General features: G+C 36.4%; 56 protein-coding genes, 2 tRNA genes and 1 pseudogene. 13 read left to right on the top strand and 46 right to left on the bottom strand.

What is annotated here, in order from left to right; translation table 11 throughout:
- Positions 1–220: 220 nt before the first annotated feature.
- From ACFFUE_RS05575 to ACFFUE_RS05550, 6 genes are all read right to left on the bottom strand, one after another.
- Positions 221–571: a tyrosine-type recombinase/integrase gene (locus ACFFUE_RS05575; RefSeq protein ID WP_376833370.1), complete on the bottom strand. Its 351-nt coding sequence runs from the start codon at positions 569–571 to the stop codon at positions 221–223.
- 32 nt (positions 572–603) lie between these two features.
- Complete coding sequence (locus ACFFUE_RS05570; protein ID WP_376833368.1) at positions 604–1407, bottom strand: site-specific integrase; 804 nt, start codon at positions 1405–1407, stop codon at positions 604–606.
- A gap of 185 nt (positions 1408–1592) precedes the next feature.
- Positions 1593–1664: transfer RNA gene (locus ACFFUE_RS05565), tRNA-Glu, on the bottom strand.
- A gap of 12 nt (positions 1665–1676) precedes the next feature.
- Complete coding sequence (gene rpsT / locus ACFFUE_RS05560; protein ID WP_376833366.1) at positions 1677–1931, bottom strand: 30S ribosomal protein S20; 255 nt, start codon at positions 1929–1931, stop codon at positions 1677–1679.
- Between the two features lie 110 nt (positions 1932–2041).
- Positions 2042–2113 (bottom strand) — tRNA-Glu (locus tag ACFFUE_RS05555).
- 57 nt (positions 2114–2170) lie between these two features.
- Positions 2171–3460, bottom strand: coding sequence for an N-acetylmuramoyl-L-alanine amidase family protein (locus ACFFUE_RS05550; protein WP_376833372.1), 1290 nt, complete (start codon positions 3458–3460; stop codon positions 2171–2173).
- A 48-nt stretch (positions 3461–3508) separates the two neighbouring features.
- Between ACFFUE_RS05550 and ACFFUE_RS05545 the strand changes: the two genes are divergently transcribed.
- The 6 genes from ACFFUE_RS05545 to ACFFUE_RS05520 all read left to right on the top strand — a co-directional run bounded on the left by ACFFUE_RS05545 (position 3509) and on the right by ACFFUE_RS05520 (position 12693).
- Positions 3509–6109, top strand: coding sequence for a putative LPS assembly protein LptD (locus ACFFUE_RS05545; protein WP_376833364.1), 2601 nt, complete (start codon positions 3509–3511; stop codon positions 6107–6109).
- 49 nt (positions 6110–6158) lie between these two features.
- Entirely contained in the window at positions 6159–6539 is a 381-nt protein-coding gene (locus tag ACFFUE_RS05540) for a Rid family detoxifying hydrolase (RefSeq protein WP_376833362.1), read from the top strand.
- 9 nt (positions 6540–6548) lie between these two features.
- The gene (locus ACFFUE_RS05535; RefSeq protein ID WP_327983904.1) at positions 6549–6980 is read left to right on the top strand and encodes a hypothetical protein; all 432 of its coding nucleotides are present in this window, start codon (positions 6549–6551) and stop codon (positions 6978–6980) included.
- 339 nt (positions 6981–7319) lie between these two features.
- A complete protein-coding gene (locus ACFFUE_RS05530; protein WP_376833360.1) occupies positions 7320–11636 on the top strand; it encodes a DEAD/DEAH box helicase in 4317 nt (1438 codons plus the stop codon).
- 3 nt (positions 11637–11639) lie between these two features.
- Positions 11640–12272, top strand: a complete 633-nt coding sequence (locus ACFFUE_RS05525) for an alpha-ketoglutarate-dependent dioxygenase AlkB (RefSeq protein ID WP_376833358.1) — start codon at positions 11640–11642, stop codon at positions 12270–12272.
- Between the two features lie 145 nt (positions 12273–12417).
- Positions 12418–12693, top strand: a complete 276-nt coding sequence (locus ACFFUE_RS05520) for a transposase (RefSeq protein WP_376833356.1) — start codon at positions 12418–12420, stop codon at positions 12691–12693.
- Positions 12694–12776: 83 nt separating this feature from the next.
- Here ACFFUE_RS05520 and rplQ read toward each other — a convergent pair whose 3' ends face one another.
- The 28 genes from rplQ to rplC all read right to left on the bottom strand — a co-directional run bounded on the left by rplQ (position 12777) and on the right by rplC (position 26785).
- A complete protein-coding gene (gene rplQ / locus ACFFUE_RS05515) occupies positions 12777–13289 on the bottom strand; it encodes a 50S ribosomal protein L17 (protein ID WP_376833354.1) in 513 nt (170 codons plus the stop codon).
- Between the two features lie 6 nt (positions 13290–13295).
- On the bottom strand, positions 13296–14291 hold the full coding sequence (locus ACFFUE_RS05510; RefSeq protein ID WP_376833352.1) for a DNA-directed RNA polymerase subunit alpha: 996 nt from the start codon (positions 14289–14291) through the stop codon (positions 13296–13298).
- 34 nt (positions 14292–14325) lie between these two features.
- Positions 14326–14934 (bottom strand): 30S ribosomal protein S4, encoded by a 609-nt coding sequence (rpsD, locus tag ACFFUE_RS05505; RefSeq protein ID WP_327983901.1) that lies wholly within the window; start codon positions 14932–14934, stop codon positions 14326–14328.
- Positions 14935–15010: 76 nt separating this feature from the next.
- A complete protein-coding gene (rpsK, locus tag ACFFUE_RS05500; RefSeq protein ID WP_376833349.1) occupies positions 15011–15400 on the bottom strand; it encodes a 30S ribosomal protein S11 in 390 nt (129 codons plus the stop codon).
- Positions 15401–15415: 15 nt separating this feature from the next.
- Complete coding sequence (gene rpsM / locus ACFFUE_RS05495; RefSeq protein ID WP_376833347.1) at positions 15416–15793, bottom strand: 30S ribosomal protein S13; 378 nt, start codon at positions 15791–15793, stop codon at positions 15416–15418.
- Positions 15794–15802: 9 nt separating this feature from the next.
- Positions 15803–15919, bottom strand: coding sequence for a 50S ribosomal protein L36 (rpmJ, locus tag ACFFUE_RS05490; protein WP_007839480.1), 117 nt, complete (start codon positions 15917–15919; stop codon positions 15803–15805).
- 93 nt (positions 15920–16012) lie between these two features.
- Entirely contained in the window at positions 16013–16228 is a 216-nt protein-coding gene (gene infA / locus ACFFUE_RS05485; protein ID WP_165133812.1) for a translation initiation factor IF-1, read from the bottom strand.
- A gap of 8 nt (positions 16229–16236) precedes the next feature.
- Positions 16237–17616 carry a preprotein translocase subunit SecY gene (secY, locus tag ACFFUE_RS05480; protein WP_327983898.1) on the bottom strand — a complete coding sequence of 460 codons (1380 nt, stop codon included), beginning with the start codon at positions 17614–17616 and terminating at the stop codon, positions 16237–16239.
- Positions 17617–17630: 14 nt separating this feature from the next.
- Positions 17631–18080, bottom strand: coding sequence for a 50S ribosomal protein L15 (gene rplO / locus ACFFUE_RS05475; protein ID WP_327983897.1), 450 nt, complete (start codon positions 18078–18080; stop codon positions 17631–17633).
- Positions 18081–18181: 101 nt separating this feature from the next.
- Entirely contained in the window at positions 18182–18358 is a 177-nt protein-coding gene (gene rpmD, locus ACFFUE_RS05470; protein WP_327983896.1) for a 50S ribosomal protein L30, read from the bottom strand.
- 17 nt (positions 18359–18375) lie between these two features.
- A complete protein-coding gene (gene rpsE, locus ACFFUE_RS05465) occupies positions 18376–18900 on the bottom strand; it encodes a 30S ribosomal protein S5 (protein WP_327983895.1) in 525 nt (174 codons plus the stop codon).
- A 21-nt stretch (positions 18901–18921) separates the two neighbouring features.
- Positions 18922–19269 carry a 50S ribosomal protein L18 gene (gene rplR / locus ACFFUE_RS05460; RefSeq protein WP_327983894.1) on the bottom strand — a complete coding sequence of 116 codons (348 nt, stop codon included), beginning with the start codon at positions 19267–19269 and terminating at the stop codon, positions 18922–18924.
- A gap of 14 nt (positions 19270–19283) precedes the next feature.
- On the bottom strand, positions 19284–19829 hold the full coding sequence (rplF, locus tag ACFFUE_RS05455) for a 50S ribosomal protein L6 (protein ID WP_327983893.1): 546 nt from the start codon (positions 19827–19829) through the stop codon (positions 19284–19286).
- 17 nt (positions 19830–19846) lie between these two features.
- Positions 19847–20245 (bottom strand): 30S ribosomal protein S8, encoded by a 399-nt coding sequence (gene rpsH / locus ACFFUE_RS05450; protein ID WP_327983892.1) that lies wholly within the window; start codon positions 20243–20245, stop codon positions 19847–19849.
- Positions 20246–20380: 135 nt separating this feature from the next.
- Positions 20381–20650: a 30S ribosomal protein S14 gene (rpsN, locus tag ACFFUE_RS05445; RefSeq protein ID WP_095072741.1), complete on the bottom strand. Its 270-nt coding sequence runs from the start codon at positions 20648–20650 to the stop codon at positions 20381–20383.
- A 2-nt stretch (positions 20651–20652) separates the two neighbouring features.
- Positions 20653–21204 carry a 50S ribosomal protein L5 gene (rplE, locus tag ACFFUE_RS05440; RefSeq protein ID WP_327985323.1) on the bottom strand — a complete coding sequence of 184 codons (552 nt, stop codon included), beginning with the start codon at positions 21202–21204 and terminating at the stop codon, positions 20653–20655.
- Positions 21205–21217: 13 nt separating this feature from the next.
- The gene (rplX, locus tag ACFFUE_RS05435) at positions 21218–21538 is read right to left on the bottom strand and encodes a 50S ribosomal protein L24 (protein ID WP_327983891.1); all 321 of its coding nucleotides are present in this window, start codon (positions 21536–21538) and stop codon (positions 21218–21220) included.
- Between the two features lie 21 nt (positions 21539–21559).
- Complete coding sequence (gene rplN / locus ACFFUE_RS05430) at positions 21560–21928, bottom strand: 50S ribosomal protein L14 (RefSeq protein WP_327983890.1); 369 nt, start codon at positions 21926–21928, stop codon at positions 21560–21562.
- Positions 21928–22182: a 30S ribosomal protein S17 gene (gene rpsQ / locus ACFFUE_RS05425; RefSeq protein ID WP_376833337.1), complete on the bottom strand. Its 255-nt coding sequence runs from the start codon at positions 22180–22182 to the stop codon at positions 21928–21930. The genes rplN and rpsQ overlap by 1 nt, the downstream gene beginning before the upstream one ends.
- 11 nt (positions 22183–22193) lie before the next feature.
- Positions 22194–22379, bottom strand: coding sequence for a 50S ribosomal protein L29 (gene rpmC / locus ACFFUE_RS05420; protein WP_327983889.1), 186 nt, complete (start codon positions 22377–22379; stop codon positions 22194–22196).
- 9 nt (positions 22380–22388) lie between these two features.
- A complete protein-coding gene (rplP, locus tag ACFFUE_RS05415; protein ID WP_327983888.1) occupies positions 22389–22814 on the bottom strand; it encodes a 50S ribosomal protein L16 in 426 nt (141 codons plus the stop codon).
- 103 nt (positions 22815–22917) lie between these two features.
- A complete protein-coding gene (gene rpsC, locus ACFFUE_RS05410) occupies positions 22918–23640 on the bottom strand; it encodes a 30S ribosomal protein S3 (protein ID WP_327983887.1) in 723 nt (240 codons plus the stop codon).
- An 8-nt stretch (positions 23641–23648) separates the two neighbouring features.
- Complete coding sequence (gene rplV / locus ACFFUE_RS05405; protein ID WP_327983886.1) at positions 23649–24047, bottom strand: 50S ribosomal protein L22; 399 nt, start codon at positions 24045–24047, stop codon at positions 23649–23651.
- A gap of 5 nt (positions 24048–24052) precedes the next feature.
- A complete protein-coding gene (gene rpsS / locus ACFFUE_RS05400) occupies positions 24053–24331 on the bottom strand; it encodes a 30S ribosomal protein S19 (protein ID WP_327983885.1) in 279 nt (92 codons plus the stop codon).
- 2 nt (positions 24332–24333) lie between these two features.
- Positions 24334–25155, bottom strand: coding sequence for a 50S ribosomal protein L2 (rplB, locus tag ACFFUE_RS05395; RefSeq protein WP_327983884.1), 822 nt, complete (start codon positions 25153–25155; stop codon positions 24334–24336).
- A gap of 95 nt (positions 25156–25250) precedes the next feature.
- Positions 25251–25538 (bottom strand): 50S ribosomal protein L23, encoded by a 288-nt coding sequence (gene rplW, locus ACFFUE_RS05390; RefSeq protein ID WP_327983883.1) that lies wholly within the window; start codon positions 25536–25538, stop codon positions 25251–25253.
- A 3-nt stretch (positions 25539–25541) separates the two neighbouring features.
- The gene (gene rplD, locus ACFFUE_RS05385; protein ID WP_327983882.1) at positions 25542–26171 is read right to left on the bottom strand and encodes a 50S ribosomal protein L4; all 630 of its coding nucleotides are present in this window, start codon (positions 26169–26171) and stop codon (positions 25542–25544) included.
- Positions 26162–26785 (bottom strand): 50S ribosomal protein L3, encoded by a 624-nt coding sequence (rplC, locus tag ACFFUE_RS05380; RefSeq protein WP_376833330.1) that lies wholly within the window; start codon positions 26783–26785, stop codon positions 26162–26164. Before rplC ends, rplD begins: the two co-directional genes overlap by 10 nt.
- A 285-nt stretch (positions 26786–27070) precedes the next feature.
- On the opposite strand from rplC, the gene ACFFUE_RS05375 reads away from it, so the two are divergent.
- Positions 27071–28567 (top strand): DNA recombination protein RmuC, encoded by a 1497-nt coding sequence (locus ACFFUE_RS05375; protein WP_376833327.1) that lies wholly within the window; start codon positions 27071–27073, stop codon positions 28565–28567.
- A gap of 4 nt (positions 28568–28571) precedes the next feature.
- Complete coding sequence (locus ACFFUE_RS05370) at positions 28572–29336, top strand: TrmH family RNA methyltransferase (protein ID WP_376833325.1); 765 nt, start codon at positions 28572–28574, stop codon at positions 29334–29336.
- Between the two features lie 76 nt (positions 29337–29412).
- Here the strand turns inward: ACFFUE_RS05370 and pckA are convergent, their stop codons facing one another.
- The 6 genes from pckA to ACFFUE_RS05340 all read right to left on the bottom strand — a co-directional run bounded on the left by pckA (position 29413) and on the right by ACFFUE_RS05340 (position 36462).
- Positions 29413–31020 carry a phosphoenolpyruvate carboxykinase (ATP) gene (gene pckA / locus ACFFUE_RS05365; protein ID WP_376833323.1) on the bottom strand — a complete coding sequence of 536 codons (1608 nt, stop codon included), beginning with the start codon at positions 31018–31020 and terminating at the stop codon, positions 29413–29415.
- 257 nt (positions 31021–31277) lie between these two features.
- On the bottom strand, positions 31278–31859 hold the full coding sequence (locus tag ACFFUE_RS05360) for a hypothetical protein (RefSeq protein WP_376833321.1): 582 nt from the start codon (positions 31857–31859) through the stop codon (positions 31278–31280).
- A gap of 121 nt (positions 31860–31980) precedes the next feature.
- Positions 31981–32670, bottom strand: coding sequence for a porin family protein (locus tag ACFFUE_RS05355; protein WP_376833319.1), 690 nt, complete (start codon positions 32668–32670; stop codon positions 31981–31983).
- A gap of 75 nt (positions 32671–32745) precedes the next feature.
- The gene (locus ACFFUE_RS05350; protein WP_376833316.1) at positions 32746–33666 is read right to left on the bottom strand and encodes a GYDIA family GHMP kinase; all 921 of its coding nucleotides are present in this window, start codon (positions 33664–33666) and stop codon (positions 32746–32748) included.
- Between the two features lie 11 nt (positions 33667–33677).
- Positions 33678–34553 (bottom strand): ACP S-malonyltransferase, encoded by an 876-nt coding sequence (fabD, locus tag ACFFUE_RS05345; RefSeq protein ID WP_376833314.1) that lies wholly within the window; start codon positions 34551–34553, stop codon positions 33678–33680.
- A gap of 40 nt (positions 34554–34593) precedes the next feature.
- Positions 34594–36462 carry a LysM peptidoglycan-binding domain-containing protein gene (locus ACFFUE_RS05340; RefSeq protein WP_376833312.1) on the bottom strand — a complete coding sequence of 623 codons (1869 nt, stop codon included), beginning with the start codon at positions 36460–36462 and terminating at the stop codon, positions 34594–34596.
- Positions 36463–36832: 370 nt separating this feature from the next.
- On the opposite strand from ACFFUE_RS05340, the gene ctlX reads away from it, so the two are divergent.
- Genes ctlX through ACFFUE_RS05325 form a run of 3 tightly spaced genes read left to right on the top strand, consistent with a single transcriptional unit; the run spans position 36833 to position 38720 of the window.
- Positions 36833–37756, top strand: coding sequence for a citrulline utilization hydrolase CtlX (gene ctlX / locus ACFFUE_RS05335; RefSeq protein ID WP_376833310.1), 924 nt, complete (start codon positions 36833–36835; stop codon positions 37754–37756).
- A gap of 35 nt (positions 37757–37791) precedes the next feature.
- A complete protein-coding gene (gene nadD / locus ACFFUE_RS05330; protein WP_376833308.1) occupies positions 37792–38373 on the top strand; it encodes a nicotinate (nicotinamide) nucleotide adenylyltransferase in 582 nt (193 codons plus the stop codon).
- 8 nt (positions 38374–38381) lie between these two features.
- The gene (locus ACFFUE_RS05325) at positions 38382–38720 is read left to right on the top strand and encodes a DUF3817 domain-containing protein (RefSeq protein WP_376833306.1); all 339 of its coding nucleotides are present in this window, start codon (positions 38382–38384) and stop codon (positions 38718–38720) included.
- Positions 38721–38744: 24 nt separating this feature from the next.
- Here ACFFUE_RS05325 and recJ read toward each other — a convergent pair whose 3' ends face one another.
- Positions 38745–40457: a single-stranded-DNA-specific exonuclease RecJ gene (recJ, locus tag ACFFUE_RS05320; protein WP_376833304.1), complete on the bottom strand. Its 1713-nt coding sequence runs from the start codon at positions 40455–40457 to the stop codon at positions 38745–38747.
- Between the two features lie 368 nt (positions 40458–40825).
- On the opposite strand from recJ, the gene ACFFUE_RS05315 reads away from it, so the two are divergent.
- Together ACFFUE_RS05315 and ACFFUE_RS11000 are read left to right on the top strand one after the other, a co-directional pair.
- On the top strand, positions 40826–40984 hold the full coding sequence (locus ACFFUE_RS05315; RefSeq protein WP_376833302.1) for a hypothetical protein: 159 nt from the start codon (positions 40826–40828) through the stop codon (positions 40982–40984).
- A 142-nt stretch (positions 40985–41126) separates the two neighbouring features.
- Positions 41127–42074, top strand: a pseudogene (locus ACFFUE_RS11000) (Fic family protein).
- Between the two features lie 238 nt (positions 42075–42312).
- On the opposite strand, the gene ACFFUE_RS05300 reads toward ACFFUE_RS11000, so the two are convergent.
- From ACFFUE_RS05300 to ACFFUE_RS05280, 5 genes are all read right to left on the bottom strand, one after another.
- Positions 42313–42603 (bottom strand): 2TM domain-containing protein, encoded by a 291-nt coding sequence (locus ACFFUE_RS05300; RefSeq protein ID WP_376833295.1) that lies wholly within the window; start codon positions 42601–42603, stop codon positions 42313–42315.
- Between the two features lie 43 nt (positions 42604–42646).
- A complete protein-coding gene (locus ACFFUE_RS05295; RefSeq protein WP_376833293.1) occupies positions 42647–42934 on the bottom strand; it encodes a winged helix-turn-helix domain-containing protein in 288 nt (95 codons plus the stop codon).
- On the bottom strand, positions 42927–43508 hold the full coding sequence (locus tag ACFFUE_RS05290) for a hypothetical protein (protein ID WP_376833291.1): 582 nt from the start codon (positions 43506–43508) through the stop codon (positions 42927–42929). Before ACFFUE_RS05290 ends, ACFFUE_RS05295 begins: the two co-directional genes overlap by 8 nt.
- A 412-nt stretch (positions 43509–43920) precedes the next feature.
- Entirely contained in the window at positions 43921–44781 is an 861-nt protein-coding gene (blaOXA, locus tag ACFFUE_RS05285) for an OXA-1327 family class D beta-lactamase (protein WP_376833289.1), read from the bottom strand.
- Positions 44782–44958: 177 nt separating this feature from the next.
- Positions 44959–45822, bottom strand: a complete 864-nt coding sequence (locus tag ACFFUE_RS05280; RefSeq protein ID WP_153927921.1) for an AadS family aminoglycoside 6-adenylyltransferase — start codon at positions 45820–45822, stop codon at positions 44959–44961.
- Positions 45823–45924: the final 102 nt, after the last annotated feature.

Raw genomic sequence — 45924 nt, 5'->3', positions numbered from 1 at the left:
CACTGGTGAACCCTTTGACCCTATCAGAACCAAGAACCTGCACCAATGGAACGCCTGCACTGGTGAACCCTTGACCTCATCAGAACAAAGAGCCTGCACCAATGGAACGCCTGCACTGGTGAAATTTCATTAAAGGTACTGTATTTAGAAAAAAAGCCGTTTTTTTCCAAATAAACAACATAAGGCACAAAAAAACCGCTATTAATAAGCGGTTGAGGTTTTAAAAATTGATTGCTTTTAAATCGTTTTCTATTGTAGCGTCCATTATATGCCCGTAGATTTGGGTCGTTTTTATATCCTTATGCCCAAGCACTTTTTGAACGGTTGTAATATTAGCCCCCTTGTATAGTAAGTATGTAGCGGTTGTATGCCTTGCAGTGTGGAAAGTTATATTTTTATCTATGTTAGTTAATGAAATTAATTCTTTCAATTGTCTATTAATATACTGGTTTGTAAGTGGTCTAAAACATTCAGAACGCCCCAAGTCCCAATACTTCAATATAATTTCATAAGGTTTTCCATTAAATAGGGCGTGTATAGGTATCCTTACCTTTTCTTTGGTTTTTTCCATATTCTTAATAATCCACCTTTTACCCTCCATTGTTACAATATGCTTTTTTCCAGTGAAAAAACATCAGAATAACGAAGACCCGTATATACAGAGAATAAAAACAAATCTTTTACATAATATAGGGGGTCGGTTTCATCTAAAACAAGGCTTTCTATTTCCTCTATTTCGTAGGGAGTTAAATAGGCTTTTTCAGTTTCAACAGCGGTAAATTTAAACTTCCTAAATGGGTATTGTTCCAGTGTTAAATATTCTTTGTTAATGGCTAAATTTACATAGGTTTTTATATTCTTAAAATACTTCCAAATGGTATTGTGTTTTAGAGGTTTTTCAGTTCCTTTTTCTGTAATTCTTATTTTGTTACAAAACGCTTCAAAATCGTGCATAAGTTCAAAATTTATCATATCAAAAGAAATGTTTTTTTTGAACTCATTAAGGCGGTTGAGCGTAGTTAAATGTGCTTGTTTTGTGCGTGTAGTAAGGTTACTGTTTTCTATTTCCACCGCCATAAACTCATTGAATGTACTTATTTTCTTTGCTCCGAAAAGGTTATCTAACATAGAAAGGGCAAAGGGTTTACCGTTGTTAATTTTCTCTAATTCGTAGGCTTCCAAATTGCGGATAAATTCAGCAATGTTTTTATTTAGATTAATGGCGTTGGGGTGGGTGGGTTTGATGGATTGCGTTTTATCGTTCCAGTCTTTTGGCTTAACCTTAATTTTGGTATCAAAAAATTTGCGTTTGCCGTTTAAATAACATTCTATTTGAATAGGTGCAAATCCTTGTTTATCGGTCTTATTTTTGCGGTTGAACCTAATAATATAGCGGGTTTTATTCATTGCTTTAAATCTTTAACCAAAGCAAAGATAAAGCAAAAAAATATAATTTTTGGGTAACAAATGGGTAACAAATGGGTAACAAAATGGCTGAAAAAGATTGAAAATAAACTTTATCAAAAAATACCCTAACTGACTGATTTATAATAAAAAAAGACAAAGATTATAATTAATCTTTGTCAAAAAAGTAGCCCGTAGGGGAATCGAACCCCTCTTGCAAGAATGAAAATCTTGAGTCCTAACCGATAGACGAACGGGCCGCTGTATTGTCATTAAGCCAACTTATTAACGTGCTTAGTTAATTTACTCTTCAAGTTAGCAGCTTTATTCTTATGAATAATGTTTTTCTTAGCTAATTTGTCCAATAAAGAGATAACTTTAGGCAGTTGTTCTGTAGCTGCTTTTCTATCTTCTTCATTTCTTAATACTTTCATAGCTGTTCTAGCAGTCTTATGATAGTATCTGTTACGCAATCTCTTCGCTGCGTTTTGTCTAATTCTCTTTAACGCTGATTTATGATTTGCCATATCTGTTTCTCAATTGTGGGTGCAAAGATATAACTTTTTTTTTACTCTGCAAATTTTTGTTAAACTTTTTTTATTTTTTTTTCAAAAGCTCCTCGTTGAGAGAGGATTTGTAGCCTATAGGGGAATCGAACCCCTGTTGCAAGAATGAAAATCTTGAGTCCTAACCACTAGACGAATAGGCCATTATTTTGGACTGCAAAAATATAAAAAAAAATCTGAAGTCCAAAATATTTTTTCAATTATTTTAATATTTTTTGGATGCTGGTATTCTTAATGCCTTTCTGCTCAAGCTCTTTTTGCAGTGCAATAGCCTCTTCCAAGGTCTTTACATTACCATAAGTGTAGTAGAATACACCATTTTCTTTTTCTCGCACCAATTTATCTTTCAAAGTTTGGATGATATAAGAGTTTCCGTTGAGTTTATTCTTACTAGCCAACACCTCTATGGTATAGTAGCCAGAAGCTAATTTTTGGTTTGGAGTAAATCCTACAGCAAGGGCATTTCTAAAACCAGCGTCTTTTGCCGTTTTTAAGTTTTGATCTCTCACAGATGCCATATTAGTATTGGCGTAATAATATTTGTAAAAGTTACCTTCTTTTATAGTCAAAATGTAATTGAGCCCTTTTAAAGCGGGGTCAGCAGTATTATATTTAGTAGGGGAACTCATCAGTAAAATTCTAAAATCATTTTTTAGTGGTTGCTCTACTGGTTTGGCAGGTTCTACCTTTACTATATTATTGGATTTTCTGTCATAAGCCTTTTTATAGCTTATAATAGCATTGTAAATACTTTCGGATATTTCATTTTGCCCTTTGGAAGAAGAGATATAGCGAGCCTCATCATAGTTGCTCACAAATCCCATTTCTATTAAGACAGAAGGCATTGCATTCATACGGAGTACGTGGAAATTGGCTTGCTTTACCCCTCTGGAGAAACGAAGGTCTTTTTTTTCAAAATTTTCTTCTACAAAGCCCGCCAAGGTTAAACTTGCCTCACGGTATCTGGATTGTTGTATTTTAAGGGCGATGAGCGATTCTGGTGAGGTAGGGTCATAGGATGCAAAAGTTTCCCTATCCTGTGCATCTAGAAAAATCACTTCGTTTTCCGCCTTTGCCACTTCTAGGTTGGTTTGGTTTTGGCTAACCCCCAAGATATAAGTTTCTGTACCGTAGGGAGAAGTCTTTACATTGGCATTAACGTGAATGGAAACAAACAAGTCTGCTTTACTTCTATTAGCAATTTGCGTTCTTTCAGTGAGAGAAGGATAAATATCGGTTTTTCTGGTGTAGATAACTTTGAAATCTTTATCTTTTTCCAGCATTTTCCCTACCTTCAGTGTTACAGCGAGGGTGATATCCTTCTCTGCAATATAACCCAAGTCGGGGTAACTGCGATTGGCTCCGTGGTCGCTTCCACCGTGTCCAGCATCTAATACGATGGTGAATTTTTTCTGCGAGTACACCGTAGTCATTATCAAAGTAAGGAGCAGTGCAAAATATTTCTTCAAAGAATTTGTTTTAATATTCATCATATTATTGAGATAAAATAATTAATTTTGACGCCGATAATGATAACATTGAAACGAATCAAAATCAAGTTCAAAAATAGACTACAAATTTTAATTATCCTAATTTTTAACAATTTTTTAGCAGTTTTTTATGCTCAAGAGTTGCCTAAAAATGAGAGGATTGTTACTCCTATAGCTACTAAAGACACTTTGGTATCCAAACCAGAATCGCTGCAAGATGTGGTAAATGCTTCCGCAGATAATATCAGAAATGATGTCCCGAAGCGAATGACTTACCTCAATAAAAATGCATCTATCCAATATCAGGATATGAAAATTAATGCAGATTATATTTCCGTAGATTGGAATACTGGGGAAGTGTTTGCCAGAGGGAAACTCAATGAGGCGGGGAGAGTAATAGAGCGTGTAATAACAGAGCAAGGCGGTAAAAAATACGAGACAGACCATTTTAATTTCAATTTCAAATCTCGTAGAGCTATTGCGTATAACGCCAGAACCGAAGAGAGTGAAGGGGTAATTGTAGCAGAAAAAACGAAAAAAGTAAATGACTCGGTATTTTTTATGCGGCGTGGAAAATACACTACCGATGAGTATTTCCTAAATAAGAAAGATACCATCGCAGATTATTATCTTCTTGCACCCAATATCAAACTTATCAAAGGTAAAAAATCCCAAGTGATTACGGGACCTATCCAGATGTATATAGAGAGCGTGCCTACACCACTGGCTTTGCCTTTCGGAATTTTGCCTTTTTCAGATAAACGAAGTGCGGGTATCTTGATTCCGAGTTTCGGGGAAAACCAATCGGTAGGGTTTTTCCTCAATGGTTTGGGATATTACCAGCCCATTGGAGAGCATTTTGATGTAAAGTTAATGGTAGATTTTTTTACCAAAGGAAGTTGGAACCTAAGACCTGAGGTTAATTATCGTAAAAATTACCGTTATAGTGGTAGCTTCACTTCAGAGATTGGAAATACTGTGCGAGGCATCAGAGGATTGAGCGATTATTCCAAGTCTTCTACTTATAGAATAGGCTGGAGACACCAGCAAGATCCTAAAGCTAATCCTTACTTTAATTTCTCAGCTTCGGTAGATATTGTGAGTAATCGTTTTTATAATAATACCGTCAATAATAGCCATATTTTTAATCAAAATGTGCTCAATACCCAGCAAAACTCTACGGTGAGTGTTACCAAGAGGTTCTTAACCTTACCTATTACCGTAACGGGAACGGCATCTTATTCACAAAATTTCGCAGATGGAACGGTTAATTTAAGATTACCTCAGATGAATGTTGCCATCAATCAGTTTTATCTATTTAAGCCAAGAGATGGTGTTACCCGACAAGGGCTGATAGAAAATATTGTGGTGAATACGGGGTTTAATTTTTCTAACTTCGTGAATCAAGTAAAGCAAGAGGATATGTTCAAAGCCCAGATGTGGCGAGATATGCAAACGGGACTCCAAAACAACCTCTCTGTTTCTACCAATACCACTATTGCAAAATATTTTACCTTATCACTCTCGGCTCAGGCTAATAATGTCTTAACCAATAAAACCCTTACCCGCTTTTACGATGTCGTCAATGGAAGGGAAGAAAATGTTTATAACAAAAAAATAGCTGGATTCTCCACCTTCAGCACCAGTGCCAGTTTGCAAACCACATTGTACGGAATGCTCAATTTTAAGAAAGGAAGCACAATAGAGAAAATAAGACATATGGTGATTCCAAGCATTGGATTTACCTATCAACCAGACTTTGGAGACCCAAGCTGGGGATATTATAGAAGATATTACAATGCTACGGGAGCTTTAACACCGTATTCTATTTTTGATGGAGGAATTTTCGGCTCGCCAAGTTCGGGAATGGTAGGAGCAATGACCTACAGCATTGGCAACAATATCGAGATGAAAGTAAGGTCTAAGACCGATTCTACTGGCGTGAAAAAAATAAAACTTTTTGAAAGTCTTAACATTTCTGGTGGATACAATTTCGCTGCAGCTCAACATAAATGGAGTATGATTAATGTCAGTGGGCAGACTTCTTTCTTGGAAGGAAAAGTGAACCTCAATTCCAGCTTGGTGATAGACCCTTATAAAATGGAGTATAATGCACAAGGTATTGGAAGTAGAACCGAAAAATTTGGACATTTTAATGTTCAAGGGTTCAATGTTCAGTTTTCTGTCCCTCTGAGCGATGCTTTGCTGGGCAAGAAAGACAAGAAAAAAATAGAAGAACGATACAATACCAAGGGCGAAATACGAAATGAAAACTATTATTTTGATGACGACCATTATGCTCGGTTTTCACAACCTTGGACATTGAATGTAAATGCCAACTATGCCTATACCAAAGGAACAACCCGATTTGGAAATCGTGTAGCGTCCATTGGTCTAGATGGCTCACTGAAGTTGACACCCTATTGGAATATCAATGGAAGTACGCACTATGATGTAGTTACAGGAAAGCTAGCGTACACCAGAGTAGGGTTTCATAGAGACCAAAGAAGCTTTGTGATTGATTTCAACTGGGTACCATTCGGGCAATATAAAGTATATGATTTCTACATTGGCATCAAAGCTAATATCCTAAAAGATGCCTTGAAGTATCGTGATAGAAACTTTACCGACCCTACCGCGAAATTTTAATATCCAAAAACATAATATTATATTTGCAAGCACTAAAAAGTAATTTATAATGAAAGAAATTATTTCTACGCCCAATGCTCCTGCTGCTATAGGACCTTATGCACAGGCCAATTTGATTAATGGAGTGTTGTATATCTCTGGGCAAATTCCCGTAGAGCCAGAGACGGGCAAAGTGGTAGAAGGTGTGGAAAAGGCCACGCATCAAGTAATGCAAAACCTTCAAGCGGTGCTTCAAGCAGCGGGAATGACTTTCAAGAATGTGGTAAAATCTACCATTTTCCTTAAAGATATGGAAGATTTCAGCATCGTGAATGAAGTGTATGCATCTTATTTAGAAGCAGATTTTCTTCCTGCAAGAGAAACCGTGCAAGTGTCTTGTTTGCCAAAGAATGTGGAAGTAGAAATATCAATGATTGCACATCAATTCTAATAAAGTTAGATGAATTTTCTAAGAAATACATTGGGGGTTATTGTAGGCTTAGCTGTGGCAGGGCTTACCATTTCGCTTGGGGTTCGCATCAATCCCGAATGGATTACTTATGAACATTTTTCACCATTTCAGAATTGGGAAAACTTCCTTTTCACGATGAGGGACAATGATAGTTTTTTTGCCTTCTTGCTGTTTCTCTCTGGGGTATCGGCTACGGTAGGAGGCGTGGCTACGGCAATCATTGTAAAAGAGGCCAAGGTGGCCTATGCTATTTTGATAGGTTTTATTCTGTTATTTGTAGCGATGTTAGATGTTATCATTTTCCCTTACCATCCTACTTTTTACAAGATATGCATTTATCTCACCTTTTTTCCATTCTCTTGGGTAGGAGGAAAAATAACCGAAATACTCTACGAAAGAAAACGAAGGCAACACCGTTAAAAACGAAAAACCGAGGGCATTCTATAGTGAATGTCCTTTTTTATTCTCTAGATTTTCTTTTTATCGATGAGAACAAGTATCTCCTTTTTTTTATAAATTAGGAATAGTATAAAGATTTGTTAATTAGCTTCATATGACGATGTCCTCTTTGTAGGATAAACGATATTTTGTATATTTGAATTCATAAATGGTATATTAGAACTTTCTCTGTTGAGGAACTTGTTTATACATTTGAAATACAGTTAAAGGATAGAAATAAGTCGTTGACTACGACAATATAAAAAAAGTTGCAGTCCATTTTACAATGTGGTTAATCCTTAAAAAATATAAAAACTAACAATGAATGTAACTGGTATTGAGTTCTTTGATGATTTAATTGAAATCCACAATGAACAGAATAGCATAGCGGATAAATATCCTAAACTTCGTTCCTTGCTCGAAAGAGTTTGTAGAGATTTGACAGTGAACGAAAATATACAGTTTTCAAATCTATTTTCACTGCTTAACTATGTCTGTGAAAAAACAGAACTTGATAGGCAAAAAACCTTTCGAATAAATACTTTGCGCATTAACGCTAACAAAGTTTTACACGCTGACTTCAAGCCAACACAAGAAGATTATTTACATAATTTGAAAGCGTTATGCAATGCTTTAAGCCATTTTTACAGTATTGACATTCCAAAATCGCTGTCGGCCATATTGCCTAAAACCGAAATTTATAAACCTAAACAGAGAGAAGGTAAAAAATATGATCGAATCAGAATAGAAGTTTCATCAGTAGATGAACAATACATTTACGCTTTTGATGAGGAAAACGCTACGGAAGAACCAATAAAAGTAAAACACCATATTTTCGGAATCAACGATGCTTTTAATTCTACAATTGAGAATCTTTGGAAGGGATGCCAAGTTAACCTTATCGATGTAACCGTTGATGAACAGGGAATTTATTTGCCTGATTTAATCATTCTTGAACCGGATTATCTTTTAGATGTTAGTTCTTTGGCTGAATGTATGAAAGATTATGGAAGACATCCTTTGAACTTCGTCCAAAGCAAGTTTGAACCGTCAAAAAACACCAAACATATTTTGCTGGGTAATATTGCTAACTTGTTTCTTGACGAGTTTGTCAACGAAAAACCAGCAGCTCCAGTAGTCTATAATGATGCTATAAAAAAAGCATTTAAAGCCGCACCTTTTGAATTTTCAACTTGTGAAGAAATAGACTCAAATTTTTTCCAAGATACACAAATTCAATTTCAGAATATAAAGAATGTTGTAAGCAATATTTTTCCTGAAAAAAAAATAGATAGAGAAAATGCACTTATAGAGCCAAATTTCATTTGTGAACATTTAGGTGTTCAAGGACGACTTGATTTTTTGCAATTACAATCCAAAGATGAGAAAAAAGTTGTGATAGAATTAAAATCAGGAAAAGCACCCTACCCTGAAACGGATATAGAACTTATTGGCCTAAATCACAGAAGTCAAGCATTTATTTATCAGATTATTATTCAAAAGGTTTTGGGTGTACGGTTTAAGGATTTGAATACTTTTATTTTATATTCAAAATATACAGATTCTAAAGCAAATCTTCGTTTATCTATTCCTTTTATGGCTGCGATAAAAGAAATAATGAATATTCGTAATTTGATTGTTGCTAATGAAAGAAGTATTGCAAGTGACAACATAGGAACGAAAACCCAAAGTATAATCAATAATATTAAACCTAAAACATTAATCACAAATAGAAATGTTAATCAAAATTTTCTTAACCGTTTCATTATTCCTCAGATAAATCATTTCAAATCGTTTTTTGAAGAAGCGAGAGAACTGGAGCTTGAATACTTTCACAGCTTCTATTCTTTTGTTACCAAAGAACATTATATTTCAAAAGTGGGTGAAGCAGAATATAATAGTACGAAAGGTATCTCTTCACTTTGGCTTTCTTCACTAGAAGAAAAAATAGAATCGGGTGAAATATTAATAGATTTGTCTATTGCTGAAAATCTGACCGAAACAGATTTGCGAACTATTAAACTAAAAATTCCAACTTATCAACACGATTTTTTACCAAATTTCAGACAGGGCGATGTTGTCATTTTATATGAAAGAAATAATCCAAAAGATAATGTAACGAATAAACAAATTTTTAAAGGTTCTATCCAAGAAATTACACCAACAGAAATCACAATACGCGTTCGTTATAAACAACGAAATCAATCTGTATTGCCACAAAGTAGTAAATATGCGGTTGAACACGATTTTTTAGACTCAGCATACAGCTCAATGTATCGTGGATTGTATGCTTTTTTACAAGCTAATCAAGATAGAAAGGATTTGTTACTTAATCAACGACAACCTTTGCAGGATAACAGCTTATATTTGGTAAACAAATATATTTCCGAAGAAATAGATAATATCGTTTTAAGGGCTAAACAAGCCAAAGATTATTACTTACTGATTGGTCCTCCTGGAACGGGAAAAACTTCAATCGCTTTAAAATCAATGGTTGAAGAATTTTACAGTGAGCCAACTAATAATATTTTATTACTTTCTTATACTAATCGTGCTGTTGATGAAATCTGTGACGCATTGAACAATGTAAAAGGTAAACCTCCCTATATCAGAATTGGTTCTGAATTGTCTTGCGAAAAAAGACACAGAGAAAGGTTACTTGAAAAAGTTATTGAACATTGCGAAAAAAGAGATGAAGTAAAAGCTAAAATTCAAGAGTGTAGAATTTTTGTTGGGACTGTTGCTTCAGTTTCAAATAAAACTGAACTTTTTAAACTCAAACATTTTCAAATTGCTATAATTGATGAAGCATCACAAATTTTAGAGCCTAGTCTTATTGGAATTTTATCGGCAAAAAATGTAAATGGTGGCAATGCTATTGATAAATTTATTTTAATAGGCGACCACAAGCAGTTGCCTGCAGTTGTTTTACAAAGTGAAGAAGCATCAAAAGTCACCAGCCAAGCATTAAATCAAATTGGTTTAACCAATAGAAGAAATTCACTATTTGAGCGACTTTACAATTTACACAAAACAGATAAAAAATCTTCGGTCTGGGGAATGTTATACAAACAAGGTAGAATGCATCCTGACATTGCATTGTTTCCTAATTACTCTTTTTATAGCAATCAACTGAGAGTTGTTCCTACTACTCACCAGAATACAGATTTGGAATACAGAAGTTTTGAAAATGAAAATCCTTTTCAAAAGCTAATCGCTACAAAACGACTGGCATTTATTTCATCAGAAAAACATAAGGCAGACAAAACTAGTAAAACTAATACTTATGAGGCGAAAATCATAAAAGAACTCGTAAAACAAATTTATCATTTGTATAGAACTAATAATCTCAACTTTTCATCAGTTGATACAATCGGGATTATCACACCTTATAGAAGTCAGATTGCATTGATAAAAAAAGAGATTCATACTTTAGAGATTCCCGAGCTCAATAATATCACGATTGATACAGTCGAACGTTTTCAAGGTTCACAGCGAGATATTATTATTTATTCGTTCAGTATTAATGAATATTATCAGTTGGATTTTTTAGCCAACAACATTGAAGATGAAGGGCAAATTATCGATAGAAAATTAAATGTTGCTATTACAAGGGCAAAAAAACAATTATTTGTAGTTGGAAACCCATCCATACTTTCGAATAATCTAATCTATTATCGTTTCATCGAATTTATTCGTTCAAAATCGGGCTATATCAAAGAACATCCAGAAGAATTTTTAAAAGGTAATTTTAATGTAGAAGAACCCGATACAGATATTGAGATAGGAGGAAGTGTTTACGAGCCTGAACAAAACTTTGTTTCGGTATTTGATAAAATAGTAATACAGCAGATAAAAGAAGATAGCAGAACTCAGTATCCCAATATTTTGTATGGACACACCAATGATTATATCCGAAACAATATAATTGAATACGGTAGAGCAAATTTTGATCAGGCAACGCTGGAGCATAGCCCTGAAGAAAAAGTGAATTTATACTGTTACTATAATATGCGAAAGCATTATTTTAGCTCTTTGGCAATTTACAAGAGCTTTAAAGATTTTTTTAAAATTACTTTTGCAAATAGCAATAATCGTATTGTTTTTATAGATTTTGGTTGCGGCCCTTTGACATCGGGACTAGCTTTTCAACAAAGTTTTGTTTCAATTCCCAATTTTCATTTTGATTATATAGGGATTGATATTTCAACAGCAATGCTGAACAAAGCAAGAGAATTTTCAGAGTCAGAGCTTTTCAACCGCGATACAAAATTCCAGTTTGTAAAATCGTTAAATGAAATCTCAAAAAATTATTGGGAAAGCGTATTTACATTTTCAAATACAGTTATTCTTAATTTTTCATATTTATTTGGAAATCTTTCTAAAGATGATGCATCGAGAATTGCATTGAAAATCAATACTCTTCTTGATGAATACCCACTGAATAAATTTGTTTTAGTTTTTCAAAATTCAGCAATGGAAAAACGAAATAGAAGTTATACTATTTTTAAAAAGTTAGTTCCGCGTTTACAGAGTGTAACGGAGCACGCAAAAACGGAAAGAGTTGTTTATAGAAATGCTGTAATGAGCAAATTTGATAAGTCAGAAGATGTTTACTACGAATTATTAAGTAATTAGATAATGGTACAAGATTTATTTGGATATAACAAGTCAGACAAGGAGGTTACTTTGGAGAATGCTCAACAAATTGAGGGTTTAAAGATTTTATTTGATTTTATAAGCAAAGACGAAGAAAAAGAATTGCTCAATAACATTGATCAATCAGAATGGCTTACGGATTTAAAAAGACGGGTTCAACATTATGGTTACAAATACGATTACAAAGCAAGGCGGATAGACCAATCGTTTTTTATTGGCGAAATACCAATGTGGATGAAATTTTTATTGGATAGATTACAACAGCAAAATATAATTGATTTTGTTCCTGACCAAGCGATAATAAACGAATATATAAACGATCAAGGAATTGCTGCACACATTGATTGCGAACCCTGTTTTGGCGATACAATAATTTCAATTTCATTAGGTGGGCAATGTGTAATGAATTTTCAAAAAAAACAATCGAGCCCTGAACAAGAGAAAATTCCGTTATTAATCACTCCCCATACGCTAATTGTAATGACGGGAAAGTCAAGGTATGATTGGTATCACGGAATTGTAGGACGAAAATCTGACAAATTTAATGGACAGACTTATAAACGACAAAGACGAGTTTCAATAACATTTAGAAAAGTAATAATTGACGATAAATAGCCAATGCTTGATATATACAATTTCTCGCAAAGAGTATTACACCAATTAACCCCTACTATTTTGCTTATTTTTGAATATTTGTATACGAAAAAAAGAAGAATCGAGATAAAAGAAAGTCCTCTAACTCGAAGAAATCAAAGTGACAATGATAGACAACGCCGCTTTCCACAGCGTCAAAGACTTCGATATTCCTCCCAATATTGCACCGATAAATATTCCACCATACAGTCCAGAATTGAATCCCTGTGAACAAGTTTGGCAATACATAAAAAAACGCTTTAAAAACAAGACTTTTGAAAATATGGAGCTTCTCAAAGAATGGCTCTACGAAACCTTAAACGCTATCGATAATCAAAAAGTAAAATCCATCACTTCTAATCATCATTACCTTAAAATATTTACGACTATTTTTATGGTTTAAGTGGTATAATTTACTTCCTAAAAAACAAAAAATGCTACTCCCTAATGAGAGTAGCATTTTCTATTAATTCAAACTTTCAGAAATTATTCTTCAGTTTTTTCTTCAGCAGCTTCAGCCTTTGGCTCTTCTGCTTTCACTTCTTCCTTAGCTTCTACAGGAGCTGCTTCTGCTTTTTTAGCACCGCCTCTTCTGCTTCTTCTAGTCGCTTTTTTCTCTTCAGCATTAGGATTGTAGATGTCATTAAAATCTACCAACTCTATCATCGCCATATCTGCTGAATCACCCAATCTGAATCCAGTTTTGATGATTCTAGTGTATCCACCATTTCTCTCAGCGATTTTTGGTGCGATGGTTCTGAAAAGTTCAGTTACAGCCTCTTTGCTTTGTAGGTAAGAGAAAACTGTTCTTCTATTGTGAGTTGTATCGTCTTTTGCTTTAGTTAAAAGAGGTTCCACATATACTCTCAAAGCTTTTGCTTTAGCTACAGTGGTATTGATTCTTTTATGCTCAATAAGAGAACAAGCCATATTAGAAAGCATTGCCTTTCTGTGAGGCGCTGTTCTTCCTAAGTGATTAAATTTTTTACCGTGTCTCATTGTTAATTATTTATCAGCATCTAGTTTATACTTTGCAACGTCAAAACCGAAGTTAAGACCTTTTGAATGCACTAATTCTTCTAATTCTGTTAAAGATTTCTTACCGAAATTTCTAAATTTCATCAAATCAGACTTACTGTAAGAAACAAGTTCTCCAAGAGTTTCTACTTCAGCCGCTTTCAAACAGTTTAGAGCTCTTACAGATAAATCCATATCTGCCAATTTGGACTTCAATAGTTGTCTTGTATGTAATGTTTCTTCATCGTATTGGATGGACGCTTTCACCGCTTCTGTTTCAAGAGTAATTCTTTCATCAGAGAACAGCATAAAGTGATAGATCAAAATCTTAGAAGCTTCAGTAAGAGCATTCTGAGGTGTAATAGATCCATCAGTTTCGATATCTAATACCAATTTTTCGTAGTCTGTTTTTTGCTCTACACGGTAGTTTTCAATCGAGTATTGAACTTTCTTAATTGGCGTAAAGATAGAATCAATAGCGATGGTACCGATAGGGGCATTGTGAGATTTGTTTTGATCAGAAGGCACATAGCCTCTACCTTTGTCGATATTGAAAGTAATTTCAAAATTGACATCTGTTGTCATATTACAAATCACCAAATCTGGATTTAGCACTTCAAAACCTGCCATTGTTTTACCTAAATCACCGGCAGTTACTTGGGTTTGTCCAGAAACTTTAGCCACTACTTGTTCCGCAGCTTGATTTTCTACTTTTGCTTTAAGACGCAATTGCTTTAAATTCAGAATGATTTCGGTAACATCCTCTACCACTCCTGGAATTGTTGAAAACTCGTGCTCTACACCTTCAATTTTGATAGATGAAATAGCATATCCTTCAAGAGAAGAAAGCAACACTCTCCTCAAAGCATTACCGATGGTAAGCCCGAATCCTGGTTCTAAAGGTCTGAACTCAAATTGACCTTTAAAATCGTCGGAATTCAAAAGGATTACTTTATCGGGTTTTATGAATTGTAAAATTGCCATATTATTGTTGGGTTGAGCAAAAAATATTTAATGATTATTTGTTGTAAAGTTCTACGATAAGTTGTTCCTTGATATCTTCAGGAATCTGAATTCTCTCAGGAGCAGAAAGGAAAGTTCCTTCTTTTTTCTCATCGTTGAACTGCAACCACTCGTAGCTTGATTTAGAAGCCAATGCATCAGTGATTACTTCAAGAGATTTTGATTTTTCTCTTACAGCGATTACATCACCAGCTTTAAGGAGGTAAGATGGGATATTTACCACCTCTCCGTTTACTGTAATGTGTCTGTGAGAAACCAACTGTCTAGCAGCAGCTCTTGTTTTTGCAAATCCTAGTCTGTACACTACATTATCTAGTCTTGATTCGCAAAGTTGCAAAAGTACTTCACCAGTTACCCCTTTAGTTCTTGTTGCCTTATCGAAAAGATTAGCAAATTGTCTTTCCAAAATACCATAGGTGTATTTTGCTTTTTGCTTTTCAGCAAGCTGAATTGCATATTCAGAACGCTTTGCACCTCTTCTCTTATTTGGGCCGTGTTGTCCTGGTGGTTGGTTTTTTCTTCTTTCGAAGCTCTTATCATCTCCGTAGATTGCTGCACCGAATTTTCTAGCAATCTTAGTTTTAGGTCCAATATATCTAGCCATTATTTTTGGGTTTTAGATTTTAGATTTTAGATTAAAAAATGGATTCATTTCAAAGTCTAAAATTTAAAATTTCAGATTATACTCTTCTTCTTTTTGGTGGTCTACATCCGTTGTGTGGCATAGGTGTCACATCAACGATTTCACTTACTTCAATTCCTGAATTGTGAATAGATCTGATGGCAGATTCTCTACCTTGTCCAGGTCCTTTTACAAACACCTTCACTCTTCTAAGCCCAGCTTCGTAAGCTACAGCAGCACAATTTTCTGCTGCCATCTGAGCTGCGAATGGAGTATTTTTCTTAGAGCCTCTAAAGCCCATTTTACCCGCTGATGACCAAGAGATAACCTCTCCGTTTTTATTCGTTAAAGAAATAATAATATTATTGAAAGAAGCTTGGATATGTGCTTCACCAATTGCTTCTACTTTTACTTTTCTTTTCTTAACTACTTTAGTTTGTTTTGCCATAATTAATTCTAAAGATTATTTACTTGCTTTTTTCTTGTTAGCAACAGTTTTTCTTCTTCCTTTACGGGTTCTAGAATTATTCTTAGTTCTTTGGCCTCTTAAAGGTAATCCCAGTCTGTGACGTATTCCTCGTTGGCATCCAATGTCCATCAATCGCTTGATGTTCAATTGCACTTCAGAACGCAATTCACCTTCTACTTTAATGTTTTCAGTGATGTAGTTTCTGATTGCAGCCAATTCATCGTCATTCCATTCGTTGACTTTCTTGTCCTTGCTGATACCGGCAGCTTCTAAAATTTTAGATGCAGTACTTCTACCGATTCCGTAGATGTAAGTAAGACCGATAACGCCTCTTTTGTTTTTTGGTAAATCAATACCTGAAATTCTCGCCATAATTTAATTTTAGCCTTGTCTTTGTTTAAATTTTGGGTTCTTCTTGTTGATTACAAATAATACGCCTTTACGACGAACGATTTTGCAATCAGCACTTCTTTTCTTAATCGATGCTCTAACTTTCATTTGTTTGAATTTATTTTTTCCGCGTAGCAAGCTCACCTTAGAGGTGTGTTGCTATTGCATTAGGCTTCAAACATTGCTGTTTGAAGCTTTTGGTTAATATCTAAAAGTGATTCTACCTTTGGATAAATCATAAGGAGACATCTCTAGCCTTACCTTATCCCCTGGTAACAATTTGATGTAATGCATTCTCATTTTACCAGAGATATGAGCAATCAAAACGTGCCCATTCTCTAGCTCTACACGAAACATAGCGTTGGATAATGCTTCCACTATCACGCCGTCTTGTTCAATATGTTTTTGTTTTGCCATTTAAATTATTAAAAATTAGATGTTCTTGATAATTTAGACTGCATCAAGCCATCATAATGGTGGTTCAACAGATAAGTATTGATTTGCTGCACTGTATCTAGGATAACTCCCACCATAATTAATAGTGAAGTCCCCCCGAAAAAGAGTGCAAATCGATCTGTTTCCACCAGCGTTCCATACACTAATGCAGGAAGGACTGCAAAGATAGCTAAAAATATTGAACCCGGCAAAGTAATTTTTGAAAGAATACCATCCAGATAATCAGCGGTTTCCTTTCCAGGTCTTACTTTTGGTATCAAACCACCGTTCCTTTTCAGGTCGTCAGCCATTTGATTTACCGGAATTGTGATTGCAGTGTAGAAGAATGTAAATACAATAATCAATAGTGCAAACAATACATTGTATTGCCAGCTGAAAACATTTTTAAAACCTGCTAAAAATGTATTAGACTCATCCACTTTTGTTAACAAACCAGGTACAAACATCAATGCTTGGGCGAAGATAATAGGCATTACCCCTGCGGCATTTACCTTTAGAGGAATCCATTGTCTTGCTCCTTGCATCAAGTTTCTATTAACACCGCCTCTCGCTTGTGCTCTGCTTACATACTGGATAGGAATTTTTCTTACAGCTACTGAAAGTAAAATCCCTAAAAGGATAACCAGCATCCAGAATAATACTTCTAATAGTACCATAATGGTTCCTGCTCCTCCCTTACCGGTCTGCGTAGCCACTTCCTGAACAAACGCCGAAGGAAGGTCTGCCAAAATCCCCACCATAATCAAGATGGAAATTCCGTTTCCAATCCCCTTATCGGTAATCTTCTCTCCCATCCACATCGCGAAAACTGAACCAGCTACCAAGATGATAATACTTGGCAACCAAAACATCACAGATTCTGGATGTACATAATAAGCCGATTGGAATTGCCCATAAGGCAAGAACATCTGCGTAATAGAGGTGAGGTAAGATGGTGCTTGCACCAAACAAACCACAATGGTAAGCCATCTGGTGATTTGGTTCAAGGTATTTCTACCACTTTGCCCGTCTTTTTGTAGCTTTTGGAGATATGGTATTGCCATTCCCATCAGCTGCACAATGATAGAGGCAGAGATGTAAGGCATAATCCCCAATGCCATAATAGACGCACGGCTGAATGCACCTCCTGTAAAAGAAGAAAGCAAACCAAGAAGCCCAGCTCCTTGTTTGCTACCTCCCTGGTCTTTGTAAAGCTCCAAAAGATTCCCTACCTCTGCCATATTGATGGCAGGTAGGGAAATATAAGATGCGAATCTATACACTAAGATCATCCCTAAGGTGAAAAGTATTTTCTCTCTTAACTCCTTAAGACTCCAAATGTTTTTTAATGTCTGTATAAATTCTTTCATTTCTTAAATAAAGATTATAGAGTAACTGCTTTACCTCCTGCTTTAGAGATCAATTCTTCAGCAGATTTTGTGAATTTATCTGCAGAGATAGAAACAGCAGATTTTAGCTCTCCTCTACCTAAGATTTTCACAAGGTCATTTTTAGATGCCAATCCATTCGCTACCAATACTTCCTTAGTGATATCACCTTGGATAGATTTAGTATCGATAAGTGTTTGGATAGTATCCAGATTAATTCCTCTAAATTCTTTTCTGTTCACATTATTGAAACCGAATTTAGGCAATCTTCTTTGAAGTGGCATTTGTCCTCCTTCAAAACCAATTTTCTGAGCGTAACCAGATCTTGATTTCTGACCTTTATGCCCTTTTGTGGAAGTACCGCCTTTTCCGCTTCCTTGTCCTCTACCAATTCTCTTAGAATTGTGAGTAGAACCTGATGCTGGCTGTATGTTATTTAATTTCATTGTTTTTAGATTTAGGATATTAGATTTTAGAGGTTAGAAAAAGGAAACTTAGAATTTTCTAATGTAGCTCCCTTTTCTAACGGTCTAATCTCTATATAAATTTACTTCTGAACTTCTACTAAATGTCTTACCGTAGCTACCATTCCTAAGATGGAAGGTGTAGCTTCGTGCTCTACAACTTGGTGTAACTTCTTTAAACCTAAAGCTTCAAGGGTCAACTTTTGATTTTTAGTTCTACCAATAGCACTTCTTACTTGTTTGATTTTAATTGTTGCCATTTTCCTTAAAAACTTTATTAGTGTTTAAATACTTTATCTAATGATACACCTCTCATTCTTGCGATTTCCTCAGGAGTTCTGATATCCAACAACGCTTTGAAAGTAGCTTTCACCATATTGTGTGGGTTAGAAGATCCTTTAGATTTTGTAAGAATATCTTTGATACCAGCAGATTCTACTACGATACGCACCGTGTTACCAGCGATAACCCCGGTACCGTGAGATGCAGGTCTCATAAAGATATCTGCTCCACCGAATCTTGCAGAAGTTTCGTGATAGATGGTTCCATCTTTAGTTACTGGAACTCTTACTAAGTTTTTCTTTGCATCTTCTACCGCCTTAGAGATAGCAGTTGCAACTTCCTTAGATTTTCCTAAACCATAACCAATAACGCCAGCCTCGTCACCTACAACTACGATTGCAGAAAACCCGAATGCACGTCCACCTTTGGTTACTTTAGTTACTCTGTTTACAGCTACGAGACGATCTTTAAGCTCTAATCCTCCCGGTTTTACTTTTTCGATATTATCTAGTCCTAACATTGTTATCCGAAATTTTTATGATTAGAATTTAAGTCCGCCTTCTCTCGCACCATCTGCTAGAGCTTTCACTCTACCGTGGTAAACGAATCCGTTTCTGTCGAACACTACACTTTCAATACCTGCAGCTTTAGCTTTTTCAGCGATAGCTTTACCTACTTCAGTAGAGATTTCTACTTTAGTACCTTTTGCGTTAAGCGTTCTAGAAGAAGCTGATGCAAGTGTTTTACCTTCTTTATCATCGATTAACTGAGCGTAAATTTCCTTATTACTCTTGTATACAGATAATCTTGGCAATTCAGCAGAGCCAGAGATTTTTCCTCTTACTCTTCTCTTAATTCTGTTTCTTTTTTCTAATTTATTCAGTGCCATTTTCTTAAAATTTATTAAGCAGATTTACCAGCTTTACGTCTCACATTTTCACCAACGAATCTAATACCTTTTCCTTTGTATGGTTCAGGTTTTCTGAATGAACGGATTTTTGCCGTTACCATCCCAAGAAGTTGCTTATCGTGTGAAGATAGAGTAATAATTGGGTTTTTACCTTTTTCAGTCAATGTATCTACTTTGATTTCCTGTGGAAGTTCTAGTACGATACCGTGAGAGAATCCTAAAGCCAACTCAAGTTTTTGCCCTGAGTGTGAAGCTCTATAACCTACCCCCACTAATTCGAGTTTCTTTTCGAAGCCTTCAGAAGTACCTACCACCATATTGTTAATAAGGGCTCTGTACAATCCGTGAAGGGCTTTGTGTTGTTTAGAATCAGATGGGCGATTTACGGTAAGCTCGCCATCTTTCTGCTCTAAAGTAATTCCACCAGTAAGCTCTTGAGTAAGCTCTCCTTTAGGTCCTTTTACTGTAACGATGTTATCTTGTTCAGTAACGGTAACTCCTGCTGGAATTGTGATAATTGCTTTACCAATTCTTGACATTTTCCTTTTTTTAAAAATTAATATACATAGCAGATTACTTCACCGCCTACATTTTCATTTTTGGCTTGCTTACCAGTCATTACTCCCTTAGAAGTAGAGATGATAGCGATACCTAAACCGTTAAGAACTCTTGGAAGTTCTGCAGAGCCAGCGTAGTATCTCAAACCTGGACGAGAAGCTCTCTGGATAGATTTGATGGCTGGTTTGCCAGTTTTTTTGTCGTACTTCAAAGCGATTTTGATATTCCCTTGAACCGAGTTATCCTCAAACTTATAGTTGGTGATGTACCCTTGGTCGAAAAGAATTTTCGTAATCTCCTTTTTGATTTTCGATGCAGGAATTTCCACCACTTTGTGGCCTGCGCTTTGTGCGTTCCTTACTCTTGTTAGGAAATCTGAAATTGGATCTGTTACCATTTTTCTTGTTTTGTTATTATTGGTTAGTGATAAACAGTATTTGAAAAGCTATAAGCTGTAGGCAGTATGCATTCAGCCTATTGCTTACGGCTTATAGCATAATCAAACTTGATTATCTTGATTTGTAAAAAATTATTACCAACTTGCTTTTTTAACTCCTGGGATAAGCCCTGCGTTTGCCATTTCACGGAAAGTTACTCTGGAAATACCGAAGGTTCTCATATATCCTCTTGGTCTTCCTGTAAGTTTACATCTGTTGTGAAGTCTTACAGGTGAAGCGTTTTTAGGTAGTTTTTGCAATGCTTCATAATCACCAGCTTCTTTCAAAGCTTTTCTTTTCTCAGCATATTTAGCAACCATTGCTTCTCTTTTGCGCTCACGCGCTTTCATTGATTCTTTTGCCATTCTTAGTTCTTTTTAAATGGTAAACCGAAGTGAGTTAATAATGCTTTAGCTTCTTTATCTGTTTTTGCAGTTGTAACGAAAGTGATGTCCATCCCTTGGATTTTTTTCACTTTATCGATTACGATTTCTGGGAAGATGATTTGCTCGGTAATACCAAGGTTGTAGTTTCCTCTTCCATCGAAGCCGTCTGCCTTAATTCCTGAGAAATCTCTGATTCGTGGCAATGCAGAAGATGTTAATCTATCTAAGAACTCGTACATTTTGTCTGCTCTTAGGGTAACTCTTGCACCTACTGGCATACCTTTTCTCAATTTGAAAGCTGCTTCGTCTTTTTTAGATAAAGTACCTACTGCTTTTTGCCCAGTGATTGCTGTTAATTCTTCCACTGCATAATCTACGATTTTTTTATCCTGAGTAGCAGCTCCCAATCCTTGAGATACAACGATTTTTTCCAATTTAGGTACCTGCATTACAGATTTGTACCCAAATTCTTCCATCATTGCAGGAACAATTTTTTCTTTATATAGTTTTTTAGGTCTTGCTATAAATTCCATAGTCATTTACAAATTATAAAGTTTCACCGGTTGTTTTAGCAACTCTTACTTTCTTATCACCTTCTACTTTGTATCCTACTTTAGTTGCTTTACCGTTTTTGTCTAATAATGCAACATTAGAGATATTAATAGAAGCTTCTTTCTCTACGATACCACCTTGAGGGTTAGCAGCTGAAGGCTTCACGTGTTTTTTCACCACATTTACACCAGCTACGATAACTCTTGGGTCTTTTCCTTCTTTCTTGATTACTTGAAGCACTTCCCCTTTAGTACCTTTATTTTTACCGGTAGTAACGATTACGTTATCCCCTCTTTTAATTTTAACTTTTGTCATTGTCTTAAAAATTTAAAAATATTAAAGTACTTCTGGTGCTAATGAAATTACTTTCATATACTCCTTGTCTCTCAATTCTCTTGCAACAGGTCCGAAAACACGAGTTCCTCTCATCTCTCCTGCAGTATTAAGCAATACGCAAGCGTTATCATCAAACTTGATGTAAGAACCATCTTTTCTTCTTACTGCTTTCTTAGTTCTCACCACTACGGCTTTAGAAACTTGTCCTTTTTTAGCGTTTCCAGATGGTGTAGCATCTTTGATAGTCACTACGATTTTATCACCAACCGAAGCATATCTTCTTCTGGTACCTCCCAGAACTCTGATAACCAATACTTCTTTAGCACCTGTGTTATCAGCAACTTTTAATCTTGATTCTGTTTGTAACATTACTTAGCTTTTTCAATGATTCTTACTAATCTCCATCTTTTATTTTTACTCAAAGGTCTTGTTTCTTGGATAAGAACTGTATCACCTTCGTTGCACTCGTTGTTTTCATCGTGTGCGGTATATTTTTTCGTTTTCAATACGAATTTACCGTACATTGGGTGCTTCATTCTCAGTGTTTCACTAACAACAATAGTTTTTTCCATTTTGTTGCTGGAAACAACTCCAATTCTTTCTTTTCTTAAATTTCTTTCCATTGTAAATGAAATTATTGTTTGTTAGTTAACTCTGTATTAATTCTTGCAATCGTCTTTCTCAAATCTCTGATTTGGATTGGATTTTCAATCGGGCTGATTTTGTGAGCTAATGTAAGCTTTGTGTATTCAGCTTTTAGTTCTGCAAGTTTATTTTGTAAATCACCTGCGCTTAAATTTTTGATGTCAGCTTTTTTCATTGTTCAAAATTATTCAGGTTTAACAAAATCGTTTGCGACTACAAATTTAGTAACTACTGGTAGTTTTTGAGCGGCAAGTCTCAAAGCTTCCTTCGCTACTTCATAAGGAACGCCTCCTACTTCAAACATTACTCTTCCTGGTTTTACTACGGCTACCCAATATTCTACAGCACCTTTACCTTTACCCATCCTTACTTCGGCTGGTTTTTTAGTAATCGGCTTATCTGGGAATATTTTAATCCATAGTTGCCCTTCTCTCTTCATATATCTCGTTGCAGCGATACGAGCTGCTTCGATTTGTCTTGCTGTGATCCAAGCTCCGTCTAAAGCTTTGATGCCGAAAGTTCCGTACGCAAGTTGTGCTCCTCTTTGCGCATTTCCTTTCATCTTCATCTTGTGAACACGACGGAATTTGGTTCTTTTTGGTTGTAACATAATTTTTAGATGTTAGATGTTAGATGTTAGATGTTAGATAAAATTTTCAATCAGTTCTTGTAACGGAAGTTCTAATTTCTAATTTCTCGACTCTAACTTCTGATTAATTATTGTTATTATTTCTTCTTGGTCTTCTTTCTCTATCGCCTCTACCTGAAGATTTCTTTTGTTGCTGGCCTACTAGTGGAGTAAGTTCTCTTTTTCCGTAAACTTCTCCTTTCATAATCCAAACTTTCACTCCAAGTTTTCCGTACTGCGTTAAAGCTTCTCCGATGTGATAATCGATATCTGCTCTAAAAGTGGACAATGGAATTCTTCCTTCTTTGAAAGATTCGCTTCTTGCCATCTCTGCACCGTTCAAACGACCAGAAATCATCACTTTGATTCCTTCTGCTCCTACTCTCATTGTGGAAGCGATAGCCATTTTCACAGCTCTTCTATAAGAGATACGGTTTTCGATTTGCTTCGCGATGCTATCTGCTACTAGTACAGCGTCTAGCTCTGGTCTTTTGATTTCAAAGATGTTGATTTGAACTTCTTTCCCAGTTAATTTTTTCAACTCTTCTTTAAGTTTATCAACCTCTTGTCCACCTTTACCGATGATAAGACCTGGTCTTGCAGTAGTGATAGTAACGGTTACTAACTTTAGAGTTCTCTCTATGTAGATTCTAGAAACTCCTGCTTTAGATAATCTTGCTTCAAGGTATCTTCTGATTTTGTAGTCTTCTGCGATTTTGTCTCCATAATCGTTTCCGCCAAACCAGTTAGAATCCCATCCTCTGATGATACCTAATCTGTTACCAATTGGATTTGTCTTCTGTCCCATACCTTGTATTAATTTTCTTTATTACCTAATATTAATGTAACGTGGTTTGATCTTTTTCTGATTCTATACCCTCTACCTTGTGGTGCTGGCCTTAGTCTCTTCAATTGTCTTGCACTATCTACATATATTTCTTTCACGATAAGGTTTGCTTCTTCTATGTCAGCTCCTTCATTTTTCACTTGCCAATTAGCAATTGCAGAAAGAAGAAGTTTTTCCAACTTGTTTGAAGCTTCCTTCTTAGAATATTTAAGAATATACAAAGCTTTATCCACTTTCTCTCCTCTGATGATATCAGCAACGAGTCTCATTTTTCTAGGAGAAGAAGGGCAGTCATTAAGACGAGCTTTTACTACATCTTTGTTCGCCATTTTTCTAGCGATTGCACTATCTTGTTTTCTTGATCCCATAATGATTATCTGCTTCCTTTATTTTTGTTACCACCGTGACCTCTGAAAGATCTTGTCGGAGAAAATTCGCCTAACTTATGTCCTACCATATTCTCAGTAACATATACCGGGATAAAAGATTTACCGTTGTGTACTGCGATGGTTTGTCCTACCATGTCTGGAGAAATCATAGATGCTCTAGACCATGTTTTAATTACTGTCTTCTTACCAGACTCTATATTTGCCTGAACCTTCTTATCTAAATGATGTGCAATGAAAGGTCCTTTTTTAAGCGATCTTGCCATAATTATTTTCTTTTAGATACGATATAACGGTTAGACACTTTATTTTTCTTTCTAGTTTTATAACCTTTAGCTGGTTTACCGTTTCTAGATCTTGGGTGACCTCCAGAAGAACGTCCTTCACCACCACCCATTGGGTGATCTACTGGGTTCATTACTACCGCTCTTGTTCTAGGTCTTCTACCAAGCCATCTGCTTCTACCTGCTTTACCAGAAACTGTAAGCTGGTGGTCTCCGTTGGATACAGAACCTACCATAGCGATACATTCTGTAAGAATCATTCTAGATTCTCCTGAAGGAAGCTTTACGATAGCATATTTCCCTTCTCTTGAAGTCAGCTGAGCTGAAGAACCTGCAGATCTTGCCAAGATAGCACCTTGCCCAGGTCTCATCTCAATGCAAGAGATTACAGTTCCCAATGGAATGCTCTTCAGTTTCATTGCATTTCCAACATTAGGCTCTACAGACTCTCCAGATACTACTTTCTGCCCTACTTTGATACCATTTGGAGCAACGATGTATCTCTTCTCTCCATCTGCGTATTCCAATAGAGCGATGAACGCAGTTCTATTTGGATCGTACTCTACAGATTTTACCGTAGCTTCAACATCGAATTTGTTTCTCTTGAAGTCGATAATTCTGTATTTCTTTTTGTGTCCACCTCCGGTGTAACGCATGGTCATCTTACCTGTATTGTTACGCCCACCTGATTTCTTAATACCAACCGTCAAAGACTTCTCTGGCTTATTGGTAGTAATTTCCTCAAAATTGTTTACAATTCTGAATCTCTGTCCCGGGGTGATAGGTTTTAATTTTCTAACAGACATTACTATTGTTTATGATTAATAAATTATTTAATTATCTAAATAACGATAAGCAGTAGGCTCTAAGCTAATGCTTACAGCGTACTGCCTAAAGCTTTTTATACTGAAAAAATATCAATTACCTCACCTTCTGCAAGGGTTACAATTGCTTTTTTCAATTTATTAGTCTTTCCTACTTGAAGACCTTTTTTCGTGTATTTTGCAGAAACCTTAGGAGCATAAATCATTGTTCTAACGCCTGCTACTTTTACACCATAAGCCGCTTCTACAGCATCTTTGATTTGAATTTTATTCGCCTTAGTATCTACCAAGAAAGAATAAGCTCCTCTAAGATCTGTAAGATAGTTTGCTTTTTCTGAAATTACTGGTTTAATAATAACTGACATGATTTATTTCTTTAAATTTTCCTGGAATTTTTCTACTGCACCTTCGAAGAATACAATCTCACCTGCATTTACTAAGTCATAAGAACTAATCTCGTTATAGTTCAAAACTTTAGCTTTTGGTAAATTTCTTGAAGATAAATATACATTCTTATTTGCTTCAGGAAGAATGAACAAAGACTTCTTACCGTTCAATTCCAAAGCGTTCAATACGCTGATGAAATCTTTAGTCTTAGGAGCCTCAAAACTCATATCTTCTAAAACTCTAATGCTGTTATCTCTCATTTTCTGAGAAAGAACAGATTTCTTCGCCAATCTCTTAAGAGCTTTATTCAATTTGAATCTGTAATCTCTTGGCTTAGGTCCGAATACTCTACCCCCTCCTTTGAATACAGGAGATTTAATATCCCCGTATCTCGCAGAACCAGATCCTTTTTGCTTCTTAAGTTTCTTTGTAGAAGCTGTAATCTCGCTTCTTTCCTTTGATTTATGCGTTCCTTGTCTCTGAGCAGCAAGGTATTGCTTTACTTCTAGGTAAACCGCGTGCTGATTTGGCTCGATTCCGAAAACTGAATCATCCAAAGTAACCTTTCTTCCGGTTTCTTTTCCTTGTGTATTTAATACTACTAGTTCCATCTTCTGATAATTACATATGAATTTTTAGCTCCCGGAACAGCACCTTTTACTACTAAAAGATTTTGTTCTTCATCTACTTTTAACACCTGAAGGTTTTGCACTGTTACTTGCTTACCTCCCATTCTTCCGGCCATTCTCATACCTTTGAATACTCTCGATGGGTCAGACCCCGCACCAATAGAACCTGGAGCTCTCAATCTGTTGTGCTGACCGTGAGTTTGCTGCATAACACCACCAAACCCGTGTCTCTTCACTACCCCTTGAAAACCTTTACCCTTAGAAGTCCCCGTAACATCTACGAACTCTCCTTCAGAGAAAAGATTCACTTTCACTTCGTCTCCTACTTTTAAGTCGTCGAATCCATGGTGGAATTCTACCAACTTAGCCTTAGGAGTAGAACCAGCCTTTTTAAAATGACCAGCCAACGCCTTTCCAACGTTCTTCTCACTCTTGTCATCGAAACCTAACTGATAGCCTACATAGCCATCGTTTTCTACGGTTCTGACCTGTAAAACCGAGCAAGGCCCCGCCTGAATAACCGTACAAGGAATGTTTTTTCCTTCTTCGTTAAACAGGGAAGTCATCCCGATTTTTTTTCCAATAATACCTGACATTATTATAAAATATAGTTAGTTTATTTACACTTTTCATCAAGGTTTTGAAGCGATTTCTTTATCACATAAGGCACACTTCGCCCCTAAAATGAGTGTGCAAAGATATGAATATTTTTTAAAACTCCAAATTTTTCCATAAAAATATTTTGAAAATTAAGCATTTACACAATTACCGTTTCCATTTCGCTCAAAGATTTCCAACTTGACGCCTTCATAAAACTCAATTGATGAATTTCTCAAGCCCAAAACAACTCCATTTACCATAAAACTCCTATTTTTGCAATTATGGAAATCATTTACTTGCTTTTAGGTGGTATTATTGGAGCCATCATCGTTTTTTTTATCACAAAGTCCAACGCCGTTTCTCGTGCTAAATACGAGGAACTCAACCAACGCTTTATCAAAACCGAAAGCGAAAGAGATAACCTTGCTGCCAAAATAAGAGAGCAACACGAATTGCTACAATCTCAAAACAGCAGTCTGCAAGATTTGCAAACCAAATTGGAAGAAACAAATAACTCTTTCATCAAACTCGCTACGGACTTGGAAAGCAAAAATCAATCGCTAAACGACTTGAAAAATGCCAACAACGAGCATCTTTCACAAATCCAACTATTGACAATTGAGAAACAAGATTTAATGGCAAAAAAATCCGAACTCTCTGCCCAAAACCACAACCTTCACCAACTGCTCGAATCGCAAAAGGAGGAAATCGCAAAGATGCAAGAAATCGCAAAAGTAGAATTTCAAAACTTGGCAAATAAAATCCTAGAGGAAAAAACAGAAAAATTCACCGAACAAAATCAGCAAAATCTAAAATCTATCTTAGAACCTTTTCAGGAGAAAATTGCAGAACTGAAAAACAAAGTAAGTGAAACTTACGACAAAGAAGCAAAAGAACGCTTTTCTCTAGGAGAAAAAGTAAAAGAACTCGCCCAACTCAACCAACAAATATCCGAAGACGCCAAAAAACTCACCCGTGCCTTAAAAGGTGAAAGCAAAACACAAGGCAATTGGGGCGAAATGATTTTGGAAAGCATTTTAGAAAAATCAGGATTGGTAAAAGGTAGAGAATATTTTCTAGAACACCAATTAAAAGACGAAGACAACAAGGCGTTGTTTTCAGAATTTTCAGGAAAAAAAATGCGCCCAGATGCCGTGGTAAAATACCCCGACGAAAGAAATGTCATCATCGATTCTAAAGTATCGCTCACTGCTTTTACCGAATTGGTAGACGAAACCGACCCTGAAGTTTATCACATCAAAAGCAATCAACACTTAGCTTCTGTGAAAAACCACATTGTACAACTTTCGCAAAAAGCATACGACGATTATGGCAAATCACTCGATTTTGTAATGATGTTTATCCCAAGCGAACCCGCCTATATCGCGGCTATGCAAGCCGACCAAAACCTGTGGAACTTTGCTTACGAAAGGAGAATACTCCTTCTCAATCCGAGCAACCTCATCACTTCGCTAAAACTCATTGCAGACCTTTGGAAACGCGAATACCAAAACCGAAATGCCATTGAAATTGCCGAAAGAGGTGCAAAACTCTATGACAAATTTGTAGGATTTGTAGAAAACCTCGAAAAAGTAGGCAAAAACATCGACCAAGCCAAAGCTTCTTATACCGATGCCTACAAACAACTCTACGACGGACGCGACAATCTCATCGCTCAAACTCAAAAAATGAAATCATTGGGCATCAAAAACAAAAAGGAGCTTCCGCAAAGTTTGATAGATAGTGCAAAGCCGTCTATTAATAACACAAGCAATTAAAGATATGATAGAAAGCCTACAAAACGATAAAATAAAACACCTTATACGCCTCAGCTCGGATAATCGATACCGAAAAAAAAATGCAGTCTTCATTGTTGAAGGTATCCAAGAAAACCAACGGGCATTACAATTTGATTTTGAAGCGGTAGAATTTTACATCTGCGAAACGCTTTACAATGGCACTATCCCTAGTGGAAAAATCCATTGGCTGTCAGAAAAAGTGTATGAAAAAGTGGCCTATAGAGGAAGTTCAGAAGGCATCATTGGAATTTACAAAACCAAAAATTCAGACCTCAATACCTTCCAACCTAAAAACAACGCTACTATTATCGCCATAGAAGGTATAGAAAAACCTGGCAATCTGGGAGCTATTCTTAGAAGTTGCGAAGCTTTCGGCATTGATGCTTTGGTGGTATGTGATGGTAAGACAGATTTATACAATCCCAATGTGATCCGTTCTAGCGTGGGTTGCCTTTTTGGAATGACGGTTTTTCAAACCAGCAATGAGGATTTCCTCGCCTTTCTTAAAAAGCACCAGTTTCAAATTTTCACTACTATAATGAGTGAAGACGCCTCGCCTATCCATCAAAAAGATTTTAATAAAAAGTCTGCTCTTCTCTTTGGGACAGAACACTCTGGATTATCCAATTTTTGGAAAGGAAAAGGCGAAAACACCCTCATCCCAATGGCGGGCACCATAGATTCCCTCAACCTGAGCAATGCCGTTGCCATCGGCTGCTATGAAGTTTTAAGACAGAAACAATCGTAGTATAAAATATTCATTTATAAAAAAGCGAGAACCAAAGGCTCTCGCTTTAATCACAATTAAACATAAATATTATTTATTACAATTGAGGTCCAGCAGCAACTAGTCTCTTAGCCTCATCGTTATCGCAATATTGCTCGAAGTTTTTAATGTACTTCGCTGCCAAATCTTTAGCCTTAGCTTCCCACTCACTCACATCGTTGTAAGTATTTCTTGGGTCTAGAATTCCTTCTGTTACATTTGGTAATGATGTAGGAATCTCTAGGTTCATAATTGGCACTACAGTCTTCTCTGCGTTATCAATGGTACCATCTATAATGGCATCAATAATCGCTCTGGTATCTTTAAGGGAAATTCTCTTACCTGTTCCGTTCCATCCTGTATTTACCAAATACGCTTTTGCTCCGTGCTCCTTCATTTTACCAATTAATGTTTTAGAATACATTGTTGGGTGCAATGTTAAGAACGCTTCACCAAACGCTGGCGAGAATGACGGCTGAGGCTCTGTAATTCCTCTTTCTGTTCCAGCCAACTTAGAAGTATATCCACATAAGAAGTGGTATTGTGCTTGGTCTTCATTCAATATAGATACTGGGGGCAATACTCCAAAAGCATCAGCTGAAAGATATACAATCTTGCTTGCGTGCCCTGCCTTAGAAGGCAATACAATCTTATTGATATGGTAGATAGGGTAAGAAACTCTGGTATTTTCCGTGATAGAGTTATCTTTATAGTCTATTTCTCCATTGCTTTCGTTCACTACTACGTTTTCAAGAAGTGCATCTCTCTTAATCGCTCTAAAGATGTCTGGTTCTTTCTCTTGCGTTAGGTCAATCACTTTTGCGTAGCAACCTCCTTCGTAGTTGAATACCCCATTATTATCCCATCCGTGCTCATCATCACCAATGAGGTAACGCTTAGGGTCTGCAGAAAGTGTAGTTTTTCCTGTTCCTGAAAGACCAAAGAACAATGCTACATCACCTTTTTCGCCTACATTGGCAGAACAGTGCATAGAAGCCATACCTTTCAATGGTAAGTAGTAGTTCATCATAGCAAACATTCCTTTCTTCATCTCACCACCATACCAAGTACCACCAATGATTTGGATTTTCTCTGTAAGGTTAAACATCACAAAGTTTTCAGAGTTTAATCCCTGAGCTTCCCAATCTGGGTTAGTAGTTTTAGAACCGTTCATTACAACGAAATCTGGCTCACCAAAGTTTTCCAACTCATATACAGATGGACGGATGAACATATTAGTCACAAAGTGTGCTTGCCAAGCCACCTCCATCACAAATCTCACTTTCAGTCTTGTGTCTGGATTGGTTCCACAGAATGCATCTACTACATACAATTTTTTAGAAGTAGAAAGTTGTTTTAAAACCAAATCTTTACAATGTGCAAAAATCTCTGGCGTTGTAGGCTTATTCACCGCACCATCCCAGTGGATAGTATCCTTAGTAACATCATCTTTTACGATGTATCTATCTTTAGGCGAACGACCTGTAAAGATACCTGTTTTCACAGCTATCGCACCAGATTCTGTAACCACTCCTCTCTCAAAACCTTGGTTTTTCTCTGAAATCTCGGCTTGATAAAGCTCCTCATAGCTTGGGTTGTATGACACCTCGTGATACCCTGTAATACCAAGGTTGTGTAGTTCCTGAATGATTTTAATGTTCTTCATAAATGATTAATTTATATGATTTATTTCTTTTGCCTTACAAATTTACGATTATCCGTTATTTATATCGTTTTAAATATACTGATTTTAATCAGAAATGAAAATTATTTCATTAAAACTTTCAATTAACTATAATTCAAAAAGTTACAAACACTCCCTCTATTAAAATTCAAATCGGCGTTTAACGATTTCACCTCACCAAAATACCCAATTACAAAAAAAAGCGAAAGTTTTCGCCTCTGAAAAACATATAAAAACATCTAGAACATAACCCCTCCTCCAAGATGAAAGATACTTTGATTCGCTTTAAACTTCCATTCTCCAGACTTCATACTTAATGATACTGCATCGGTAATCCCAAAATTATACCCAAAACTTGAAAACCAGTTAGAATTAAAATGATACATAATCCCTATATTTCCCCTTAAACTAAGGGTATTAAATTTAGATTCTTTAATATTAAGATCAACCAAACTTGTCCCCCCCTCTCCTTCAGATGTACTTTTTCTCACATTACGTTCTTTAAAACTACCATAGACAATAGCCGAAGTTTCTACACCCCCGTAAAATAAAATATCTCCACAAGAATACTCCATATCCCCTCCAAAACCAATCTGATACGCTATTATTTGTAACTCTGCATTTCCATATGCTTTCCATTTTTCTGGAAGGTATTGTTCTATTAACCACGCCGAATTCACAACCTTACCTCCCGTTTGGGATAATTTTACTTTTGTACGAACCGCCCAAATATTATCAATTTGGTATCTCCTTCCCGCTGAAAGGTAGTTCCCTATTTTATTATCCGACACCAATTGTGCCGAGGTTGCTTTATTAGCCACTTTTATATTTGACAAAACGCCTCCTACTTCTATAAAATATTGAGCCTTCACAGATGAATACAAAATCCCACAACAAAAAAAGGCTACCTTGAAAGTAGCCTTAATATAGCATACAGGAGTATTAGAACTTATATCCAACACCTACTTGAAAATATCTCTGTTTTAATTTAGCTAAATCTGTGAAATTTTTATTTAGAGAAGATACTCCAAAGTTATACCTAGCATCTAAGAAAAAATTCTCCGCAAAAGAATATTCTGCTCCGATATGCAACCCTATGTTGGTAGATGTAATTTGCTTTTTCAATTCTGAATCTATATTAATTCCCTCATTAGATTCTAATATCCCCTTAACATCATTACCATCCACCTCAACTTTGGTTTTAACTCCTGTTAAAAAATTAACCCCTACACCTCCTAAAACAGAAAACTTATTATTAAAAGTATATTTAGCAGATACAGGAACTGAAATTTGATTTATGTTAATACTAGCCTTACCTTCTTTCCCTGGCAGTTCAGTTAAGTCTAACTCTGAAGTTGCCATTGCTGGTAACTTATTTACATCTACTTTCAAAACACCACCTAGGTTATTATAAAGCACCTCTCCTTGTAGAGCAAAACCGTTACCTAAACCATACTCCACAAAACCTCCTGCGTGAAAACCAGATTTAGTACCCAATAAAACTTGTACACTTGTAGCAGGCGTACTTATTGCAAGATTAGAAGCATTATATCCTGCTTTCACACCATACTTAAACTGAGCATTAGACATTCCGAAAAGAGCTAAAGCCCCCATTAGTAACATTTTTTTCATTTTCTATAAATTTTTAATTATTACAGTCACAAAGATATGATTTTAATCCATTACATACAAACATCCTTTAGCCCCTTATATTCTATCGTTTAGAACCATTTCATCATAACTTATAATGGTATTAAACCCTTTTTCAGAGAAATACTGTCGATAATTTGGGAAAACTCTAGTCATTACAAAATCGCCTCCCCAAGCTCCAAGACTTTTGATAAACACGGGACAATCTGGAAAATGCAACTCCTTCGCGGTTTTCAAGCCTAAAAACTGAGATAGTTTCGTTTCGTGTTCTTCCATTAAAGCAGAAAATATTTCAATATCATTGGCTTTCAAAACCAGCTCTGTCAATTTAGTAAAATCATTGATAAGCTCTACCGATTTTTCTTTAGACCGATAAAGACGGATGCCCTCTCTACTATCTTGCTTTTGATTAAGATGAACGAATAACAACTCATCTTTAAACGCAGGAACATAGTCCACTGTTTTCACCATCCTTTCTGCTGGACGGAGCTGGTATAAGATAGGCTTCCCTACCTGAGCCACCGCCACATCATAACCACTCCCACCCAGCGACCTTTCGTTTAGAGTAAACGCATCAATATCTGCCCACTTCGCAAGGTTTGCCATCAGCGTAGAACTGCTTCCCAAGCCATAGTGAGAAGGAAACTGAAGATTGGTTTTCAGGCGGTAAGATTGCTGACCTAAAAATTTAGTTGTAGAGCAGTCTTGTACATTTTTCAAGGTTTTAAGTACAAATGCTGCGGCTTCTGGCAAATTGGTATCAAGAACTTTCCATTGCTGATAGTCTATCTTCACAGACAGCCACAGTCTACCCTCGTGGTACGCCTCCCAATACACAATAGAATCTGCACTCTCCCACTCTTCAAAAAAAAACTCTTGCCCCCACCGTGTAGGTACGGCAAGAGCAAGAGCCCCGTCTAAAACGACATATTCTGATGTGAGTAATAATTTTCCTGAAGAAAATAATTGCCCTTCCATATTGTTTTATTTTAAATGGCAGAAGATACCATCACTTCTGAATTGATTTTCTTAATCAACCCTTGCAATGTTTTACCTGGCCCTACTTCCACAAAGCTTTCCGCTCCATCTTGTATCATATTCTGTACACTTTGTGTCCATTTTACTGGCCCAGTAAGCTGAGCGATAAGATTCTTTTTAATTTCCTCTGAATCTTTAACTGCCGTTGTGGTAATATTTTGATAAACAGGCATTGTAGCCGTTCCAAATTTAGTAGCTTCTATTGCCGCTGCCAGACGCTCTTGTGCGGGCTGCATTAGTGGTGAGTGAAACGCTCCGTTTACAGGCAATAGCAATGCTCTTTTAGCTCCTGCCTCTTTTAGAAGAGCACACGCCTCTTCCACTGCTGGGGTCTCTCCAGAAATCACCAATTGCCCTGGGCAGTTGTAATTGGCTGGCACCACAATCCCCTGAACTTGTGTACAAATCTCTTCCACCTTTTCATCTGCCAAGCCCAGAATGGCTGCCATAGAGCTAGGATTAGCATCGCAAGCCTCTTGCATTGCTGCAGCCCTCTCTGCCACCAACTTTAAGCCATCTTGAAACGAAAGTACCCCATTGGCTACCAAAGCAGAAAACTCCCCTAAGGAATGCCCCGCTACCATCGCTGCCCCCAAAGCATTGATGGCCTTAACAGTAGCTACGGAATGAATAAAAATTGCTGGCTGCGTTACACTGGTCTGCTTCAGCTGCTCCTCTGTTCCATTAAACATAATGGAAAGAATGTCAAACCCTAATACTTCATTTGCAGATTCCATCAGGTCTTTGATATCCTTACGAGAATCATACAATTCTTTTCCCATACCCACAAACTGCGAGCCTTGTCCTGGAAAAACTAATGCCTTCATATCTATTAAAAAAAGTTATTCTGTTGGTTATTAATTTAAATTATTGGGATGTTAATCTCACTACCCTATGTCCTGTATTGATATACGCTCCGTTTTTCTTCGCTCTCACATATTCAAACTTAGTGGCCAATTGGGTTTGTACTTTAGCGATTTGTTTAAAAACTTCCCCACTTTTATTCTCTCGGCTCAGAATATCATTCACCACATCAAAGCCGATGATGGCGTATTTAGATGGTGATTTACAGTATTTTTCATTGTATGCCGCCAAGACTTCCTTCTCAAAACTTCCAGATGTATTGATTTTTCTATCCATCAGATAAACCAAATTGGCAGCAAACAAATCATCTTGCTTTTTTTCAAAGCTTGGATGATAATACATACTGAATGATTTCAGATTAGAGACCTCTTTGGATAGTTCTAGCAAACGATTGGTAAACGCTGCTCCCAAAGCATCATCTTTAGACGCTAAAACTGCCACCACAGGAGCTGCTTGCCCCGTCATCATATTTTGCTCCGTTTTGATTTCAGATGCAGAGTTTACCATCACCACATTAGCCCCTTTCAGTCTTTTCTCTATACCTTCTTTTATTCCATTAGCATTGGCTTTATTAGCATCGGATAAAATATAAATCTTCTGGCTTGAATACACCTTTGCTATTTCCTCTACAATTTTGTCCACATAGACATCATCCGCCGTTTCCACAATGATAAGGTTATCATACCCATACAAATCTTCCGAATTGGCAAAAGGTGCCACCACAGGGATTTTCTTGCTTCCCACATAGTCTATCACCTCTACCACATTACTTTTGAGAAATGGCCCAATGATTAAATCGGTATTATCTTTACTGATTTGCGTCAAGCTGCTTTTAAAATTGGCTTCATTCTTAGCATCTACGATATTAACATTCAGTTTCAAGCCTGCTGCAGCATTTCTTTCGAACGCCAATTGGGCTCCCGCTAAGAAATCTGTGGACATAGAACGAAACTTGGTATCATTAGCATCAAAGCCAAATGGCAACATCAGTACCACATTGAGGGCATCACCACTTTTCTTCACATAGGCAGCATCCAATTTCTTCAGTTTCAGAACCATTCCTACCTTTAAACCATTGGAAAGCTGAGGATTCAGTGCCAATAAGTCATCTAAGGACACGCCATATCTATTGATGATACCGAAAATGGTATCACCCTCTTTCACGGTATAGGTGGCATATTCATCGTTAGAACTATGAGTAGCGGTTGCTGGCTTACTATTCGTATTAGAAACAGGCGGTGCTACATCACCTTTTATCCTAATCACATCACCCACTTGCAGCCCTTTCTGTTCCAAACCTGGATTGAGAGCAAAGAGCTGCTCTTTCGTGATTTTAAATTTCTTGGTAATTTGATAATAATTATCCTTTGGCTGAATCTGATAGGTGTTTTCATCTATCGCTTGAGTCGCCACTACTGTAGTCGCAACTGGGGTTTCTGCCACCTCTACCACAGCATTTTTATCGCCATACTTTTGGATATTGCTTAGAGGAAGGGCTATTTTGTTCCCTATCTTCATATTCCCGTCTAAGTTGGGGTTTAACGCTCTAAGCTTGGCTTCTGTAATCTGATATTGCTTGGTAATACCGTAGATGGTTTGCTTTGGCTGTAGCGTGATGTAGCCAATCTCCGAAGAAGTTTCCGCAGGAGTAGCCGAACTTGCAGCCGCTTTTCCATTGACGATTAATACATCACCAATATTAACTTTATTGTCCTTGATTTTTGGATTAAGCTTGGTCAATTGCTCCAGACTCATTCCATATTTTTTAGCAATATTGTAGAGGGTATCTCCCTTGGTCACCGTGTGGGACTTCTGGGCATTGATACCCGAAAACATTGCTAAAGCCGATAATACTAAAATTCTTTTTATCATCACTTAAGTTAAGGGCACAAAAATAACGCTTTTAAAATTAACCCCCAATATCTATTGGGAAATTGGTTGACGGCAGATTCAACCCCCAAGTGCAATTTTTAGATTACAAATTTATAGAATAAACTTTTAGGCTCCTCAAAATTCAATAGGTTAAACGCACGAAATTTATAAACTACTAATAACTAACGATTTGTATTTTAGTCACTTTCTATAAAAGTAATCAAGATTAAAATGAAATAAATTGATATTCAATATATATAATTTATCAAGCGTCTTCAAAATATAATTTCGTGCGTTTAGCCTAAATTTTAAACATATACAACGCCCTTTTGTGAAATATTGGTTACTTTTGTAGAAATATAAAATACCGATGCAAACAACAGATACAGTACTGATGATAGAGCCTGTGGCGTTTGGTTACAATGCCCAGACGGCGGAGAACAATTACTTTCAAGTCAATTCTGAAAATGAAGATACCCAAGCGAAAGCCTTGGTAGAGTTTAAAAACTTTGTAGAAAAACTGCGTTCCAAAGGGGTGAATGTCATTACCGTGAAAGATACTCTGGAGCCTCATACGCCAGATTCTATTTTCCCTAACAACTGGGTGAGTTTTGGCAAAGATGGAAAAGTGGTGCTTTACCCAATGTTTGCCCCAAACCGAAGAGATGAGCGAAGAATGGAGATTTTGGAAGAGGTGAAAAGTGCAGGTTTCCGTATTGATGCAGTGGAAGATTGGTCGCATTACGAGGATAAAAATCTTTTCTTGGAAGGTACGGGAAGTATGATTTTTGACCACGATAATAAAATTGCGTATGGTTCGGTTTCCCTAAGGTTAGATGAAACGGTATTCCGCGAGTTTTGTGAAAAAATAGGCTATCAGCCCGTGGTGTTCCATTCTTATCAAACGGCTGGTGCAGAGCGTTTACCCATCTATCACACCAATGTGATGATGTGCGTGGCAGACCGATTTGTGGTGATTTGTTTGGACTGCATAGACGATGAAACCGAAAGACAAAATGTAGTAGAAGTGATTCAATCAAGTCATAAAGAAATTATTGCCATTACCGAGGAGCAGATTCAAAATTTTGCAGGAAATATGCTTCAGGTGAGAAATGCAGAGGGCAAGACTTTTTTGGTAATGAGCAAGGCAGCTTATGATGCTTTAACTCCTGAGCAAATTGCAAGCATAGAGCAATACTCTGAAATCATCTATTCGGATTTAACAACGATAGAGACCAACGGTGGCGGTAGTGCCAGATGTATGCTGGCAGAGGTATTTTTACCAAGAGTATAGGATTAAATAATCAGCCTCAACATCAATCTGATACAATGAAAATAGGTCTTTTTTTTGGCTCTTTTAATCCGATACATATTGGCCATTTGATATTAGCCAATTATATCTTGGAGCATACCGATATGGATGAGCTTTGGTTTGTGGTAAGTCCGCAGAATCCTTTCAAGGAAAAGAAATCGCTACTGCAAGACCATAACCGATTGGATATGGTGGAGCGAGCCATTAGAAACTATCCTAAAATGAGAGCCTCTAATATTGAGTTTTCTCTACCACAGCCCAGTTATACCATAGATACACTCACTTATCTGAAAGAGAAATATCCTAATCATCATTTCTGCCTCATTATGGGAGAAGATAATCTGAAAAGCTTAGGCAAGTGGAAAAATGCGGAACAACTGATAGAGCGTTATCAGATAATTGTCTATCCAAGGTTGTTTGAAGAGGGAATAGATCGTTCTTCTTACATTCAGCACGAGAATATTACGCTGGTAAAGGCTCCTGTTATAGAGCTTTCTGCTACAGAAATCCGAAATATGATTAAGGAAAATAAGAATGTACGCCCAATGCTTCCCCCAGAGGTTTTTGAGTATTTAGATGGGTCTTCATTTTATAAATAATCCTAACTATGGAAATTGTAGATAAGTTTTTAGAAAAACACGGTAAAGAGAAAGTTGCCCAATGGTTTAGGAAAGTCTGCTTCTACGAAGCTGTCTCTTGGGCGTTGCTCTTCTCTGCAATGGTATGGATACGCTATGATAGAGAAGCACTTTTGCCTACAATATACATTATTACGGTGGGGAATATCCACGGTTTGTTCTTCACACTTTATCTTCTTTTAACACTACCTGCAAGGAAGGTTTTCAATTGGGATGATGAAGATTTTGTATTCGTGTTGATTGCAGCATTTTTTCCTTTCGCTACGGTATGGGTAGAGAAAAAATTAGCAAAAGAGAATAGAGAATGAGGGAGAGATAATACTTTCCCTCTGTTAGTCTCTAAAGATTACATCTCTTATATTGAGATAGTAAGTGATATTACCTTTCCAATGGTTTTCTTCCGCAGTGAAGGCAATGTCAAATGCTTTGGTTTTAAAGTCTTCAATATGTTTTCCTAATTTGAAGCCTACACATTCTATATTCCTATTGTTGATGGGATTGTGCAGGTAAAACTTGATATGGTTACCCTCTTTTCCCATTTGCTTTACATAGCCCGATACCTTTTGGTTTTTCAGTACCAGAACAGGTTTCATATTGTGAGGGCCAAAAGGAGCTAGTTTTCTGTGGAAATTGAAGAAGTCTTTATTTAAGTTTTCTATTTCTACATCAGCATCTATGGTAATGGAAGGGGTTTTCTGATGTTCTTGGATGCTGGATGCTACCACTTCTTCAAACTTCTTTTTAAAGGCTTCAAAGTTGTCTTTCTCCATAGAAAGTCCAGCTGCAGCGGGATGCCCACCAAATTTGGTAAAGTATTCTGAGCAAAGTTCCAACGCTTGGTGTACATCAAAATCTGATACCGAACGGGCAGATGCTACGAGTTCCCCATTATTGCCATCGGTGAAAACCAGAGTAGGCTTGTAATGGGTTTCCGTTAATCTAGAAGCGACATTACTTATAACCCCCTTGTTCCAATTAGGGTTATAGACTACTGTGGTGGCATTGTTTATCTGATGGGTGGCAATAATTTGCTCTAATGCTTCTGTGGTACTAGCACTATCCAATTCTCTGCGAGAGTCATTGAGGTCTACGATATTATTTATGATCTGGCGAGCTTGTTTCAGATTGTCTGACACCATCAGTTCTACTGCTGTTTTTCCGTGTGAGATTCTTCCTGCAGCATTGATCTTCGGAGCGATTTCAAAGACGATATTGGAGATTTCATAAGTAGCTAATTTATCCTCTGGAATTAAAAGCCTTAAACCTAAATTCCTAGTTTTACGAAGATTTTTGAGCCCCGTTTTTGCTAAAACTCTGTTTTCCCCTATCATTGAAACATTATCTGCAGCAATAGAAATAGCTAATAAGTCCGTAAGTTCATACAGTTCTGTTTCTGGGATTTTATAAATGGTATTGAGCCCTTGGCAGAGTTTGAAACCTACGCCACATCCTGATAATTCTTTGAAGGGGTAATAGCAATCTTTCCTTTTAGGGTCTAATACGGCTATAGCTTTAGGGATTTCCTCGCCTGGCAAATGGTGGTCGCAGATGATGAAATCTATTCCCAAGGTTTTGGCATATTCTATTTTATCTATTGCTTTGATGCCACAGTCTAGGGCTATAATAAGGGAGAAATCGTTTTCGCTGGCGAAGTCTATGCCTTCTTTGGAGATACCATGCCCTTCTGAGTTGCGGTCTGGGATGTAGAAGTCTAAGTATTTTTTTTCTACAATTTTGCTGAGGTAGAGGTACATCAGAGATACGGCAGTGGTACCATCTACATCATAATCACCATAGACCAATATTTTTTCTCCGTTTTCTATTGCAGTGGCAATGCGTTCTACAGCTTTTTGCATATCTGCCATCAGAAAGGGATTGTGAATATCGTCTAATTTCGGCTTGAAAAATTCTCTTGCTTTTTGATAATTATCAATATCTCTAAGAACTAGTATTTTAGATTCTAATGTACCAAACCCTAGAGAGGTGCTTAGTCCATCTACGATATCTTCGTCTGGTTCTGGTTTGTAAATCCACTTTTGCATCATAGTGATACAAAAGTACTAAAAATAATTGTCCTCTCTGGTACTTGTTGATGGAATTTATTCTAATGATGACGAGGTAAGACTGATAAATCTAATGAGATAGAGACACAATATAAATCGTGTTTTTTTATTTTTTACCAGAATTTACTACGAATATGATAATGAAATTTCCTTTTAGTTCCTCTAAGGTTCCTCCAAGATTCCTCTAAGGTTTGTATAAGATAGATACTTTTAGGGATTTATAACAAAAATACCTATTTTGAAAAAAATAATGTAATGTACCACCTATTATGGCGTTGGATACTGCTGTGAGCTTGGAGCTTTTAAGCAGTTAATAGTTTATTTTTTTTGTCACTCAGTAGTGTTTTTTATTGCGACATTCGTTCCTCTACAATATTCCTCTTGCTTTGATTTGGAGATATTGGTTAATCACTTCTATATTCAGGTTTTCTGGAGCGGTACAGCTCACCGACCGCCAGTTTATCTCCACCATTATCAAGGATTATAATTTCTATACAGGAAAGGAATAAATCATCACAGAACACACAAGGTCTAGGATGGTAAAAGCCATTGTTATCGATTTTTAGAGTGGTATTGTAGAGTTAATTCTTTATACACCCTTCTGAGGATAGCGTCTTTTCCAACAAAAACACCACCCTTGATACTATCACAATGAAACCACCATACGAAATTATCAATAAAGTATTAACTTTAATTACTTCTATTTCAGAGAAAATAGGAGAGATTAATGCTCATCATCTCTACAAGCCAGCAACAGAACTCCGAAAGAGAAATCGTATTAAAACAATACAATCTTCATTAGAAATAGAAAGGAATACACTCACAGAAGACCAGATTACGGCAATTTTGGAAAACAAACGAGTGGTTGCTCCACAAAAAGATATTTTAGAAGTGCAGAACGCCATAAAGGTATATGATGCTCTAAGCCAATTTAATCCATCGAGCATAAAAGATATGGAGAAAGCTCATAAAATATTGATGAATGGGTTGATTCCGAATGCAGGAAAGTTCAGAACCACTAATGTAGGGATAGTGAAAGGCTCAAAAATAGAGCATATGGTTCCAAGTGGTGAAATAAGTTTGCGGGCTAATGAAAAACCTTTTTTCGTATTTGAAAAACGATGAAGATTTGATTCTGATAAAAAGTTGTGTTTTTCATTATGAATTTGAGTTTATTCATCCTTTTTTAGACGGCAATGGAAGGATGGGAAGACTTTGGCAAACGCTTATTCTGATGCAGCAATATCCTGTTTTTGAATTTCTTCCCGTAGAAATTTCAATAAAGCAAAAGCAAGAAATGTATTACGCTAAGCTCTCAGAGTCTGATAAAATGGGACATTCTACACCCTTTTTGGAGTTTATGTTAGAAATGATATCGGAGGCATTGGAAGATTTGCTGTATTCTCGAAAGTGGAGGATAGAATTGCCTTATTCCGAGAAAAAAACAACTCTAAAAAGTTTACCCGAAAAGATTATTTACAGCATTTCAAATCCATTTCACCCCCTACAGCGAGCAGAGATTTGCGGTGGGCAGTAGAACAAAGCATTTTGAATAAAGAGGGAGAGCAAAGGCTGGTGAAGTATTGGTTTGAGAAATGAAAAATAATTGCAAAAGATATCTTAATAGAGTGAAGAGATTAGATGTATTTATAGGGATGAAACTGATGAATTGAACGGATTACCCTTGGCATTCTCGTTTTACTTTGTATGAATTAAAAAAACGGAAGCTTTGAGTGCTTCCGTTTAAGTTATTTTTGTCCGTTGATGGTGAATTTCTATACGGGAAAGGAATAAATCATCACAGAACACACAAGGTCTAGGATAATAAAAGCCATTGTTATCGATTTTTGGAGTGGTATTTGTCCATCAATTCTTTGGTTTTTCGTTCTTCCCAGTCTTTCCCAAAAAGAAGTTCAGGAACAAAAACCGAAATAGCATTCATAGCCAAACCAAATCCCCAACTGAAAATCACCCATAAACACCACAGATTATCTGGGTTTTGGTAGAGATTCAATGCAACAAGAAACACATTGACTATCACATACATCATCAAATGACGATAAAAACTTTTGAGTTTTTTCACTCTTTCTCGAGCCTCTTTGTAGGCTTGTTCGTAGTTTGCTTCCATATTTATATTTTTTTAATTGTTATCTTTTCAGAAAGAAAAAAAATTAATCCCTATTTAAATAACCTTTCAACGCCTGCACATAATCCTCGAACGCTTGCAAACCTTTGGGTGTGAGGGTGAGTTCGGTATTGGGATAATTGTCTTTAAATGATTTGGTTACAGAAATATATCCCGCTGTTTCCAGTTTTTGGATTTGCACGCTGATATTCCCCGATGTGGCTTTGGTAACCTCCTTGATGCGGGTAAAATCAGCTTTTTCTTCCGAAACCAAAAGCGACATTATCGCCAATCGCAATTGGGAATGCAAAAGTGGGTCTAAATCTTTAAACATTGTTTCGTTTTTTATAAGCTAAATGTAACTGAATACCAGGGATTAACAAACTTAAAACGGCAATGATTGCCATAAATAAAGGCTGATATCCCGACCAAAAAAACACCGTGCTATACGCCAATACGATGGAAGTCAAGGAAGTGAAAATCCACAATCGGTTTTTGAGCCGAAGGGCAGAGTTCAAAGTTGCTATCCCGATGGGTAGGAAAATCATCATTGTGATAAATTTGCTATGATTCACTACAAACATTGATGCAAAAGCCATACTTCCTGTTACAAGCCACAGAAAATCCGACCAATCTTCTGTTTTTTGTTGTTTTTTAGCTCGGATACCTTCTTTCATTTTCCATAGAAAAGTAAAAATAAATCCTGGAACCATCGTGAAAAGCCAAACAAGCCCTGATTTTTCAGGATAAAAATTCAATGTAATCATCAGAAATTGCCCAATTCCTGCCAAAGCGACTAAAATGCCCCAGAAAATAAGAAAAATTCCGTTTTCCTCATACTTCTGTTTTCTTTGATTGATGACAGCCTCGATAATCGCTAAACTGTCTTTCGGATGTAAATTTTCCATTGTTGAAATAATTTATGAGTTAAACACGATGCAAATATAAATTAGTTTATTTTATAAACCAAGTATTTTTAAAAAAAAACAGAAGATTGAAAAAACTTCTGCTCTTGTGTTTATAAAATTCTTTTTATTAGATACCAAGAAGCTACTCTTTTCGAACAGCCCCATTTCCTACAAGTAAAAAGCGAAAAACTTTATGTTTTATCTATTTTTTTAGGTTTTCAGTCATTTCTGTTTTAGTTCGATTTTTTTAGCACAGTCGTCCTACGCTTGCCTGTAACGTATTGCAGCTACCCGAAGGTGGCGATTACGAAGCACTTCACTGTCAATTAAACACAAACTTTGATAGAAGCACAAAGCTTGATTTAACCACTTAACCGCCACTTTTGGGTAGCTGCTGTTACCTGCTGGCATTCTATTCAATTATCCCTAAATCTTTGAATACTCTTTTGGTAATTTCTTTTCTGCAACTACCGAAATCAGACCTGTTCATTTTTCTGTCTTGTAAAAGTCTTGTCGCAAAAATGTATGTGCCTTTTTTAGTTTCAATGTAGCCTGTCCACCAACCTGTATTGATATTGTTTTCACGAGTCCAACCTGTTTTCGCTCTTATGGTATATTCTTCCGTTTGCTCTGATATCATTACCCTTTTTACAATGTCAATGTTCCGTTTAGAAAAAGGTAAATTTTCTTCATATAGAGAGAGTAAAAACTCAACCTGGTTTTTAGGCGAAATTGCAAAGTCTCCAAAATTCCAAAAATCGGCTTCAGTTTGGGATAAATTATTGTTTCCATAATTGCTCTCTGCGAGGTATTTTCTATAGGTATCTTTTCCGATTTTCTTTGCAAGTTCTACAAAAACCCAACCTGCTGATAATTCAAAGGCTTCTTTGACTGGCATATCGTGATAAATTTCGGGTCTATAACCATACTTAACTGTATCTGTACTACCAACCCATTTTATTATTTCGTTTTCATCTTTGATAGTATTAGTTTCAAGAGCAATCAATAAATTTATAATCTTGAATGTAGATGCTGGAAGCGTTTCAATTTCTAATCCAACTGTGTCTGATACAATCCATTTATCATTTTTAATGTCATAAATAGCAATTGTGCCTTCAACTCCGCAACTGTCAAAATAATTTTGGAAGTCTCCCCCTATATTTATGTCGTTCTTAGCCAAAATATTTGATTTTCCATCTGCTTGTCTGTTTGACGAACATCCATAAATAAGGAAAAGTGTTACAATAAAAGAAAACAAACTTTTTGATTTCATTAGTTTCTTGAATTTACGGTTTGGTTTTTTATGCTTGCAGGTAACGTGCCGCGTATTGGCGATGGGCGGGATTTTTAGCACTGAACTTTAATCGAAGAACAGAAGTTGAATTTTGCACTTCCGTTGATACGAAGCCGTTCAGCCCGCCTATTGCCAATACGATGTTGTACGACGTAGTTATGTTTTGGGTTTTAGTCCAGCTAAATATTTTCGTATGTCATTTTCTAATTTATCCGGGTATTTGTACTCTAATTTTTTTGACAATTCAGTTCCTATTTCTGAAACTAAATCAGTCATTGAAAATAGAGCAGTCCAATTTTCCTTTATATCGCTCCCTGAAAATGTTTGTTCTGTTTTAGCCCACATTTCCTGGTTAAGATACTTTTTGAAAAGTCGTCCATATTTATTGGTCGTTATGTTCCAATTGTGTTCACTTGCAATGTGCCATTCAATTAAAGGAATTAAATATTCTGTGCGAATAACGGTTTCCGACATAAATTTCGCATAGAATATTTCATCTCTCACAAGACACTTTGCCACGTAAGTTGTGTCCCACCAAAAATCGTTTATTAGATTTTGAAACTCTTTTTCAGACGGTTTTTTGATAATGGAAATTTGATAAGTTGGTTTCAGCATTTGCTTTGTAATACCATCTTTATCAATTAAAATTTTATAACCAATATCCCAATCTTCTGGTAATTCTTTCTCTTGCGTTTCCTTTATAAATTTTGATTTGCTGTAAAGTTTAAAATCTACTTTCACACCGTCTTCATAAAGTAGCATTTTCATTGCGTGTTTATGGTTAAAACAACTTTCGTCTTCTTCAATCATAGCAATTGGATTTCCGAATTTAAGCGTCCAGCTTTTGTCTGAAATGTAATTTGTATTATCCTCAAAAACAAATTCAATGTCTAAGTCGCTAAAATCGTCAACAGGTGCTAATGGATTTACAAGTGAACTTGTCAATAATACTGCTCTTATGTCTCGGTTATTTTTAGACCAATCAATTATTGCTTTTAGTTTTTCGTCACGAACTTTCATTTTTACGAGGTGGGTTTTACTATGTCGTACAACGGTTAGTATATGAAAAGTAGGCGATTTCGAAGTGCCAAATTTTCGGTTAAGCACAAAGTATAATACGAG

The sequence above is a fragment of the Bergeyella porcorum genome, from assembly GCF_042427575.1.
GTDB lineage: Bacteria > Bacteroidota > Bacteroidia > Flavobacteriales > Weeksellaceae > Bergeyella > Bergeyella porcorum.
Note: the sequence above shows the minus strand (reverse complement) of the source record. Positions and strands in the feature narration are given on the sequence as shown.

Excerpts from the sequence above, each read along its gene's own strand:
- rplW (WP_327983883.1), bottom strand. The coding sequence starts at position 25,538 with ATGTCAGTTATTATTAAACCAGTAATTTCAGAAAAAGCAAACTATCTT.
- rplV (WP_327983886.1), bottom strand. The coding sequence starts at position 24,047 with ATGGGATCAAGAAAACAAGATAGTGCAATCGCTAGAAAAATGGCGAAC.
- recJ (WP_376833304.1), bottom strand. The coding sequence starts at position 40,457 with ATGATGCAAAAGTGGATTTACAAACCAGAACCAGACGAAGATATCGTA.
- ACFFUE_RS05520 (WP_376833356.1), top strand. The coding sequence starts at position 12,418 with ATGATAGACAACGCCGCTTTCCACAGCGTCAAAGACTTCGATATTCCT.
- rplD (WP_327983882.1), bottom strand. The coding sequence starts at position 26,171 with ATGGAACTAGTAGTATTAAATACACAAGGAAAAGAAACCGGAAGAAAG.
- ACFFUE_RS05540 (WP_376833362.1), top strand. The coding sequence starts at position 6,159 with ATGAAAGAAATTATTTCTACGCCCAATGCTCCTGCTGCTATAGGACCT.
- ACFFUE_RS05550 (WP_376833372.1), bottom strand. The coding sequence starts at position 3,460 with ATGAATATTAAAACAAATTCTTTGAAGAAATATTTTGCACTGCTCCTT.
- ACFFUE_RS05370 (WP_376833325.1), top strand. The coding sequence starts at position 28,572 with ATGATAGAAAGCCTACAAAACGATAAAATAAAACACCTTATACGCCTC.
- ACFFUE_RS05290 (WP_376833291.1), bottom strand. The coding sequence starts at position 43,508 with ATGGAAAATTTACATCCGAAAGACAGTTTAGCGATTATCGAGGCTGTC.
- rpsN (WP_095072741.1), bottom strand. The coding sequence starts at position 20,650 with ATGGCAAAAGAATCAATGAAAGCGCGTGAGCGCAAAAGAGAAGCAATG.
- rplO (WP_327983897.1), bottom strand. The coding sequence starts at position 18,080 with ATGAAATTAAATAACATACAGCCAGCATCAGGTTCTACTCACAATTCT.
- secY (WP_327983898.1), bottom strand. The coding sequence starts at position 17,616 with ATGAAAGAATTTATACAGACATTAAAAAACATTTGGAGTCTTAAGGAG.
- rpsE (WP_327983895.1), bottom strand. The coding sequence starts at position 18,900 with ATGTTAGGACTAGATAATATCGAAAAAGTAAAACCGGGAGGATTAGAG.
- infA (WP_165133812.1), bottom strand. The coding sequence starts at position 16,228 with ATGGCAAAACAAAAACATATTGAACAAGACGGCGTGATAGTGGAAGCA.
- rplP (WP_327983888.1), bottom strand. The coding sequence starts at position 22,814 with ATGTTACAACCAAAAAGAACCAAATTCCGTCGTGTTCACAAGATGAAG.
- rplR (WP_327983894.1), bottom strand. The coding sequence starts at position 19,269 with ATGGCACTGAATAAATTAGAAAAAAGAAACAGAATTAAGAGAAGAGTA.
- rplQ (WP_376833354.1), bottom strand. The coding sequence starts at position 13,289 with ATGAGACACGGTAAAAAATTTAATCACTTAGGAAGAACAGCGCCTCAC.
- ACFFUE_RS05355 (WP_376833319.1), bottom strand. The coding sequence starts at position 32,670 with ATGAAAAAAATGTTACTAATGGGGGCTTTAGCTCTTTTCGGAATGTCT.
- nadD (WP_376833308.1), top strand. The coding sequence starts at position 37,792 with ATGAAAATAGGTCTTTTTTTTGGCTCTTTTAATCCGATACATATTGGC.
- ACFFUE_RS05280 (WP_153927921.1), bottom strand. The coding sequence starts at position 45,822 with ATGAAAGTTCGTGACGAAAAACTAAAAGCAATAATTGATTGGTCTAAA.
- ctlX (WP_376833310.1), top strand. The coding sequence starts at position 36,833 with ATGCAAACAACAGATACAGTACTGATGATAGAGCCTGTGGCGTTTGGT.
- rplB (WP_327983884.1), bottom strand. The coding sequence starts at position 25,155 with ATGTCTGTTAGAAAATTAAAACCTATCACCCCGGGACAGAGATTCAGA.
- rpsS (WP_327983885.1), bottom strand. The coding sequence starts at position 24,331 with ATGGCAAGATCGCTTAAAAAAGGACCTTTCATTGCACATCATTTAGAT.
- ACFFUE_RS05525 (WP_376833358.1), top strand. The coding sequence starts at position 11,640 with ATGGTACAAGATTTATTTGGATATAACAAGTCAGACAAGGAGGTTACT.
- ACFFUE_RS05325 (WP_376833306.1), top strand. The coding sequence starts at position 38,382 with ATGGAAATTGTAGATAAGTTTTTAGAAAAACACGGTAAAGAGAAAGTT.
- pckA (WP_376833323.1), bottom strand. The coding sequence starts at position 31,020 with ATGAAGAACATTAAAATCATTCAGGAACTACACAACCTTGGTATTACA.
- fabD (WP_376833314.1), bottom strand. The coding sequence starts at position 34,553 with ATGAAGGCATTAGTTTTTCCAGGACAAGGCTCGCAGTTTGTGGGTATG.
- ACFFUE_RS05375 (WP_376833327.1), top strand. The coding sequence starts at position 27,071 with ATGGAAATCATTTACTTGCTTTTAGGTGGTATTATTGGAGCCATCATC.
- ACFFUE_RS05510 (WP_376833352.1), bottom strand. The coding sequence starts at position 14,291 with ATGGCAATTTTACAATTCATAAAACCCGATAAAGTAATCCTTTTGAAT.
- rpsH (WP_327983892.1), bottom strand. The coding sequence starts at position 20,245 with ATGGTAACAGATCCAATTTCAGATTTCCTAACAAGAGTAAGGAACGCA.
- rplC (WP_376833330.1), bottom strand. The coding sequence starts at position 26,785 with ATGTCAGGTATTATTGGAAAAAAAATCGGGATGACTTCCCTGTTTAAC.
- rpsQ (WP_376833337.1), bottom strand. The coding sequence starts at position 22,182 with ATGGAAAGAAATTTAAGAAAAGAAAGAATTGGAGTTGTTTCCAGCAAC.
- ACFFUE_RS05575 (WP_376833370.1), bottom strand. The coding sequence starts at position 571 with ATGGAAAAAACCAAAGAAAAGGTAAGGATACCTATACACGCCCTATTT.
- ACFFUE_RS05295 (WP_376833293.1), bottom strand. The coding sequence starts at position 42,934 with ATGTTTAAAGATTTAGACCCACTTTTGCATTCCCAATTGCGATTGGCG.
- ACFFUE_RS05300 (WP_376833295.1), bottom strand. The coding sequence starts at position 42,603 with ATGGAAGCAAACTACGAACAAGCCTACAAAGAGGCTCGAGAAAGAGTG.
- ACFFUE_RS05570 (WP_376833368.1), bottom strand. The coding sequence starts at position 1,407 with ATGAATAAAACCCGCTATATTATTAGGTTCAACCGCAAAAATAAGACC.
- rpsM (WP_376833347.1), bottom strand. The coding sequence starts at position 15,793 with ATGGCGAGAATTTCAGGTATTGATTTACCAAAAAACAAAAGAGGCGTT.
- rpsD (WP_327983901.1), bottom strand. The coding sequence starts at position 14,934 with ATGGCTAGATATATTGGACCTAAAACTAAGATTGCTAGAAAATTCGGT.
- rpsT (WP_376833366.1), bottom strand. The coding sequence starts at position 1,931 with ATGGCAAATCATAAATCAGCGTTAAAGAGAATTAGACAAAACGCAGCG.
- rplN (WP_327983890.1), bottom strand. The coding sequence starts at position 21,928 with ATGTTACAAACAGAATCAAGATTAAAAGTTGCTGATAACACAGGTGCT.
- rpsC (WP_327983887.1), bottom strand. The coding sequence starts at position 23,640 with ATGGGACAGAAGACAAATCCAATTGGTAACAGATTAGGTATCATCAGA.
- rpsK (WP_376833349.1), bottom strand. The coding sequence starts at position 15,400 with ATGGCAAAACAAACTAAAGTAGTTAAGAAAAGAAAAGTAAAAGTAGAA.
- ACFFUE_RS05535 (WP_327983904.1), top strand. The coding sequence starts at position 6,549 with ATGAATTTTCTAAGAAATACATTGGGGGTTATTGTAGGCTTAGCTGTG.
- ACFFUE_RS05340 (WP_376833312.1), bottom strand. The coding sequence starts at position 36,462 with ATGATAAAAAGAATTTTAGTATTATCGGCTTTAGCAATGTTTTCGGGT.
- rplX (WP_327983891.1), bottom strand. The coding sequence starts at position 21,538 with ATGACAAAAGTTAAAATTAAAAGAGGGGATAACGTAATCGTTACTACC.
- rplF (WP_327983893.1), bottom strand. The coding sequence starts at position 19,829 with ATGTCAAGAATTGGTAAAGCAATTATCACAATTCCAGCAGGAGTTACC.
- rpmD (WP_327983896.1), bottom strand. The coding sequence starts at position 18,358 with ATGGCAACAATTAAAATCAAACAAGTAAGAAGTGCTATTGGTAGAACT.
- rpmC (WP_327983889.1), bottom strand. The coding sequence starts at position 22,379 with ATGAAAAAAGCTGACATCAAAAATTTAAGCGCAGGTGATTTACAAAAT.
- rplE (WP_327985323.1), bottom strand. The coding sequence starts at position 21,204 with ATGGAATTTATAGCAAGACCTAAAAAACTATATAAAGAAAAAATTGTT.
- ACFFUE_RS05350 (WP_376833316.1), bottom strand. The coding sequence starts at position 33,666 with ATGGAAGGGCAATTATTTTCTTCAGGAAAATTATTACTCACATCAGAA.
- blaOXA (WP_376833289.1), bottom strand. The coding sequence starts at position 44,781 with ATGAAATCAAAAAGTTTGTTTTCTTTTATTGTAACACTTTTCCTTATT.
- rpmJ (WP_007839480.1), bottom strand. The coding sequence starts at position 15,919 with ATGAAAGTTAGAGCATCGATTAAGAAAAGAAGTGCTGATTGCAAAATC.
- ACFFUE_RS05530 (WP_376833360.1), top strand. The coding sequence starts at position 7,320 with ATGAATGTAACTGGTATTGAGTTCTTTGATGATTTAATTGAAATCCAC.